General features: G+C 46.5%; 54 protein-coding genes, 1 rRNA gene and 1 riboswitch (1 of these 56 running past the window's edge). Of the genes, 35 read left to right on the top strand and 20 right to left on the bottom strand.

What is annotated here, in order from left to right:
• Nucleotides 1–276 precede the first annotated feature (276 nt).
• The 3 genes from rrf to EJP77_RS17930 all read left to right on the top strand — a co-directional run bounded on the left by rrf (nt 277) and on the right by EJP77_RS17930 (nt 5,488).
• A 5S ribosomal RNA gene (gene rrf, locus EJP77_RS17920) occupies nt 277–393 on the top strand.
• Nucleotides 394–541: 148 nt separating this feature from the next.
• Nucleotides 542–2,593 carry a methyl-accepting chemotaxis protein gene (locus EJP77_RS17925; protein ID WP_127200636.1) on the top strand — a complete coding sequence of 684 codons (2,052 nt, stop codon included), beginning with the start codon at nt 542–544 and terminating at the stop codon, nt 2,591–2,593.
• Between the two features lie 249 nt (nt 2,594–2,842).
• Nucleotides 2,843–5,488 (top strand): PAS domain S-box protein, encoded by a 2,646-nt coding sequence (locus EJP77_RS17930; RefSeq protein WP_127200637.1) that lies wholly within the window; start codon nt 2,843–2,845, stop codon nt 5,486–5,488.
• A gap of 112 nt (nt 5,489–5,600) precedes the next feature.
• On the opposite strand, the gene EJP77_RS17935 is transcribed toward EJP77_RS17930, so the two are convergent.
• Entirely contained in the window at nt 5,601–6,566 is a 966-nt protein-coding gene (locus EJP77_RS17935; RefSeq protein ID WP_185897393.1) for a GntR family transcriptional regulator, read from the bottom strand.
• A 154-nt stretch (nt 6,567–6,720) separates the two neighbouring features.
• Here EJP77_RS17935 and EJP77_RS17940 point away from each other — a divergent pair, with 154 nt between their 5' ends.
• The 7 genes from EJP77_RS17940 to EJP77_RS17970 all read left to right on the top strand — a co-directional run bounded on the left by EJP77_RS17940 (nt 6,721) and on the right by EJP77_RS17970 (nt 11,012).
• Nucleotides 6,721–7,239: an HPP family protein gene (locus EJP77_RS17940; RefSeq protein WP_127200639.1), complete on the top strand. Its 519-nt coding sequence runs from the start codon at nt 6,721–6,723 to the stop codon at nt 7,237–7,239.
• Nucleotides 7,240–7,283: 44 nt separating this feature from the next.
• The gene (locus EJP77_RS17945) at nt 7,284–8,210 is read left to right on the top strand and encodes an aldo/keto reductase (protein WP_127200640.1); all 927 of its coding nucleotides are present in this window, start codon (nt 7,284–7,286) and stop codon (nt 8,208–8,210) included.
• 164 nt (nt 8,211–8,374) lie between these two features.
• Nucleotides 8,375–9,106: a ThuA domain-containing protein gene (locus tag EJP77_RS17950; protein WP_127200641.1), complete on the top strand. Its 732-nt coding sequence runs from the start codon at nt 8,375–8,377 to the stop codon at nt 9,104–9,106.
• A 155-nt stretch (nt 9,107–9,261) separates the two neighbouring features.
• Entirely contained in the window at nt 9,262–9,987 is a 726-nt protein-coding gene (locus tag EJP77_RS17955) for a DUF1361 domain-containing protein (protein ID WP_185897394.1), read from the top strand.
• Between the two features lie 128 nt (nt 9,988–10,115).
• On the top strand, nt 10,116–10,385 hold the full coding sequence (gene rpsN, locus EJP77_RS17960) for a 30S ribosomal protein S14 (protein WP_127200643.1): 270 nt from the start codon (nt 10,116–10,118) through the stop codon (nt 10,383–10,385).
• A gap of 42 nt (nt 10,386–10,427) precedes the next feature.
• Complete coding sequence (gene rpmG, locus EJP77_RS17965; RefSeq protein WP_127200644.1) at nt 10,428–10,577, top strand: 50S ribosomal protein L33; 150 nt, start codon at nt 10,428–10,430, stop codon at nt 10,575–10,577.
• Between the two features lie 108 nt (nt 10,578–10,685).
• Nucleotides 10,686–11,012, top strand: a complete 327-nt coding sequence (locus tag EJP77_RS17970; RefSeq protein ID WP_185897395.1) for a (2Fe-2S) ferredoxin domain-containing protein — start codon at nt 10,686–10,688, stop codon at nt 11,010–11,012.
• Between the two features lie 15 nt (nt 11,013–11,027).
• On the opposite strand, the gene EJP77_RS17975 is transcribed toward EJP77_RS17970, so the two are convergent.
• Nucleotides 11,028–11,678 carry a DsbA family oxidoreductase gene (locus tag EJP77_RS17975; protein WP_127200646.1) on the bottom strand — a complete coding sequence of 217 codons (651 nt, stop codon included), beginning with the start codon at nt 11,676–11,678 and terminating at the stop codon, nt 11,028–11,030.
• A gap of 173 nt (nt 11,679–11,851) precedes the next feature.
• On the opposite strand from EJP77_RS17975, the gene EJP77_RS17980 reads away from it, so the two are divergent.
• The 7 genes from EJP77_RS17980 (at nt 11,852) to EJP77_RS18010 (ending at nt 17,832) form a co-directional block, all read left to right on the top strand.
• Nucleotides 11,852–12,319, top strand: a complete 468-nt coding sequence (locus EJP77_RS17980) for a MerR family transcriptional regulator (protein ID WP_246021932.1) — start codon at nt 11,852–11,854, stop codon at nt 12,317–12,319.
• A 52-nt stretch (nt 12,320–12,371) separates the two neighbouring features.
• On the top strand, nt 12,372–13,586 hold the full coding sequence (locus EJP77_RS17985; protein ID WP_127200648.1) for an MFS transporter: 1,215 nt from the start codon (nt 12,372–12,374) through the stop codon (nt 13,584–13,586).
• A 14-nt stretch (nt 13,587–13,600) separates the two neighbouring features.
• On the top strand, nt 13,601–14,026 hold the full coding sequence (locus EJP77_RS17990; RefSeq protein ID WP_127200649.1) for a universal stress protein: 426 nt from the start codon (nt 13,601–13,603) through the stop codon (nt 14,024–14,026).
• Nucleotides 14,027–14,226: 200 nt separating this feature from the next.
• Nucleotides 14,227–14,997: a DeoR/GlpR family DNA-binding transcription regulator gene (locus EJP77_RS17995; RefSeq protein WP_127200650.1), complete on the top strand. Its 771-nt coding sequence runs from the start codon at nt 14,227–14,229 to the stop codon at nt 14,995–14,997.
• Nucleotides 14,998–15,008: 11 nt separating this feature from the next.
• Nucleotides 15,009–15,962 carry a 1-phosphofructokinase gene (gene pfkB, locus EJP77_RS18000; protein ID WP_127200651.1) on the top strand — a complete coding sequence of 318 codons (954 nt, stop codon included), beginning with the start codon at nt 15,009–15,011 and terminating at the stop codon, nt 15,960–15,962.
• A gap of 14 nt (nt 15,963–15,976) precedes the next feature.
• Entirely contained in the window at nt 15,977–17,344 is a 1,368-nt protein-coding gene (locus EJP77_RS18005) for a PTS fructose transporter subunit IIC (protein ID WP_127200652.1), read from the top strand.
• A gap of 35 nt (nt 17,345–17,379) precedes the next feature.
• A complete protein-coding gene (locus EJP77_RS18010) occupies nt 17,380–17,832 on the top strand; it encodes a PTS sugar transporter subunit IIA (RefSeq protein ID WP_127200653.1) in 453 nt (150 codons plus the stop codon).
• Between the two features lie 70 nt (nt 17,833–17,902).
• Here the strand turns inward: EJP77_RS18010 and EJP77_RS18015 are convergent, their stop codons facing one another.
• From EJP77_RS18015 to EJP77_RS18025, 3 genes are all read right to left on the bottom strand, one after another.
• Nucleotides 17,903–18,316: a DUF1878 family protein gene (locus tag EJP77_RS18015; RefSeq protein WP_127200654.1), complete on the bottom strand. Its 414-nt coding sequence runs from the start codon at nt 18,314–18,316 to the stop codon at nt 17,903–17,905.
• Between the two features lie 100 nt (nt 18,317–18,416).
• Nucleotides 18,417–19,358, bottom strand: coding sequence for a DMT family transporter (locus EJP77_RS18020; protein ID WP_127200655.1), 942 nt, complete (start codon nt 19,356–19,358; stop codon nt 18,417–18,419).
• A 139-nt stretch (nt 19,359–19,497) separates the two neighbouring features.
• Nucleotides 19,498–19,652, bottom strand: a riboswitch (FMN riboswitch).
• A gap of 107 nt (nt 19,653–19,759) precedes the next feature.
• A complete protein-coding gene (locus EJP77_RS18025; RefSeq protein WP_127200656.1) occupies nt 19,760–20,668 on the bottom strand; it encodes an AraC family transcriptional regulator in 909 nt (302 codons plus the stop codon).
• A gap of 171 nt (nt 20,669–20,839) precedes the next feature.
• Here EJP77_RS18025 and EJP77_RS18030 point away from each other — a divergent pair, with 171 nt between their 5' ends.
• The 3 genes from EJP77_RS18030 (at nt 20,840) to EJP77_RS18040 (ending at nt 24,565) form a co-directional block, all read left to right on the top strand.
• Entirely contained in the window at nt 20,840–22,615 is a 1,776-nt protein-coding gene (locus tag EJP77_RS18030; protein WP_127200657.1) for an ABC transporter ATP-binding protein, read from the top strand.
• Between the two features lie 201 nt (nt 22,616–22,816).
• Complete coding sequence (gene tnpA, locus EJP77_RS18035; protein ID WP_127200658.1) at nt 22,817–23,290, top strand: IS200/IS605 family transposase; 474 nt, start codon at nt 22,817–22,819, stop codon at nt 23,288–23,290.
• A gap of 228 nt (nt 23,291–23,518) precedes the next feature.
• Complete coding sequence (locus EJP77_RS18040; protein WP_127200659.1) at nt 23,519–24,565, top strand: DUF4349 domain-containing protein; 1,047 nt, start codon at nt 23,519–23,521, stop codon at nt 24,563–24,565.
• 68 nt (nt 24,566–24,633) lie between these two features.
• Here the strand turns inward: EJP77_RS18040 and EJP77_RS18045 are convergent, their stop codons facing one another.
• The 8 genes from EJP77_RS18045 to EJP77_RS18080 all read right to left on the bottom strand — a co-directional run bounded on the left by EJP77_RS18045 (nt 24,634) and on the right by EJP77_RS18080 (nt 31,813).
• The gene (locus tag EJP77_RS18045) at nt 24,634–25,884 is read right to left on the bottom strand and encodes a methyl-accepting chemotaxis protein (RefSeq protein ID WP_127200660.1); all 1,251 of its coding nucleotides are present in this window, start codon (nt 25,882–25,884) and stop codon (nt 24,634–24,636) included.
• A gap of 110 nt (nt 25,885–25,994) precedes the next feature.
• Entirely contained in the window at nt 25,995–26,885 is an 891-nt protein-coding gene (locus EJP77_RS18050) for a molecular chaperone DnaJ (RefSeq protein ID WP_127200661.1), read from the bottom strand.
• Between the two features lie 86 nt (nt 26,886–26,971).
• Nucleotides 26,972–27,742 carry a carboxymuconolactone decarboxylase family protein gene (locus EJP77_RS21065; protein WP_185897396.1) on the bottom strand — a complete coding sequence of 257 codons (771 nt, stop codon included), beginning with the start codon at nt 27,740–27,742 and terminating at the stop codon, nt 26,972–26,974.
• Nucleotides 27,739–28,134, bottom strand: a complete 396-nt coding sequence (locus EJP77_RS18060; RefSeq protein ID WP_127200663.1) for a MerR family transcriptional regulator — start codon at nt 28,132–28,134, stop codon at nt 27,739–27,741. Before EJP77_RS18060 ends, EJP77_RS21065 begins: the two co-directional genes overlap by 4 nt.
• Nucleotides 28,135–28,273: 139 nt before the next feature.
• Nucleotides 28,274–28,612 carry a L,D-transpeptidase gene (locus EJP77_RS18065; protein WP_127200723.1) on the bottom strand — a complete coding sequence of 113 codons (339 nt, stop codon included), beginning with the start codon at nt 28,610–28,612 and terminating at the stop codon, nt 28,274–28,276.
• A gap of 54 nt (nt 28,613–28,666) precedes the next feature.
• Nucleotides 28,667–29,557 carry an alpha/beta hydrolase family protein gene (locus tag EJP77_RS18070; protein WP_246021933.1) on the bottom strand — a complete coding sequence of 297 codons (891 nt, stop codon included), beginning with the start codon at nt 29,555–29,557 and terminating at the stop codon, nt 28,667–28,669.
• A gap of 9 nt (nt 29,558–29,566) precedes the next feature.
• Complete coding sequence (gene fumC, locus EJP77_RS18075; RefSeq protein WP_127200664.1) at nt 29,567–30,952, bottom strand: class II fumarate hydratase; 1,386 nt, start codon at nt 30,950–30,952, stop codon at nt 29,567–29,569.
• 219 nt (nt 30,953–31,171) lie between these two features.
• Nucleotides 31,172–31,813 (bottom strand): metal-dependent hydrolase, encoded by a 642-nt coding sequence (locus tag EJP77_RS18080; protein WP_127200665.1) that lies wholly within the window; start codon nt 31,811–31,813, stop codon nt 31,172–31,174.
• 198 nt (nt 31,814–32,011) lie between these two features.
• Between EJP77_RS18080 and EJP77_RS18085 the strand changes: the two genes are divergently transcribed.
• Complete coding sequence (locus tag EJP77_RS18085) at nt 32,012–33,007, top strand: aldose 1-epimerase (protein ID WP_127200666.1); 996 nt, start codon at nt 32,012–32,014, stop codon at nt 33,005–33,007.
• A gap of 36 nt (nt 33,008–33,043) precedes the next feature.
• Here EJP77_RS18085 and EJP77_RS18090 read toward each other — a convergent pair whose 3' ends face one another.
• The 3 genes from EJP77_RS18090 to EJP77_RS18100 form a co-directional block, all read right to left on the bottom strand.
• Nucleotides 33,044–33,259, bottom strand: a complete 216-nt coding sequence (locus tag EJP77_RS18090; RefSeq protein ID WP_127200667.1) for an HIT family protein — start codon at nt 33,257–33,259, stop codon at nt 33,044–33,046.
• Between the two features lie 151 nt (nt 33,260–33,410).
• Nucleotides 33,411–33,764, bottom strand: coding sequence for a LytTR family transcriptional regulator DNA-binding domain-containing protein (locus EJP77_RS18095; RefSeq protein WP_127200668.1), 354 nt, complete (start codon nt 33,762–33,764; stop codon nt 33,411–33,413).
• A gap of 183 nt (nt 33,765–33,947) precedes the next feature.
• Nucleotides 33,948–35,057: a Gfo/Idh/MocA family protein gene (locus tag EJP77_RS18100; RefSeq protein WP_127200669.1), complete on the bottom strand. Its 1,110-nt coding sequence runs from the start codon at nt 35,055–35,057 to the stop codon at nt 33,948–33,950.
• A 192-nt stretch (nt 35,058–35,249) separates the two neighbouring features.
• Here EJP77_RS18100 and EJP77_RS18105 point away from each other — a divergent pair, with 192 nt between their 5' ends.
• Nucleotides 35,250–36,248 carry a Gfo/Idh/MocA family protein gene (locus tag EJP77_RS18105; protein WP_127200670.1) on the top strand — a complete coding sequence of 333 codons (999 nt, stop codon included), beginning with the start codon at nt 35,250–35,252 and terminating at the stop codon, nt 36,246–36,248.
• Nucleotides 36,249–36,255: 7 nt separating this feature from the next.
• On the opposite strand, the gene EJP77_RS18110 is transcribed toward EJP77_RS18105, so the two are convergent.
• Nucleotides 36,256–37,182, bottom strand: coding sequence for a DMT family transporter (locus EJP77_RS18110; protein WP_127200671.1), 927 nt, complete (start codon nt 37,180–37,182; stop codon nt 36,256–36,258).
• A 120-nt stretch (nt 37,183–37,302) separates the two neighbouring features.
• On the opposite strand from EJP77_RS18110, the gene EJP77_RS18115 reads away from it, so the two are divergent.
• Both EJP77_RS18115 and EJP77_RS18120 read left to right on the top strand, forming a co-directional pair.
• Nucleotides 37,303–38,202, top strand: coding sequence for an AraC family transcriptional regulator (locus EJP77_RS18115; RefSeq protein WP_127200672.1), 900 nt, complete (start codon nt 37,303–37,305; stop codon nt 38,200–38,202).
• A gap of 107 nt (nt 38,203–38,309) precedes the next feature.
• Nucleotides 38,310–39,365: a lactonase family protein gene (locus tag EJP77_RS18120; protein ID WP_127200725.1), complete on the top strand. Its 1,056-nt coding sequence runs from the start codon at nt 38,310–38,312 to the stop codon at nt 39,363–39,365.
• A gap of 130 nt (nt 39,366–39,495) precedes the next feature.
• Here EJP77_RS18120 and EJP77_RS18125 read toward each other — a convergent pair whose 3' ends face one another.
• The gene (locus EJP77_RS18125; RefSeq protein ID WP_127200673.1) at nt 39,496–40,314 is read right to left on the bottom strand and encodes a PPK2 family polyphosphate kinase; all 819 of its coding nucleotides are present in this window, start codon (nt 40,312–40,314) and stop codon (nt 39,496–39,498) included.
• Nucleotides 40,315–40,539: 225 nt separating this feature from the next.
• Between EJP77_RS18125 and EJP77_RS18130 the strand changes: the two genes are divergently transcribed.
• Complete coding sequence (locus EJP77_RS18130) at nt 40,540–41,643, top strand: AI-2E family transporter (RefSeq protein WP_127200674.1); 1,104 nt, start codon at nt 40,540–40,542, stop codon at nt 41,641–41,643.
• 212 nt (nt 41,644–41,855) lie between these two features.
• The gene (gene gntK / locus EJP77_RS18135; protein WP_127200675.1) at nt 41,856–43,421 is read left to right on the top strand and encodes a gluconokinase; all 1,566 of its coding nucleotides are present in this window, start codon (nt 41,856–41,858) and stop codon (nt 43,419–43,421) included.
• Between the two features lie 65 nt (nt 43,422–43,486).
• On the opposite strand, the gene EJP77_RS18140 is transcribed toward gntK, so the two are convergent.
• Nucleotides 43,487–44,017, bottom strand: a complete 531-nt coding sequence (locus tag EJP77_RS18140) for a hypothetical protein (protein WP_127200676.1) — start codon at nt 44,015–44,017, stop codon at nt 43,487–43,489.
• Between the two features lie 161 nt (nt 44,018–44,178).
• Between EJP77_RS18140 and EJP77_RS18145 the strand changes: the two genes are divergently transcribed.
• From EJP77_RS18145 to EJP77_RS18165, 5 genes are all read left to right on the top strand, one after another.
• Nucleotides 44,179–45,204, top strand: a complete 1,026-nt coding sequence (locus tag EJP77_RS18145) for an FUSC family protein (RefSeq protein ID WP_127200677.1) — start codon at nt 44,179–44,181, stop codon at nt 45,202–45,204.
• A 223-nt stretch (nt 45,205–45,427) separates the two neighbouring features.
• Complete coding sequence (helD, locus tag EJP77_RS18150; RefSeq protein WP_127200678.1) at nt 45,428–47,773, top strand: RNA polymerase recycling motor HelD; 2,346 nt, start codon at nt 45,428–45,430, stop codon at nt 47,771–47,773.
• Between the two features lie 92 nt (nt 47,774–47,865).
• Nucleotides 47,866–49,107 (top strand): bacillibactin exporter BcbE, encoded by a 1,242-nt coding sequence (gene bcbE, locus EJP77_RS18155; RefSeq protein ID WP_127200679.1) that lies wholly within the window; start codon nt 47,866–47,868, stop codon nt 49,105–49,107.
• 134 nt (nt 49,108–49,241) lie between these two features.
• Nucleotides 49,242–49,922 (top strand): ribose-5-phosphate isomerase RpiA, encoded by a 681-nt coding sequence (gene rpiA / locus EJP77_RS18160; RefSeq protein WP_127200680.1) that lies wholly within the window; start codon nt 49,242–49,244, stop codon nt 49,920–49,922.
• 208 nt (nt 49,923–50,130) lie between these two features.
• Nucleotides 50,131–50,349, top strand: coding sequence for a hypothetical protein (locus EJP77_RS18165; protein WP_127200681.1), 219 nt, complete (start codon nt 50,131–50,133; stop codon nt 50,347–50,349).
• 159 nt (nt 50,350–50,508) lie between these two features.
• Here the strand turns inward: EJP77_RS18165 and EJP77_RS18170 are convergent, their stop codons facing one another.
• A complete protein-coding gene (locus EJP77_RS18170; RefSeq protein ID WP_127200682.1) occupies nt 50,509–50,853 on the bottom strand; it encodes a hypothetical protein in 345 nt (114 codons plus the stop codon).
• A gap of 181 nt (nt 50,854–51,034) precedes the next feature.
• Between EJP77_RS18170 and EJP77_RS18175 the strand changes: the two genes are divergently transcribed.
• From EJP77_RS18175 to nirB, 4 genes are all read left to right on the top strand, one after another.
• Nucleotides 51,035–51,466 carry a GNAT family N-acetyltransferase gene (locus EJP77_RS18175; protein ID WP_127200683.1) on the top strand — a complete coding sequence of 144 codons (432 nt, stop codon included), beginning with the start codon at nt 51,035–51,037 and terminating at the stop codon, nt 51,464–51,466.
• 195 nt (nt 51,467–51,661) lie between these two features.
• Nucleotides 51,662–52,108, top strand: coding sequence for a MarR family winged helix-turn-helix transcriptional regulator (locus EJP77_RS18180; RefSeq protein WP_127200684.1), 447 nt, complete (start codon nt 51,662–51,664; stop codon nt 52,106–52,108).
• Entirely contained in the window at nt 52,109–55,276 is a 3,168-nt protein-coding gene (locus tag EJP77_RS18185) for an MMPL family transporter (protein ID WP_127200685.1), read from the top strand.
• A 340-nt stretch (nt 55,277–55,616) separates the two neighbouring features.
• On the top strand, nt 55,617–57,671 hold the 5' portion of the coding sequence (nirB, locus tag EJP77_RS18190) for a nitrite reductase large subunit NirB (protein ID WP_127200686.1). 393 nt of this gene lie beyond the right edge of the window; 2,055 of the gene's 2,448 nt are visible here — the first part of the coding sequence; the start codon lies at nt 55,617–55,619; the stop codon falls past the right edge of the window.

Below are 57,671 nucleotides of genomic sequence, written 5' to 3' on the forward strand. Positions count from 1 at the left end.
ACTAATCGGTCGAGGGCTTATCCTCAAAGTTTCACGGAGTGAAGGTACTTCGGAAGCATATTCTAAAGACCCCGAGAACTAATGGGGCACACGCAGTTTCGTTTCGTATCTAGTTTTCAGGGAGCAAACTTCAATGCTGTGAAGAAGCGAGTCTTCTAACAGAATGAATAAGCTTTCAGCATTTGGCGATGCTGAAACCTGAGCCATATTCTGCTACTAGCTAATGCATAGTAGGAGTTATAGAGAATTCGAGAAGCGAATGCTTCAAGAATTATGTTTGGTGGCGATGGCGGAGGGGTTCCACGCGTACCCATCCCGAACACGACCGTTAAGCCCTCCAGCGCCGATGGTACTTGGACCGCAGGGTCCTGGGAGAGTAGGACGCCGCCAAGCGAAGAGCAAGAGCACTACCTTTAGGGTAGTGCTCTTTTTGCGTTTAGTTAGAGATATTTCCAACAGTCCAGCAAATACCAGATCATATGTATAAAAAAATGTTAGAAAATGTCGATATATAACCATTATATATAAAAGGAGCATAATAATGAAAATAAATAGTATTCGGGTAAAAACACTACTATTAATTTTGCCTATTTTGATTATCATCAACTCAGTGATTTCAGGAATTGTATTCATCTCTGCCCGCAACCTTCTGCTGAACGAGACAGAGAGGGAGTTAAACGGTCAGCTCCAGAAGACGGAACAAAGTATTGAAAAGCGCTTGGGCGCTCATGCAACATTAACTGAAGCACTTGCAAAAAGTGTACAAAGCCAATATCAAAAAATGAATTTGGAAGATTATGATCATATGTTTCGCAATACATTGCAGGTTAACAAGGATACGTTCGGGTTAGGTGTATTTTTAAAACCACAAGTGTACAGTTCAGATATTCAGTTCTTCTCTTCATATGCGTATCATACGGGACAAACCGTAACAGTTACACATGATTATAACAATCCGAGTTATAATTATCCCTCGCAGAATTGGTACAAGTTAGCGGAGAAAAGCAAAGACCTCGTCTTCACTGATCCCTATTATGATGATAAAACTCAGTCTACTATGGTCACTGCAGCCGTACCGACATTGAATGATCAAGGCCAGTTCATTGGAGTGACTACCGGTGACATTAGCTTAATCACAATTCAGAACATCATTAAGGATACAAAATTAGGTGAGACCGGTTGGGCATTTATGATCAATAAGGATGGAACTTACCTGGCAGGACCGGATACTTCACTTATTATGAAACAGAAGCTTCAGGACAGTAAGGATCCCGAGCTTGCAGGACTCGCGAAGTCTATGCTTAATCGGGGGCAGGGGATCGAAGTATTTAAAGGAAAGAACGGCAGTAATCATGTCTACTATGCCAAATTGGCACAAACAGGCTGGGTTCTGGCTATGGTGCTGCCTGATGAGGAACTGAGCTCCAAGGTAAATGCATTAATGGTTAAAGTAATCATTACCAGTCTCATAGGGATTGCTATGGTAGTTACGCTCATTGTACTGTTCACTAACCACTTGGCTAACCTGACCAAGCGCGTGAACCAGATGGCGGAGCGAATGGCTCAGGGAGATTTCACTTATAGTCTCAAGGTTAAATCACAGGATGAGTTTGGCCAGATGGCAGTCAACTTGAATGAAACAAGCCGAACGCTAAGCGGTATGATTCGGGAAGTAAGAGATCATACGATACATGTAGCCTCTACATCAGAGGAACTGGCTGCAAGTGCCGATCAGACGAGCAAGACATCTGAGGAAATCACCATGACGATTCAGCAGGTTGCGAGCGGAGCAGCAGCCCAACAGCGGGGAACTCAAGAGAACGCCCGAGCCCTTGAAGAACTGGCAGCAGGTATCCAGCGAATTGCAGAATCTTCCTCAACGCTGCATGAAACTACACTTAGCACCTCAAAAAAAGCCCAGACAGGTAATCATACGATCCAGTTGGCCGTGGAGGAGATGAACAAGGTAGATAACATGTTCACAGGTACTGCCTCCATTATGGAGCAGCTGTCTCGTCGTTCAGAAGAGATTGGTAACATTATCAATGTAATTACCGAGATTAGCACACAGACGAATTTGCTTTCCTTAAATGCAAGCATTGAGGCCGCGCGGGCAGGTGAGCATGGTAAAGGTTTTGCGGTTGTTGCAGCTGAAATCCGCAGTCTGGCTGAACAGTCTAAACAATCCGCCGATCAGGTGCGCGAGATTATATTAAAAATTCAGAACGAAACCGCGGCAGCCGCTGCGTCTGTACAGAGCGGGGCACAAACGGTGAAGTCAGGCACAAATCGGGTTGAGGAAGCAGGAAATGCTTTTACAGGAATATTCACCGAAATTCAGCAAAGCGTCCTTCATCTTCAAGAAGTATCTGCGGTCGCTGAGCAAATGTCGGCAAGCTCTGAGCAAATTAGCGCAACCGTTGAGAACTTGGCGCATATTGCAGGCGAGGCTTCAGATGGTTCACAAAGTGTTGCTGCAGCCAGTGAGGAGCAGCTTGCATCAATGGAAGAGGTAGCAGCCTCGGCACAGTTTTTAGGAACGATGATGCAGGAGCTTCAAGATCTCCTTTCCAAATTTAAAGTAAAAGAGTAATTGTAAGAAAGAAGAACTGATTCAAAAGTCTCTCTTTTGGGTAAAAAGTTGTGTATAATCTAACTTAAGGGCGATACCTGATAAGATCATTATGCTGAAAAATATAATTTAGCCACTCAAGAAGTGGCTTTTTTAGTGACCAAAAAACTTAATGCTTGCTGGGATATCCATTTTCTTCAAGTTTTAACCGGAATCTAAGATTGTGGGTTATACTTAATTGTAGCATTCCTGACTGGAGGATATCTGTACATGAATGAATTATCAATCGATCTCCAACAATGGATCGAACACAGTTACACTGAGGCTCCAATCGGAATTGCCTTGATATCCATCGAAGGGAACTGGATTCAAGCCAACCCAAGTTTCTGTAATACACTGGGGTATACAGAGCCTGAGCTCAAGAGACTTTCAAACAAGGATATTACGTTTCCCGGAGATTTGAAGATAGATGAGGAATACATGGCCAAGCTGCTGCGAGCAGAAGGTGATAAATATCAGTGGGAGAAACGATATTTCCATAAAAATGGTCATGTTGTATGGATGTCGAAACAGGCGTCCCTTATAAGGGATGATCAAAATCAGCCCTTGTACTTTATTGCTCATGTAATCGATATTTCTTCAAAGAAAAATGTTGAAGTCAAAATGCATGAAACGGAATGCATGTATAAGCTTATTTCTGAAAACGCATTAGATATAATATCCTATATGACGCCTGAGGGAATAACCGAGTATTGTTCTCCTTCCATACGCGATGTGCTTGGATATGAACCCGAGGAATGGATAGGCAGGAATAACTTTCATTACTATCATCCCGAGGATGTCGCAGCCTTAAAGGCCAAGCCCTTTGCGGACCATGATGTGTCGACTTACCGGGTACGTCATAAATCCGGATACTACGTATGGTTTGAAACATCGACCAAAATAATCCGTGACGATTCTGGAGAAATACAGAGAGTTCTGGGGATCGGCCGCGATATAACAGAGAGAAAGAAATTTGCAGAAAGCTTCGCAGAAGCCCAGCAGATTGCGCTGCTCGGCAGCTGGGAGTGGGATATCGTGACGGATAAGGTATCTTTTTCAGAGCAAATTTACAAGATATTTAACCTGAAACAACAGGGGGCAGTACCGTCGAACGGCTTCTTGCAGCTTCTCCATTCCGAGGATCAACAGCGGTTCTTAGAGCTCAGAAGTGAGGCTTTGGATGGACACACGGTTAGTGGAGAGTTCCGTCATCTGGAACCTAACGGCTCTGTGAAACATCTGCATATCCGGGCTCGTGTGACTTTTAGCAATAAGGGACAACCACTTAAGATGTATGGAACGACCCAGGATATTTCGGAACGAAAGAAAGTGGAATTGACACTTCAAGAAACCATTGAACGTTACACTTCACTGAAGAAATATAATCACGATGCGATTGTCTCCCTCGATCTGGATGGAAATATTCTGAATATGAATGCGATGGCTGAGCGGATAACCGGGTACAAGGTGAAAGAAGTTGCGGGTCTGAATATCTCCAAATTTATTGGAGTCAAATATCGGAATCGTATACTACTGGAGACTACGAACCATACTTCAGTCGAACGGGATATCAACAAAATCAAGCATAGAGACGGACATTCCACGGAAGTGCTGACTACAATTGCTCCCATCATTATTAATAAGATGACCAAGGGATATTATATAATTGCCAAGGACATCACGGAACAGAAGAAGCTGTTAATTGCTAAGGAAGCGGCTGAACGGACGAATAAAGCGAAGAGTGAATTCCTTGCGATGATGAGTCATGAAATCCGGACGCCTATGAACGGGGTTATCGGAATGACCGATCTACTGCTGGAGACAACGAATCTTAGCGAGGAGCAAAGAGAATATATCCAGGTAATCAGTAAAAGTGGAAGCACGCTTCTGGCTATCATTAATGATATTCTCGATTTCTCCAAAATTGAGTCAGGCCGGGCGGTTATGATCTCAGAGCCATTTAACATCAGAGAGCTTGTTGATGAGACACTCGATGTCTTTCAGTTAAAAGCGAGAGAGAAGAAGCTGGAAGTTAAAACTTCCATTAGTCCAAGCATTCCAGGGATGTTGATAGGAGACTCCAATCGTCTAAAGCAGGTGCTGATGAATGTCATTGGAAATGCGATTAAATTTACCGAGCACGGTGATGTGTCTATTACGATCCAAGATTTGGAGAAGGGCTTTGGGAGTGTGCTGCTGCAATTTACAATTTCAGACACAGGTATCGGAATTCCCAAGGACAAGCTCAAATACTTGTTCGAGCCATTCTCACAGCTGGATAATTTCATGACTCGAAAGTCGGAAGGAACAGGCCTTGGGCTTGCGATCAGCAAAAAAATTGTAGAGATGATGGGCGGGGAGATTCACGCGATACAAACGGATGAGCCTGGGGCCACATTTGTTTTTACAGCTTACTTCCAGCACGAAGACATACATGAAACTACCCACGCTGAGTACACTGGCAAAGACGAGCAAGACCAGCAGGAGACCTTAAATATATTGATTGCCGAAGATAATGAAGTGAATCAGATGGTACTTACCCGAATGCTCGAGAAAATGGGATTCCAGCCTAGCTTGGTGGAGAATGGGAATGAAGTCCTTGAGGCGCTGAAGCAAGCTGATTATGACATTGTATTCATGGATATTCAGATGCCCTTAATGAATGGCCTCGACGCCACTAGGGAGATCAAAAAGGTGTTCCCGGCGGGGAAGTGGCCCTATATTACAGCCGTAACAGCCAATGCGCTTAGAGGGGATCAGGAGATCTGTATAGCAGCGGGAATGGATGATTACATCAGCAAGCCAATTAAAATGGAGGATTTGGCGAGGGTTATTCACAGGTATCGCTCGCAAAAAACTAGTAATCATTTGTAATATTCCTGAAATGTTAATTTCATCTGGGTTTAAGGTAAGGAGCCTATAATGAAGTTACCCCTTTAAAAATATATAACTTAGACCCACAGCCCGTTGCTGTGGGTCTCTTTTTTTAATGGCCTGGTTGGCAAAGTTCGTACAGAAGGTTCTCGCTGCTTTTCTCAAGAATCATGGGAAAAAGCCTTGTTTTGTCAGGAGCCAGCTCATGGACTTGATCAAATGCAGCTGACGAGGCATAGATCGTATCGAATTGTTCAACCATTTCCTGCAATTCAGACGCCTTATCGATGCCAAGTGGAGAGGCTTGGATATTCTTAATCCCCGCATCACTAATCCGATTGGCCATCCATTGTCCACCTTCCTTACCAAGACACACAAAGCCAACCTGACTGGAGGATTGGTGCTGTGCAATTTCAAGAAGAACCGGCATTGCTGCTGTTGCTCCAATCACATATACCTTGATATTGTAACCTTGGAGCAATCCTCTAACTTCTTGATCATGATTCAAGGTAGTAATTATAAGGTCTGCCTGAGCTACAGCCTCATCTCTTACCTTCTCCGATTGCAGTTCTGAGAGCATTTGAGTCCTTACCTCAGCACCAGTAATTCGCTCAATTTCAGTCTGATAAAAAGGGTGATCGTGACCTTCACATTCAATAAACAGGATGCGCAGTTGATCAGCTTGAATGTCCTCATGAAGCATCAGGTAGGCCAGAGAGGCCGTGAAAAATTCACTTAATGGGATGTGTTTGCTTTCCGCTTCATCTATGGTCCGCATAAGCAGTTCATACATAGGCTCCCGTTGCTTGCGAAGGTGCTTAACTTGAGCGTTATCAAGGATTTGGGTTCCGCGTCCCTTTTGTATGGAGACAAGACCGTCATCTTTTAACTGATTATATACAGAGTTGATGGTATTTCGGTTCAGGCCGAGCAGATTGGCCATATCGCCAGCAGGAGGAAGCATGTCCCCGGGGAGAAAATGCCCCGTACCAATTAACCATTTCAGTTGTTCTTTAATTTGTGTGTTTAAGCTGAAAGTGACGCGAGGATCGACTCGGAGCTTAAGGTCTTTGTCCATTTCAAATAACCTCATTCCTAGTTATATATTCATTATAACTTTAAGTCGTACACCGTTTAAAAGCAATAAAGGATTGACAATATCTGATGTTCATCGTAAGTTAATAACTAAATACATAGTTAAATAGTAATTTAATTATAAGGAGTGGATTAAGATGAACCAATTCATATTGTTTTTTAGCAAAATGAGAGGGATGAGCCGCACCCCATTAAAAGTAACTCGGCGTAATGTGCTCATTGGCTTTATCGGTGGATTTGTGGCTGTTGGTCTGCTTGCCATCTTAACTGAGATGGGTCATGGCCTCTGGATCATGGCTCCTTTTGGTGCCAGCTGTGTGCTTGCCTTCGGCGTATGGGACTCCCCGCTCTCCCAGCCACGGAATATTATCGGGGGACACCTCATCTCAACACTTACAGGACTGCTGGTCTATCATCTTGTTGGGGGAGGATTCCTGTCTATGGCTATAGGCGTTGGCGCAGCGATTAGCTTCATGATGCTCGCCAAGATGACACATCCGCCTGCAGGAGCAGATCCTCTTGTTGTCATCATGGCAGGCAGCAGCTGGTCTTTTCTGTTTACCCCGGTACTGATCGGAGCTGTTGTTATTGTTGCTGCTGCTCTTATTATTAATAATTTGGACCGTACCCGTAATTATCCTACTTTCTGGTGGTAAGATAGGTATATACAACATGAAGCTCACGAAGGAGAGGTTACGAGATGAAGAAGAATAGGCTGGGTCAGTCAGACCTGTATGTAAGTGAAATTGGATTTGGATGTATGTCCATTGGGACAGAAGAGAAGACAGCCATCCACCTCATTCATGAAGCATTGGAGCAGGGTATTAATTTCCTGGATACAGCCGATCTCTATGATCAGGGACGTAACGAGGAGCTTGTGGGTAAAGCCATTCGTGGGAAACGTGATCAGATTATCCTGGCTACCAAGGTAGGGAATCGTCGAATTGAAGGACAGGAAGGTTGGGTATGGGATCCTTCGCCCACCTATATTAAATCCGCAGTGAAGGAGAGCCTTAGAAGGCTTGGTACAGACTATATTGATCTGTATCAGCTCCACGGGGGAACCCTGGAAGATCCCATTGATGAGACGATTGAGACTTTTGAAGAACTGAAGCGGGAAGGGATAATTCGGCAGTATGGAATATCCTCCATTCGACCGAACGTCATTCTTGAATATGTAAATAGGTCCGGGATCGTTAGTGTAATGAGCCAATACAGCCTTTTGGATAGGAGACCCGAGGAACAAATTCTGCCCCTGCTCGCAAAACATGGAATCAGTCTTATAGCCAGAGGCCCGCTGGCCAAGGGAATACTTACGGAGGATGGGGAGCATAAATCAGAAAAAGGATATTTGGACTACACGCCAAAACAGCTCGCTGTGCTGCGCGAGGACTTGAGAAAAATATCAAATAATAGAGGTTCTCTACATCAAACCGCACTCAGGTATCCTCTCTATCATCCTGCCGTAGCAGCGATTATACCGGGTGCGAGTTCCGTACAGCAGATAGTAAGAAATGTGCAGGAGGGCAAGGATTTTAACCTGTCAACCAATCGTTATGAGCAAATTCAGCAGCTAACCAAATCAACTGATTACGATGAAGAGCATAGGCTGGATGGCAGCAACTGAAGAGCAGTAAATTTACTTCCTAATTATGGATTATTCCTGATCATGTGATGTAACTTTGACCAGATTGTGCATGTTTCAGCCATTTTGTTCATATGAATTCCCTTTCATTCGGCATAGAATATATAACTGTAATCAAGGATCATTAACAGGGGGAACATTTGACGATGATTTACGTGACGATATGGAATGAGTTTGTTCATGAGAAAATTCACGATGAGGTAAAAGCTGTCTATCCTGAAGGCATTCATACTGCGCTAGCGGAAGGACTATCCGGAGAAGGTTTTGCCATTCGTACTGCAACTTTAGATGAACCTGAGCATGGTCTGACCGAAGAAGTTCTAAACTCAACCGATGTGCTTATCTGGTGGGGACACATGGCACATGACCGGGTTAGTGATGAAATTACGCAAAAGGTGGCTCAGCGCGTTCAGCAAGGTATGGGATTGGTTGTACTACACTCCGGCCATTTCTCCAAACCATTCAAGGCTTTAATGGGCACGAGCTGTGATCTGAAATGGCGTGAAGTGGGTGAGCAGGAAATCCTCTGGAATGTGAATCCATCCCACCCTATTGCTCATGGAGTGAATGCAAGTATTATTCTTGCGCATGAGGAAATGTACGGTGAGTTCTTCGATATCCCAGAACCGGATGAACTGGTGTTCATCAGTAATTTTGAAGGCGGGGAAGTATTCCGCAGCGGATGTACCTTCCGTCGTGGGGAAGGGAAGATATTCTATTTCCGCCCGGGCCACGAGACTTATCCAACCTATTACAACAAAGAAATCCTGCGTGTTATTGCTAACGGCGTGAACTGGGCTAATCCTGTTCATACCTTGAAGCCGGTATTTGGTAACAGCGAGCCGATTAGAGCTATTAACAAAGGTATTTTGGTTTAATATTCCTGTGCGAATGACCGTTTTGTCCGTATTTTACGGGCAAAACGGTCATTTTACTTTTATCGGGGCAGGTATCTAGGAAAGATGCAGAAAGACATGGAACTGTGATAAAGTGAAGAATGAACTATATTTTTCCAAATTGTATCGGGGGAATTATGTTAAACAGACTTAATGAAGTGAATATTAAAACCAAGATAAGCGTGCTGCTTCTCTTGTTCGCAGCCTCGGTTCTGTGTCTTATGCTGGGAAGTTACCTAAGAGCGTATACCAATCGGGACATCTATAGGTTCTTATACTGGAACATGTTCCTGGCATGGATGCCGGCAGGGTTTGCCATGTTGATGGATTGGATTTATGTATACATACAGAAGAATCGTGGGCTGAGAGTTATTTTATTTATCGGGGCGGGTATACTCTGGCTGCTGTTTTATCCGAATTCTGCATATTTAATAACTGACCAGCTTCATCCTTTTGTGAAGTTCCAGAGTGAATACGGCATGCGGTTCTGGCAGGGAATTGAATTCTGGTATCATCTGCTGCTGTTCTTTTCTGCAGCGGTAATTGGTCTGCTCCTTGGCGTATACTCAATGTTGTCTGTACAGGAATTAGTGAGGAGGTCCTTCGGTAGGGCCAAGTCCTGGATATTTGCTGTTGTAACCCTGGCCCTGACAAGCCTCGGAATCTATCTCGGCCGCTTCATTCGCTGGAACAGCTGGGATGCGATTCGCAGCCCGCAGCAGATTGTTCATGAAGTCCTGACTATGTTAACAGATGTGCAAGAATTAAGGCGGATGATTCCTTTTACAGGTATAATCATGATGATTCTGCTGTTCAGCTACCTTATAATTGTTGGATTTAGCATGATGAGACAACAGAAATGATAAAGGATGTGCGTACTAGGGGCCACGATCTCCTGGTGCGTTTTTTTGTTGTATGTCAGTTGACAAAGAAGCAGGAGTATACTATATTTTATTAATCGTAATAATTACTATTAAGGAAGGTGAGAAACATGGCGAAGAAGTCAAAAGTCGTGAAAGAGAAGCAGCGCAGAGAAATGGTTGCCAAATATGCAGAGCTTCGGCGGGCACTGAAGCTAAATGGAGATTACGCTTCGCTGCAGAAGCTTCCCCGAAATGCATCGCCTACAAGAATGAAGAACCGTTGTGTGGTCACGGGCAGGCCAAGAGGTTACTTATCGAAGTACAAGGTATCCAGGATTGTCTTTCGCCAGCTTGCTCATCAGGGACAAATCCCCGGGGTTAAGAAGGCCAGTTGGTGAGCGGATTACAAATTTTATAGATTGGGATAGGAGTTGTGAGCAATGAGAATAGTTATAACTTTAGCATGCACGGAATGTGGAGACCGTAACTATACAACAACCAAGAATAAGAGGAATCATCCGGAGCGGCTAGAGCTTCGTAAGTATTGTCCCCGGCTGAAGAAGTATACAATTCATAGAGAGACACGTTAAGAACAGAACTGAGTCCAAGCTAGTGATTAATTACACTTTGTTGCCCATAAACCTTGCAGATTTGGTTAAATATAACTAAGTAGTTCACTTCATAAGGTGGTGCAGTCTGTGGGAAACTATAATCTGGATGAGTTGCAGCAGCATATCCTTATATGCCATGGTTCTAGCTGCAAAAAGAACCGGGCTGAAGAGATCACAGCTGCAATTCGAGATGAAGTCAAGACCCAGAAGACGAGTTCAATTCTAGTGACTAGAACGGAGTGCCTCAAAAGGTGTTCAGATGCCTGCAATGCAGTGATTTATCCTGCGGGAGTATGGTATAAGGAAATGACACCTGGAGCCGGCCGCAAGCTGGTCAAGAAGCTTGGGAAGGGTAAGCTTATGAAGAAGCATATTTCATATCATGTAGGCAAATATAAAGAGGCGACCCCTTAGGTCGCCTCTTTATATTTATTCCGATTCGCTTGGCCCTGCCTCGCTGACCTTTAGAAGTGTCTCAAGAAATACTTCAGCAGGCTGTGCGCCTGTAATCGCATATTTACGGTCAATCAGGAAGAAGGGAACAGCGCGAATCTCCAGTTCTGCTGCTTCTTGTTCATCACCCTTAACTTCAACCGCATAATCATCACGGCTGAGCATAGCTGCAGCAGTCTGTTCATCGAGGCCAACTTGGCCAGCGAGAGCAGACAATACAGCATGATCACCGATATGCTTGGAATCCGTAAAATAAGCTTTGAACAGCAGTTCAGTCATCTCAGCAGCCTTACCCTGCTTAGCAGCGAAATGTGTCAGGCGATGGGCATCGAACGTGTTCGTCTGGATGGCCGTATCCAGGCGATACTGGAGTCCGAGTGACTTTGCCTGCTCGGTCACATCGTTGTTCATGGCGATGGCTCTCTCACGGGTCATTCCGTATTTGCCGGCCAGCATGTCATGCACATCATAGTCCACATCCCGCTTAGCATTAGGGTCAAGCTCGAAGCTTCTATAGATCACTTCAACGTTATTTTTATCTGCAAATTGGTTCAGAGCTTGTTCAAACCGTCGTTTTCCCATATAGCAAAAAGGACATGCGTAATCGGACCATATTTCTATCTTCATAATTAACCTCCATTGCTGCTCAGAATTTTAATCATTGTACTTGAATTATCATAGTTACTTTATAAATGAGTGTCAAACCATATATAAATAATTACATATATAATTATTGACGTTAACGTTAAATGTATATTATAATATTTACATATTGAACGTCCGGAAAAGAGGTTTTGGATGTGCTCAAAATTGAAGAAGTAGCCAGTGAAACTGGACTTACGAAACGTACGATCCGGTATTACGAGGAGCTCGGTCTTCTTCCTTCCCCTAAGCGTAGTGATGGAGGGATACGCCTGTATACTCAGGAGGACATTGTATTGCTGAACAAGATTGTCAGTGCCAAGGAAGTGCTTGGGTTCTCTCTTCAGGAGCTTCATAAGTATGTGACCATTGCCGAGCTGCTGAGGGATAAGAATCAGAAGTATCAAGGAGAGAAGGCAGGGCTTACGGATAAGCAGAGGAAGGAGAAGCTGGTGGAAATTGACGCTGTACTATCAGAACAGCTTGAGCTGCTGGCCCGGAAGCTGGATAACATCGTTAAATTTCAAAGTGAGCTAACCGATCTTCGGGGAAAGGTTCAAATCAAGCTTAGGGAGATAGGGAAGGGTTCTCATTCAGATTCCCTCTCCCAGCCCTATGAGACGTAATTCTGGCATCATCAACTGCAGGTATCTTATCTAACGTGGAGGTTATTAAAGTATGCAATCAGAGTCTAAACTGGCCGGAGATCTTCAGGAATCTTCCGGATTATTATCTCAGCCGAAAGCCGTATGGGCTGTAGCTTTCGCCTGTGTTATTTCGTTTATGGGTTTGGGTCTTGTTGACCCGATACTGCCGGCCATTGCTGAGCAGCTGCATGCGAGCAAGAGCCAAGTATCTTTACTTTTTACCAGTTATAATCTTGTGACCGGTATTGCCATGCTCATTACCGGAGTGGTATCGAGCAGGCTGGGAGTGAAGTGGACTCTCCTATCCGGGATGGTGCTGACGATTATTTTTGCCGGACTCGGCGGGGCTTCACATACGATTGGTCAAATTGTTGGCTTCCGTGCAGGATGGGGACTAGGTAATGCTCTATTCATTGCAACCGCACTATCAGCTATCGTCGGATTCTCCAAATCGGGAACCGCCAAAGCGATTATTTTGTATGAAGCAGCTCTTGGTCTTGGGATCTCGGTTGGACCACTTCTTGGTGGGGAGCTCGGCTCTATATCTTGGCGGGGGCCATTCTACGGGGTTAGCGCATTGATGATTATCGGTTTCATCTTCATTCTGTTTGTACTGCCTAAGACACCTAAGCCAAAGAAGACGAGCTCGATTGCTGACCCGTTTCGGGCGCTTGGATATCCAGCTCTACTCACTCTAGCCATAGTAGCTTTCCTATATAACTTCGGGTTCTTTACGTTGATGGCCTATTCCCCATATGTCATGAAGCTGGATGAGCATGGACTAGGCTATGTATTCTTCGGTTGGGGGATTATGCTGGCTATCACCTCTGTTCTGGTAGCACCTAAGCTTCAGAAACGTTTTAGTCTTGTGTCATCGATCAGCTGGATGCTTACTCTGTTTGCCGTGGATTTGGCTGTGATGGCCGTTGGAACCATAAATCATTCTCCAACAACGGTCATTATTGCGGTCATTGTAGCAGGCATCTTCCTGGGGATTAATAACACGCTGATTACGACTGCTGTCATGCAGGCGGCACCAGTAGAACGAGCTACAGCATCAGCCTCCTACAGCTTCGTACGTTTTCTTGGGGGAGCATTATCTCCTTGGCTGGCCGGTAAGCTGTCCGAGTGGTCCACCGCCCAGTCGCCATTCTGGTTCGGTGCTTTTATGGTCATGCTGGGGGTTATTGTTCTGATTATCCGCCGCAGACATTTGGATCATATCAATAGAAATGCCGGACACTAAGGAGGAATGGATCCATGTTTAATCATATTTTAATCCCGATCGATGGTTCTACCCATGCGATGCGTGCGCTTGAAACGGCGAAGTCATTCGTTCAAAGCCTATCTTTAAGTCCCATAGAGCTCACTGTACTTCATGTGAATCCTGAGCTTTCCTACAACGAACCCCCACTTGGTGTAGATGTGGAAGCCCGGTTAGAAGAGGAAGGAAGGCAGATTGTAGAACCTGCCGTACAATTATTTGCAGGCCTTCCTGTTCAGTGCCTAGTGATGACAAAGCATGGTGATCCAGCGAGCCTGATCTGCGCTGCCGCAGAAGAGGTAGGGGCGGATATTATAATTATGGGCACAAGAGGGATGAACCTTGTATCTGAAATCCTGCTCGGAAGTGTGAGTCACCATGTGATCCAGCATGCTCCTTGCCCGGTTATGACAGTAAAATAGATAATAAATAAAGTCCGCCATTTAGAATGGCGGACTTTTTTGTGTGCGCGCATATTTTCGAGTACAATTAATCATAAATGAGCATAAAAAACCTATTTACAAAGTTTGAAAACGCTATTATAATCATAAATGAGCACAGATGATCGAATGTGATCACAAACGCTCATAGAATTGCTCATTTTAGAAAGGGTGATTCCAAATTGTTATTTGAAGAAGAAAGAAAATCACAGCTGGTTCAATATCTAGAGCGCAACCAAAGAGCGTCGGTTCAGGAACTAAGTGAGAACTTTGAAGTATCTGAATCTACAATCCGCCGGGATTTGAAAGAGCTCGAGGAGGCCAAACTTCTAAAGCGGACACATGGTGGGGCCGTGGCGCTCCAGAGCGCGGGGTTTGAACCCAGCATTCTGGATAAGGAAGATGTGCTTAGGCCGGAGAAAGAACGCATTGCCCGTGAGGCAGCGCGGCGAATCCGGGAAGGAGATACCATCCTTTTAGACTCAGGAACAACAACCCTTCATCTGGCGAGGGAGATCAAGCAGTTCAATTCCATTCGTGTCATTACTAATTCAATGCTGGTACTTAATGAACTAAAAGACAGCAGAAATATAGAGGTTACCCTCCTAGGAGGGATTCTGAGGCCCGAAACCCAAGCCTTTGTGGGTCCCATGACCGAACAATCGCTTGAAATGATTCGGGTTGATAAAGCGTTCATCGCAACGAATGGCATCGACTTAAAGCAGGGCATTACAACCCCCAATCTGGTGGAAGCCGCAACGAAGCGTAAAATGATCCAAATTGCAGGTGAAGTTATCCTGTTAACGGATCACAGCAAGATTGGGAAAGTGGCTTATGCAAAGTTCGCAGATATACCCGACATCCATCATTGCATAATTGATCAGGGAGTTCGGACTGACTTCGTAAATGAACTCAAAAAACTGGAAGTAGATGTAACATTGGCTTCAGAATAGGAGAATTTGAGATGAAATCATCTGTGATTACGGTGACCTTAAATCCTGCGCTGGATAAGACAGTGACACTGGAGGAACTCCAGGTCGGTGGTCTTAACCGGGTACAAGAGATCAGAATAGATCCGGGCGGCAAAGGAATTAACGTAGCCAAGGTACTTAGAAATTTTCAAGTTACTGTAACGGCGGCAGGCTTTGTTGGAGGCTACAGCGGACGACAGCTTCTTGGCGATCTGGATAAGCTCGGAGTTCAGCAAGCCTTTATCCAGGTGGAAGGGGATACAAGGACGAATCTCAAGATTGTGGATTCCTCTACATCAATAACAACGGAGATCAATGAACGAGGCTCATGTATCAAAGAGATGGATGTTCAGGTATTTATGAAGCAAATGGAATCTATTCTAGAAGGCGCTAAGGTTCTGGTTCTTGGAGGAAGCATTCCCCCAGGGATATCGGTAGATATTTACAGGACACTGACAGACATGGCGAGCCGTAAAAACGTGAAGACCATACTGGACGCGGATGGAGAGGCTCTTGCCCTAGGGCTCAAAGGGAAGCCCTATGCGATTAAGCCAAACATTCATGAGCTGGAGCAGCTAATGGACAAAAAGCTGGAGTCAACGGAAGATGTGGTTCAGGCCTCACGTGATCTGCTTCAGGAAGGTATCCAGCTGGTCATTGTCTCTATGGGTGCTGACGGTGCGATCTTTGTAAGCGCTGACGAGGTGCTTAAGGCAAGCCCATTCCCTATTGAGCCAAAGAGTACGGTTGGAGCGGGGGATTCTATGGTAGCCTCCATATCTTCCAGCATCCTTGCCGGACACAATCTGGAGGAGCTAGCCCGCTGGGCCACTGCAGCAGGATCAATCACTGCTTCAAAGGAAGGAACTGAAGTGTGCAGTAGAGATGAAGTTGCACAGAGCTTGAATCAAGTGGGTATTGAAAGCATTGATTTTATCAGCTTCTAAAGGGGAAGATAAACATGAAGAAATTATTAGCTGTTACTGCTTGTCCAACAGGAATTGCACACACATATATGGCAGCAGAGTCTTTGCAGAAGTCAGCAGCAGAGAAAAATGTACCCATCAAGGTTGAAACACGCGGCGCGATGGGGGTAGAAAATGAATTAAGTCCGCAAGAAATTGCTGAAGCCCATGCGATTATTATCGCAGCAGATACCGATGTATTGGAAGAACGCTTTGCGGGTAAGCCAGTTATTAAAGTGCCGGTTGCCCACGGGATCAAAAGACCAGGAGAACTGATTGACCAGGCTTTGGCCAAACAGCCTTCTGCACCATCAGCAGCTCCAGCGGGGAGAGCAAAGACCGAAGAGAAAGAAACGGGTTCAGGCAATTCCATTTATAAAAACCTGATGAATGGGGTCTCCAATATGCTTCCATTGGTTGTAGCCGGAGGTCTGATTATTGCCTTATCCTTTATTTTTGGTCTTAAGCCCGCAGAGGGGACATTCGGATTTCAACTGTTGACGATCGGAAAAGCGGCTATGGGACTTATGGTTCCTATCCTTGCCGGGTTCATCTCCTTCTCCATTGCAGGTAAGCTTGGATTAGCTCCTGGTCTGGTCGGCGGCATGCTCTCCACTCAGATAGGCGGAGGATTCCTGGGAGGCATTATTGCCGGCTTCCTGGCAGGTTATGTTGCTAAAGGCTTAATCAAATACCTTAAACTGCCTAAAATTATGGAAGGACTTAAGCCTGTACTGCTCATTCCTTTACTTTCTGTATTAATTGTTGGCTTGCTTATGATCTATGTCATTGGTGATCCGCTGAAATGGTTAATGGACGGATTGACATCTTGGCTCCTGACCATGGGTTCAGCCAATGCTATTATTCTTGGAGCCGTACTTGGTGCGATGATGGCCATCGATATGGGTGGACCTTTCAACAAAACGGCCTATACTTTTGCCACAGGTCTGCTTGCAAGCAGCTTGTTCGGCCCGATGGCTGCTGTAATGGCGGCTGGAATGACCCCACCTCTGGGAATTTGGCTTGCTACTGTACTTGCACCTAAGAAATTCACCAAGGAAGAACGCGAAGCCGGTAAAGTTGCATCTGTACTTGGACTGTCATTCATTACCGAAGGAGCTATTCCATTCGGGGCAGCAGATCCACTGCGCATGATACCTGCATTTATGATCGGCTCAGGGGTTGCCGGAGCCTTGTCCATGGCCTTCGGAGTTGGCCTTCATGCTCCGCACGGCGGGATTTTCGTTCTTGCTATTCCTAATGCGATCGATAATATTCTGTGGTATGTACTTGCGATTGCCGTTGGAACAATTGTTACTGCGCTCTGTGTGAATTTGTTCAAAAGAAATAAAGCCGTTGCTTAAGGGTACGATCTAGATGTAAAAAGGAGCTGTCAGCTATGAATATTCATGATTTGCTAAATAAAGATTCAATCTTCCTGCCACTCGAATCCGGCAGCAGGGAAGAGATTATCCGCAAGATGGCAGCCGGACTTCAGGCATCGGGCGCGGTGACTGACCTGGAGCAGTACGTTCAGGCTGTGCTTGCCCGCGAACAGCAAAGCTCTACAGGAATCGGCTTTGGTGTTGCCATTCCTCATGGTAAATCTGCAGGGGTAGCGAAAGCAAGCCTCTCCTTCGCTAGACTCTCGGCCCCGGCAGATTGGGAATCACTGGACGATGAGCCGGTGTCGATGGTCTTCATGATTGCCGTACCTGAAGAGAATGTAGGTAACGAGCATTTGAAGATCCTGGTTGCCCTGTCTCGTAAATTGATTCACGAAGAGTTCAGACAGCAGCTGCTAAATGCTAAATCTGTGGACGAAGTGATCGAGATTGTGAAGAGCATCTAATATGTTATAGAAAGAGCCGCCTTGTTCTTATCAAGGCGGCTCTTTTTTGGTTGTCATGAGCGGTATGGAATCAAGAATAAGGCTCCTGATTTAGCAAAAATTCACATAATGGTGGAAATATATGCTGGCCTTTCAAACTTAGTAATAGGTGATCGACTTGGAAGTTAGTGCCCAGCACCGACTTTGAGAGGTCGGAGAATTCTTCTAAATTTGGAGGTGCATCCCTTAGCAAATGATCTGTGTTAATTGAATAAGGACTCAGTTCGTCTTGTAGCTCTTGTATTTCATGCAGGGGCGGTGAAGTATAGTCTTGTTTGAAACGCCAATTTAAAATTCGAAGAATCTTCAAGATTGCGTCCATTTGTTTTTCAGTAAAATTGTGATTGAGTACAAACATAAAGAAAGGATAAGCATCTGAGGGAATCATTCTTTTCAAAAGATTGACCTGATGGGTTAATAACTCCAGTCTTGCTTCTATTGTCATTAAATCCTCCCCCTTTGTTCATATTCAAGAAAAACGAATAACCAGCCTCCGAGTAATTGACGGTGACTGGTTATTAGGCATTTCTATGTTATGTTCAGCATTAGTCCTGCTGCTGTCTGGATATCACATACAAGGCCAGCCAGATGAAGATGAAGCCAACGAACTGAGGCATGGTTATGACCTGCTTGAAGACAATCCAGTTCACCATCACGGCAACCATAGGGAAGCTTAACTCAGCCAGGGTAGCGAAGGAAGCTTTGGTCGTTGACAGTCCTCTGTAGTAGAGAAGGAGACTAAGCAGACCCGGAACCAACGCTTGCAGGAACATGTTCACCGTGGTGGCTGTAAGTTCACCCGCGCCGGAAGGCAGTGTCCAAGGGGCGCTCTCCGAAGTGGTGATGAGGAACAGCAGGGGTAAAGCAAGCATGAACCGCAGGGAAGTTACCGTCTCATATTTCATACTCCGAAGCATATAGCGTCCCATCACTGTGGATCCTCCCCAAAGTGCAGCAGCGCCAAGAGAGAGCAGGCTTCCAACTTGAATGAATTCGCCAAAGTTGCCAATCGGGAGTGTCCATCCAAAGGTTAATAAATAAGTTCCGGCAATGGCCAGGACAATGAGTCCTGAGAAGTATTTAGGAAGGGCTTCTCTCAGAATGAGTCTAGCCATAATAATCGCGAACAAAGGCTGCATCTTCTGGAGCAAAAGAACGGCATTAAGATTGCCGCTGCCCGAAGACAGGGCCTGGGTGAACAGAATGGAGGCTATCGCAGAGCCTCCCCAGGAAATAAAGAGAAGTGCCGCTGCCTGCTTAAGGCGAACGGTCTTTAGTTCACTGCGGTGGGACCACAATACAGGAGCCGCGAACAAGAATAACAGGACATGTTCAAGAAGGACAATTTGCGCCGAGGTAAGGTACTTCAGCAGCTGAATTCGGAATAAGGGATCAGCTCCCCAAAGCGCTGCCCCTAGGACGACGAACCAGAATCCGGTACCTACCCGTCTCCGGCTGTAATTTAATGCAGTGTTGACATTTTCCATATTCAAAAACTCCTAACTTATTAGTTTTGAATATAGGACCTCGATGTAGAAAACCCCCGTATATACTTGTTCAAGTACACACAGGGGCTCATCAAACAAGCCACTGTGAACGGAAATAGAACCGTAACACGGCTTGCTTTATGATCTCCTCCCATCCGGACTTTACCGTCGGCCTTGGAATCACACCAAGTCAGTCGCCACTTTGCTTGAGCAATCATGACGAGTCGCGGGCTTGAGGTTCACGTACGAACCCTCACCGCCGGTCAGGAATCTCACCTGCCCCCGAAGATCCATATTCGATTAGTTGTAAATTCATCTAACTATATGAAATCGCTTACTGTCAATATGACAAATGGAAAAAAGTTAGTGATGAATGCTGTCCTTTTTTGTAATGGTCAAAACTACAAGGATCTCTGCTGCTGGGTATCAAGCGGTGTTAAGTGCAGCACTTCGTCTTGATGGTTCTTGCGGAACGTACCTGGAGTATATCCGGTCCAGGCTACAAACTGACGGCTGAAGCTCTGAACATTCTCATAACCGATCCGGTGGGCGATGTTCTCAATGGACTCACTGCTGCTTACCAGCATTTGCATCGCTTCCTGCCGCTTGAGAATCATCAAATATTCGCGTGGAGACATTCCATAGAACTGCTTGAATACCCGGTGACAGTGCCTGCGGCTGACACCAAGCTGATGTGAAATATTCTCAAGCCAGTCGCCTGTGATATCCGGGGTATTCGTATCCGAAGACAAGACCAGCGTCTCCACCTGCTTCGCAATGAGATAAGAGAGCTCCGAGCGCAGAGTAGGCTCCTTACCCTGGTTCTCAGAATCGAAATAAGACTGAAGCTCTGTTATAAGTGTAAATAGATGGAGAAACAATCTGGAAGTCGACTTGGAGTCTTCATACAGTGCTTCCATTAAATTCTCAACAAGAGGACCGAGCAGGGTGTTAAGCGGATGTCCTTGTGGATAGAGCCCCTTGTTATTCATTTCGAACAGTTTAAGAAAAATGGGATCCTCCACCTGAAAGTGCATGACGAAGAAGGTCGCGTCCTCTTGTCCTCTTATTTGATAGTCATGCATCTGCATAGGTGATATGAGCATCAGATCTCCGGCCTGCTGCTCGTATTCAGTGGACCCGACGATCGCTGTCTGAGTACCTGCAAGCAAGAGATTGATTTCGAAGAGCATATGGTGAACATGAGGACCGCAGGTCCAACCGCTTGTTACGGTACGGGTATGTGGAGAGTAAATACAAATTTCTGAACGTATATGAGGGAACCATCGTTCCGGCGGCAATTTTCTCATGATGACAACAACTCTCCTGAATGTCCGATTTGGTTAAACTTGTGTTTGAATCGGGGCCGATTATGTTATAGATGATCTGGGCCTGTAGAATTATACTTATTTCTGTGCTGTTCAGCAGATCTAATCAGGAAGTCCCTATTCATATCATAAGTAAAAAAGCAGGTGAAGGAAATGGCAAAGTTAGAAACATTGGATTATACGAAGTGGTTCGAGAATGAGCAGGTAGCCAAAATGAAACCGCTTAGCCTGCTCGCCAGACTATTTAAAGATCACGGAAGTAAAGTAGCGCTGTCAGCTTTTTACTTTACACTGAAGGCACTGCCTGTATGGGTACTTCCCGTGGTTACAGCGAATATTATCAACCTCGTCAGCTACCCGGAACGGCATTCCCTGTCCGAGTTCTGGATTAATTTTGCGGTTATTGTTGTGATTATTCTGCAGAATATTCCCACCCATACGCTTCATATCAGTAATATCAGTATGGCCGTGAGGCATGTGGAAGCCGGATTGCGGAGTACCTTAGTGCGTAAGCTGCAGCAGCTTTCACTCGGTTATCACGGAGATATGAATGCGGGAAGGTTGCAGTCGAAGGTGCTTCGCGATGTGGAAGCGATTGACTTCTTGTCTAGACAAATGATGATGACGATCATTCCTTCGGTAATCAGCTTAATTATCATTATCGGACTTACTTTGTACCATAGTTGGATCGTCGCGTTATTCTTTATTCTTATGGCGCCTACTTCCATCTACCTTGTTCGGTTCTTCCGGACGAAGATGTCGAACAGCAACCGGGAGGTTCGCCGTAACATCGAGAAGATGTCGGGTACCGTATCCGAGACGGTCGAGATGATTCCCGTAACCCGGGCACACGGGCTGGAGGATGTAGAGATTCGCAAGGTAGATAAGGCTCTTCAGCATATCCGTGAGCGGGGATACAAGCTGGATGTGCTTGAGGCCTATTTCGGTTCGACAAGCTGGGTTGTGTTCCAGCTGTTCCAGGTCGGCTGCCTCTTTTTCACGGCCTATTTGGCCCGTATTGGTATGATGGAGATCGGGGACATCGTAATGTACCAAGGCTTTTTCAATATGATTATCGGATCAGTAAGCTCCATCTTGAACGTATATCCGAACCTGGTGAAAGGCTTTGAGTCGCTTCACTCTGTATCGGAAGTTCTGCTGTCTAAAGAGACGGAAGAATATAAAGGCCGCGTCAATCCTGAAGTCATTCATGGGGGTTACAAGTTCGAGAATATGGGATTCAAATATAAAGAATCGGATCGTCATGTCCTGAGTGATTTCACACTGGACGTAAGGCCTGGCGAGAAAGTTGCCTTTGTAGGCGAATCCGGATCAGGCAAATCAACCATCCTGAACTTGATTATCGGCTTCTATAAGCCTCAGGCCGGACGTATCTGGATAGACGGAATTCCCATGGATGAGCTGAGCATGAAACGTTACAGACAGTCGCTTGCGATTGTTCTGCAGAACAACATTCTTTTCTCGGGTACAATTCGTGAGAACATTACCTATGGGCTACCCGAAATCTCGGAAGAGCACTTGCAGAAAGCAATCTGGATGGCCAACCTGAAGGATGTTATCGATAGCCTTCCGCAAGGGATTGATACCTCAGTAGGGGAACACGGAGGCAGATTGTCCGGCGGGCAGCGTCAGCGAATTGCGATCGCAAGAGCCCTTGTGCGGGATCCCAAAATTATTATTCTTGACGAAGCGACCTCGGCGCTGGATAACGTGTCTGAACGGCATGTACAGCAGGCTATGGAGCAGTTGATGGAAGGAAGAACTACATTTATTGTTGCTCACCGGCTGTCCACCGTACGAAATGTGGACCGGATTGTCGTCATGAAGAAGGGCAAGATCGTAGAGAGCGGAACATACGATGAGTTGATCGAGAAGAAGGGTGAATTCTACAAACTTAAGAATATGTAGAGCAATAGCATAATTTGGATTACGCGCATAGGCAGGCAGCCCTTTAAGGGCTGCTTTTTTTATGGCTTTAGCCGGTTGAGTGCGTGAAACGCGCGAAACAAAAAACCACCCGCTATGCGGGTGGAGGGATCAGCGGTTTGACCACTAAGACCATTCCGATAAAATTGAGATGTTCAGGCTCAAAGAAAGGAATGGTCTTAAATGGCAAACAAGAGCTACAGTCTAGCTCACACAAAGTGGATGTGCAAATACCACATTGTCTTCACCCCGAAGTATAGACGGAAAGAGATCTATAATCAAGTAAGAAGAGACTTAATAGAAATTTTCAAACGCTTATGTAAGTACAAGGGAGTAGAAATTATAGAAGGTCACATGATGCCTGATCATGTCCATATGTTGGTCGCGATCCCACCTAAAATTTCAGTCTCATCATTCATGGGATATCTAAAGGGAAAAAGTTCGTTAATGATCTTCGAGAAGCATGCGCAGCTAAAGTATAAATACGGGAATCGAAAATTCTGGGCAGAAGGATATTATGTGAGTACAGTAGGTTTGAATGAAGCAACCGTAGCGAAGTACATTCGTGAACAAGAGGCACATGACCAAGCAGTAGATAAGCTGAGCGTAAAAGAGTACGAAGATCCATTCAGCAGCAACAGGGACAAAAAGAAATAAACCAGTTTAACTGGTAAGTGAAAGTGACAAATAACACTGAGCCTGAACAGATTGTGGTCAGGCTAGCGTCTTTAGGCGCAGTTTGGCAACAGGGGGTTATACCCCAAGAGCAAACCACCCGTTGGACGGGTGGTCATGATTGTGCAAAGATCAGGCCGAAGTGCAACTTTCCAACATTTGTAAGCGTTAGGAGTGAAGAAAGAGATAAATTGAAATGGAGGCTGTAAAATGCAAAAACGGGGGTTTATCTGCATTTTTGTGTTGAGTCTTGCTCTAATGCTTGGAGCGTGCTCTTCGTCATCTGGTAACAGTGCCTCGAGTAAGGAAGCCATCGGCGGAGCCGCTTCTGACATGGAGAGCACGTCGCATTCCTCGTCTATATCGGGTGCGGATACAAACAGTCCGGCTAAAGAAGATACAGCCACCGCTGCCAAAGATCCAAAGCAGGCTGCATCTGGCTTTACAGACAGCGAGAATAAGGCAGGAGCGGATAAGAAGCTCATTTACAAGGCTGAACTTTCGATGAGGGTTAAGGACTATACAAAGGTCCAGACCGAAATTAGGAATCAAGTCGGTCAGGCTGGCGGGTATATCGTTCAATTCTCCGAGAATCAGAATGATCAGCAGTTGGGAGGGAGCTTCATCGTCAAAATTCCTGCTGCAGGGTTCACTTCTTTCATTGACGGAGTTGGCAAGATTAAGCATGAATCTCTGGATCAGAATATCGAGGGACAGGATGTAACCGAGGAATACATTGATCTGGAATCCAGATTGAAAGCGAAGCTGATCATGGAAGAGCGGTACACGTCATTCATGAAGAAAGCGACTAAGACCGACGAGCTTGTTAAATTTGCAAATGAGCTAGGACGCATTCAAGAAGAGATCGAACAGGCAAAGGGACGAATGAGATACATAGATAATAATGTCGCTTATTCTACTGTGACGATCCACCTCTTTCAGCGGGAGGGAACGGCTGGAAATGTAGATTCAGGGAAAGAGGACACTCCGCTAATGGAGCAAGCGGGGAATGCACTATCAGGCACGCTTCATGTCCTGTCTCTGTTCCTGCAGGGATTGGTTGTTGTATTGGCAGGTGCTTTCCCAATTCTCGTCGTGGGGCCAGTTCTGGGATGGGTAATCTGGAGAGTACGTAAAGGTAGAGCTAAGCGCAGGGCAGTCACACGAGATGCACTAAGGAAGGATATAAGTGGCAAAGCGATGGTAGATGCAGATTCGAATAGTGTAGAAGACAACAACAAAGATAGCGATTCTTAGTACACGAAAAACCCCTGATCTAAGGCGTTTAAGCCAAGATCGGGGGTTCTTTAGGACGTAAGGCTGGATTAGAATTTGAAAATGTGGATCGTCTTCTGAAGCTTGAATACTGCTTGATTCATAGCTTCTGCTTCGTCTGCGACGAGCTTGATGGAAGAAATCTGCTCGTTCATATATGCAGATACCTGCTGGGTACCGGCAGCGGATTGCTCCGTGATGGCTGAGATATTCTGGATTGCCCCGGAGATCTGGTGAGCACTTTCAAGCATAATATCACTTTCCTTGGAGAAAGACTCAATCTGCTCAGTAATGAACTGGACACTTTGAACGATCTGCTGAAAAATCTCTTTGGATTCCTTAATCATTTCGTTCTGAAGGCGGACAACCTCTTCATTAGTAGATATATGGGTAATAGCATGCATGATATCCATTTCTATGTTCCTGACAAGGTCGAAAACTTCCTTCGTGGATTGTGTTGATTCCTCGGCTAATTTGCGGACTTCTTCTGCCACAACAGCAAATCCTTTACCATGTTCACCCGCACGTGCAGCTTCAATAGAGGCATTGAGCGAGAGGAGATTGGTCTGTTCAGCTATTTCGGAGATCGTCTTGGTGATCTTGGTGATTCCCTTCGCATTTCTGGAGAGTGTATCTATAGTTGCGCTTACTTTATTAGTCGCTTCGATATTTCGCTGCATGCCTTCTGCCTGCTTCTCTACCGCTTGACTACCCTGTTCCACTAGACTGAGCGTATGAGCCGATCTCACATTCATTTCCTTGGTTGAATCAGCATAACTGCCGACCTTCTGCTCGATCTCCTGTATAGCTGTTGTCATTCCGGCTACGTCCTGGGAGATTTCATTAGCCCCGACTGCGAGTTCATGTGCAGAAAGTGCAACCTGATGCATGACCGTGGAAAGCTCCTGATTCTTATCAGAAATTCCACGACTTGCGCTCATTACCTGACTGGTGATTCCGGATGCATCTCTTAGAATCTGAGTAAGCTTGTCCACCATGCTGTTGAAGGAGCGGCTTAAACTGCTGGCTGTTCCGCTTTCGTCTGCTCTTTGGGTAAAATCACCCTTGGAGATTCGATTCGTTACGCTGGTAATCTCGTCAAAAGAAGATGTGAGCGCTTTCTCGATTACGCGTGAAAGTGGATAGGTTAGGATGGCGAGTACCACGATTAAGGCAATGCCGACCAGTACATTTCCTAGTAGAAGGAAGGTTACCAGAACCGGAACTCCGAACAATGCGGCAATTAGATAGCACGATGCTGTAATTCTCGCTGACATTGATAGTTTGTTTAACCATGACATAGGAAAATCGTCCCCCTTTTATAAGACCCGTTTCCATATTATAGCATCGAGTAGGATTAATGGTCTATATAAAGATTGGGGGATTCCAAATTTCAAATAGTTATAGAGCCTTACTTGCCCTTAAGATATTGTTCAATAAAATGAATGGCCTGCTCCTTGTGAGCAGCGCCATCACGAATGCCAAGGATGACATCAGTATGGGTAAACTGAAGCTTAGCCGCAAGAGGAGTAACCGAGACATCGATACCGTAAATATGTTCCACTGGACTGTCTTCCTGCTTAGCCTTGAGTACCTGAGATTCCTTAAGCCAAGGGTTTAATCTGCTCTTCGCTTCTTGATCCAGGTTCATGAGAGCGCTGCTCTTCGCAATCCAGGCATAGGATGCTTTGTCCATTATGAAGAGATCGGGAGTTTCTGTACTGAGCTGAAGCAGGGCCTTCTGCTGTAATGCCATGCTGGTCTGTCCAAGCTCTTGGTTGGGCAGATAGGAGAGCAGGGCGGTTACTCTTTTCCATTCAGGAAAAGGAGCCTTCAGGGATTCCTCTATCGCCGCTGTTCCTTCCTGACCACCCAATGGAGAGAAATCTCCAAGTATCATAACTGACAAATCGATCGGGGGCAGCTTGGCGAGCCGCTCTTGCTCCGCTCTATGATTCAGGTAGGCATTAATCCCGACTATAACCACGATTAGAGCAATAAGACCGACGAACACTCTGGCTTTATACAAACGGAAGAAATCATCAATTTTCTCGGCAGGTCCGGCAAAGCCTTTGTACTTCGCATACTTTTGTCTGGATAGTTCCTCGAACTTCTGTCTGTCCTGGGTCCCCGTAATATTCCGGTATGCCTTGGCAATAGGCTCGAACTGCTCAGAAGGCTTTGAGCGATACTGCCTGACAAGTATATCAAACCGCTTCTCTACTTCCTCCCGGGATGCAGTGTCCGGTAAATCAAGCACTCGATAAGAGTGCTTCAAATCTGAATCATTCTCCATGTCCATATGAATTCCCCTCAATCGTAATCAAACAGTTCTGTCCTCTAATTATAAGGGGTGGGGGAATGAAATGAAAATAACAACTCAACAGCTCACTTCTGATGTTCAAAAACTTGGCGAGCCGTGCTTACCGCATTGAGCACCTTGGGGAATCCCGTATACGGATAACACTGCAGGAGGGCTTCGATCACTTGCTGTTCGTTTAATCCTACTCGAAGAGCCGCATGAATGTGTACGCGCAGCTGCGGTTCACATCCCCCTTGGGCCGTTAAGGATGCCAGGGTAACCAGCTGTCTTTGCTTAGCGTCAAGAAGGCTTCTGCTGTATATTTCACCGAACGTGAAATCGACAATCTGGTCGGCCAACACAGGAGCAACTCCGGCAAGTGACTCGAGCACCTGCGTGCCATGCTCTCCGTCAATCTCCTGCAGCTTTGCAAGACCCGTCTCGCGAATATTCCCGGCATTCAGGAGCTCATCCTGAATCGCTATCTGGATACCCAGCTCCTCGAATACCAGCTTCGCAAGCGAGATCGCATTTAGTGCGCGGGGGAAGCCGCTAAACGGAATGGTATGTGTGATTAACTCGATGATTTCTTCCGGGGCAAGACCTACCTTCATGCCGAATTGAATATGCCACTTCAGCTGGCCAGGGCAGTCTCCCAGTGAGGTAAGGGCAGCAATCGTAATCATTTCACGCTGGGTGAAGGACAGAAGAGGGTTCGTGAACACTTGTCCGAAAAATTCAACAATGTACCGGCCGATATGTGGTGAAAGTTCGCTTAAATTAGCCAGTACGCCCTTGATTCCTTCCTCATATGTATCCATCAGCAGCTGTTCGCCTTTATTATAAGCATCACTCATTTGGATTCCTCCTTCAGGGGATAGTCTTCTTCCCATTGTTTGTAGACCACAATTTTGTCCTCAATCGCATCTTGATGTTCCTGTAAAGCTTCAATCTGCTTCTTAATGGATTCCAGGTGGGCTTCGAGAAGCTGTCTCCTTTCTTTGGCAGTGGATGGACCCTGTCTCCTTAGGTGCGCGGCCTGCTGCATTTGCCGAATGGACATTCCGGTTGTCCGAAGACGGAGAAGGAATCGAATCCATTCCAAATCGCCTGCGGAATACTGGCGGCGTCCACCTGCGGCTCGTGTAATCGGATGAATGAGTCCATTTTTCTCATAGTAACGCAAGGTGTATGTACTGATGCCGGTTAACTCTGAAATTTTCTGTATACTTAAATATTGTTGTTCCATAAACCCATTCTACAACTTAGAGCGCGCTCTAAGTCAACTAAAGAGCTAAGAAACAACAAAAGAGCAGCACCCTGGTCTTAGGACAAATGAACATTAAGGCTGTTCATATCTGTCTGTTCCAGGATGCTGCTCTTGAGTATTATTGACGAATAGTCACGCGGGTTCCTACGGGAACAAGATGCGATAAGGCGACCACATCTTCATTATGCATTCGAATACAACCATGGGACACATACCCGCCGATAGAGGAAGGATCATTTGTCCCATGAATTCCATAATGGGGCTTAGATAACCCCATCCACAGCACACCGAAAGGTCCTCCAGGATTGACCTGTTTATTAATAATCGTATACTCCCCGGCTGGCGTTTGGGTTAGCATTTTTCCGACGCCTACTGGGAATGCACGGGTTACCGTATTGCCGTCCAGCAAATACAGCTGCCGCTCCGACAGGTCCACAATGATTCGATACTGCGGCACTTTCATCCACTCCCATACCTCTTCGTATCTTATACAGATTATGTGAGAGGGCTGTTAAGGGTGAGTGTCAGTATCTTTGGACTCGGCAGGAGAGAAGCCTTGATCCGGTGTTCTAATCCACTCGAACATCCGATTCACAGCTTCAAGATGAATATCACCGGGGAAGTGGTGCCCGTAATTCGGATAAGTATGAAACTCAGCAGGTATACCTAGCTCCATAAGTCGGTCATACATCTTCGAACCATGGCTGTAATCGACCTGTTCATCCCGGGTTCCATGAATAATCAGGACAGGGCCATGGAGGCGATTAGCCAGTACAATGGGGGAGCGAGAAGCGAATGCTTCGGGCTGCCTGGCTGGTGTTCCGCCTAACACACGCTTTAGCATTCGCCGAAGTGTAATTCGTTCTTCGTAGGTCTGAGCAAGATCGGAGACACCGCTCCAGAGAATGAGCCTATGCACATCCGGCATCTGGGCTGCAGTCTGGGTTGCATTAATCGATCCCCGTGAGAATCCCATTACAGAAACTTGTGTACTCTCCACAAATGGGAGACTTTGAAGAAGCCGGTAAGCGGAGAATACATCCTCTTGATCCGCACCGCCAAATTCATCGCGTCCTTCTCCGCCCTCATTCCCCCTGTAACAGGGGGCAAATACAACCGTATCATATCTTGCGAATTGCTCAAGCCAGGAGGTCTTTACACTACCAATCTTGCCCATGCCGCCTCTGCAGTAGATGAGAACAGGCCATTTTCGCAAAAGTATGCTGAGATTACTGCGAACAAGTGATTGAGCTATCCTCTCTGCCTGAAGGCCCGGATTCTCATAGAACGCAGTGATCCAGAAATCTAAATCGCTTAAGGATATATCGAATCCCTCTGGCAGACACAGGTACCCTTTAACCTTATTACCGCCCGATAAGTAGGTGATCTTAAATATCATCATGGCAGAAGATTACTTTGGAGTTATCATGTTCTCCGGTCTAACATATTGATCGAACTGCTCTTCGGTCAACAGACCTGTCTGCAGGGCAGCCTCTTTCAAGGTAAGGTTCTGTTTGTGAGCAAGCTTGGCGATTTTGGCTGCATTCTCATATCCGATATGTGGATTAAGGGCAGTTACCAGCATCAGAGAATTCTTCAGGTTATGCTCCAGCTTCTCATAGTTCGGTTCAATTCCAACTGCGCAGTTATCGTTAAATGCGACGAGAGAATCGGCAAGAAGTCTTGTGGACTGGAGGAAATTATAGATAATAACAGGCTTAAATACATTAAGCTCAAAGTTCCCTTGGCTGGCTGCAAAACCGATCGTTACATCGTTGCCAAATACCTGGGCTGCGACCATCGTAATGGCTTCACACTGCGTAGGATTGACTTTACCCGGCATGATCGAGCTGCCCGGCTCATTCTCGGGAATGGTAATCTCGCCGATACCGCTGCGAGGGCCGCTGGCCAGCCAACGTATGTCGTTGGCGATCTTCATCACATCGGCTGCAAGTGCCTTAATGGCTCCATGGGTATAGGTTACTTGATCATGGCTGGTAAGGGCATGGAACTTATTGGAGGCTGATGTAAAAGTCTTGCCGGTTGAAGCGCTGATCTCCTGGGCGGATCTGTCGCCAAATTCAGGATGCGCATTGATTCCTGTACCAACGGCCGTGCCGCCAATGGCAAGTTCTTTCATATACTGCACGCTTTCGGAGATCATCCGGCGGCTCTTCTCCAGCATATGCTGCCAACCGCTGATCTCTTGTCCAAGAGTAAGTGGTGTAGCGTCCTGAAGGTGGGTACGGCCGATTTTGATGATATCTTTGAATTGTTCGGATTTCTGTTTGAAGGTATCTTCGAGCTTAAGGATTGCAGGCAGCAGAAGGTCTTCAACTGCGATAACTCCGGCAATATGTAAGGCGGTAGGGAATGTGTCGTTGGAGCTCTGGGACATGTTCACATCATCATTGGGATGTAGGCGCTCTGACGCTCCCTGCTCCTGGAGCAGCTGATTACCGCGGTGAGCAATAACTTCATTAACGTTCATATTGGACTGGGTTCCGCTTCCGGTCTGCCAAACGACTAGAGGGAACTCATCATCCCAGCGGCCTGCTTCGATCTCGTCTGCGGCCTTGGCAATGGCTGCGGCCTTCACTTCAGATAGCTTGCCCAGCTTCTGGTTGCTGAGGGCGGCACTTCTCTTAAGGATGGCAAAAGCTTTGATAACCTCAATTGGCATATGCTCAATCCCGATCGGGAAGTTCTCTTTGCTTCGCTGGGTCTGTGCTCCCCAGATCTTGTCCGCGGGAACCTTGATTTCTCCCATCGTGTCTCTCTCAATACGGTAATCCATTGTTATTAATCCCTCCAAATCGTTTGGTTACTAGAAATTATATCATCTTGTGGGGGATACGGACAGCGTTTACATAAAGAGAGATAAAGGGGGATAACTTGGATGTGAAGTAACGCTCTATTAGAGAATTATTAATAGCCAAAGCAGGACCTTCTCCACGGACGGTGGTCTGCTCTGGCTGAATAGCGAAGAATGAGGCTGAGTATCCTGTGCAGAGTATTAACGCAGTTTGAAGGGTTTCTTGTAAATTGGATACAGCCATTTCACCCCGGCAGGGGTAAGCGTATCTGCTATAAGGTGGGAAAGGTATCCAAGTGTAGCAACGGTCATAATACCCGGGAGCTGAAGCTGGTTCTCAAGGCCACGACCCATTAACCCCCAGAGAATCACCGCCCACGCCGTATGCGTCATACCTCGATGCTTGAGCCAAGGGGCGATAGCAATGAAGAGGCCCAGCCCGCCAAGCCAGTACATTTGCCACATCAATGCCGCGTAGATGAATACCCCGCCGATCACGCTGATGAGTGTGTTGCGGATCATTCCCTCTCTCGTTAACAATCCCAGCATGAACATTACAATAGAGGCAGCTGTATACTCCGGATAGAACACTCCCAGAGTGAAGTACTGATAGATAAGTATAGAAGTGGTAATGAACCCTGCCCACAGCAGAAGACTTCGTATGGTGTGTGATGCCTTGCCGATTCTGGAGCTAAGCATGCTGGGACCATCCAGGTCAGCACTTAGTGCAGAGAAAGCAGAGACCGCCAGATAAAGGGCAGCGCTCCTCGGGGAGAATGGATAATGAGCCGCCGCAGCAGCCCCAATGGCTGTACCAATAGCCAAATGACTGGTTCCTTTCATATCTTCCTCCTGCCTGACTTAAGTAGATTTGGGTATGCAAACATATGTTTGCTAATTTATTATACATGGATAGGAAGAGGGGGACAAGCAGGATTCACCAATGTGAGTCTTGTAGCGCTAACATCCAAAGAATCTGTTAAAATGACAAGAGATGTATAATTCTATGCTGCTGTACACATGAAGGGAGAGTTCATTCAGATGGCTGAAGTTAAAGCTTATGAAGGGGATTACCAAGGCGAGCCGGCGGTTTGGCTCAAAGCCGGACCATACGAGGCTGCACTGGTGCCTGGAGTCGGAGGGAATCTGATTGCATTCCGTGATCATGAGAACGGTTACCGGTTTCTGCGGGAGCCTGGTGAGGATGAAATGGAGGTCTTTAGACAAGGGCCGGGTACATATGGTATACCTATTCTTTTTCCACCGAATCGGTACGAGGATGGCCAATTTCCTTGGAACGGAAAGACGTATCAACTGCCAATCAATGAGCCGGCTACCGGCAATCATTTACATGGATTCCTGCACACGATTCCGTGGGAGGTTGAACAATTTGGGCAAACTACGCTTGAAAGCTTTGTAACGGTTAAAGTAACTATCAACCCAGATCATCCTGTCTACAAGCTTTTCCCGTTTGAGTTTACGGTAAAAATGCGCTATACCCTTGGACAAGATGGATTGTCCCAGCAGGTTAGCGTGAAGAATGACGGGGCAGAACCGCTGCCGTGCCTGATTGCATTCCATACGGCGGTCAATGCTCCGTTCGTTGCCGGAGGGAACGTGAAGGATTACCTGGCTGAGATTACGATTGGTCAGCGGTGGAAGCTGAATGAACGTATGCTGCCAACAGGAGAATATCAACCGCTCACTCCGGATGAGGAGAAGCTCAAGGAGGGCGGCGTGAATCCGTTCTTCGCCTCCATGGACAACCATTATACAGCTGTGCCGCGTGGCGGCCGGAACCGGATGGAACTGACCGACACGAAGCATGGAGTAACGCTGGTGTACGATGTGGGAACCTCCTACAAACAGTGGATGGTCTGGAACAATGGGGCAACCGAAGGCTTCTTCTGTCCAGAGCCTCAGATGAATCTGGTGAATGCGCCCAAGTCCACTCTTCCAGCTGAAGAAATTGGTTTGTTCGGCTTGGCTCAAGGTGAAATTTGGGAAGAATCCGCCCGGATCTATATTAAAAAATAAAATAAACGTAGGGCAGGCGGTTGATCATCGCTTGCTCTACGTTTTTTTGTGATTCGGGTCATTAACCAGCTTCACCAGCTCATTAAGCTCCTCCACAGTTACCTTTCCTTTATAAGGCTGCAGCTCAATGCGGACGTGATCATTTGCGTACCGCGGAATGATATGAAAATGGACATGATCGACATCCTGTTCATACGGACCATTGCTTTGGATGACATCATAATCTGAACACAATTTACTGTTAACGAGCATGTTACAGGCTTTAATTAGCGTTTGCCTTTGTGAACGTAAAAAAACACCATACAGCTGACGAGCATGTAGATAAGAAGTTCAACTTTAGGTTCCCAAACAAGCTGAAAACCGTCTCCCCACATGCGAAGGACGGCTTTCTTCATTTGCCAGCTTAGATGGCGATATGGTTCATCTTGATGAGGAGGCGTCTGATCTGTTCCTGCGTTCTGCGCGATACCGGAATGCACTTATCACCCGAGATTTTATCTTTGAAGTAGAGAGCCTGGTTCTCAATATGAGTGATTTTGTCCAGGTTGACATAGAAGTTGGAAGTAAGACGATAGAAAGAAGAATCGGACAGGAGCTTAGCTTTGTCTGCGGAAGACATTCTCTTCTTTATGGTATAGTTTCTTCCGTGAAAGCTGATCAGACCATAGTCTCCTATTTTGAAATAGTACGCGTCCAGCTTGGGATTGAATTCCTCATACACATTGCGCGACGGCGCTGCACTGCTCACTTGTAACATCCAAGTCCCCCCTTTAAAAGATCGATGGAAGCGTTATCATCGTAACATAAAACCATCTTATCGTGAACAGTTTTTTCACATTTTTCACAATTTTTTTTGGGCAATTTGTATACTCGCTAAGTGCAAACGTTTTAACACACAACAGAAGAGCATCCCAGAGGGATGCTCTTCTTGTGATGGTGCTCATCCTTGCTTCGAAGGAAGCGAAATATGATGGGGAAGCTCAATGCTCACTTCCTTACGTTCCTGGGAGGAACGAAGGACGCCGTCAATAATGGCCTGCTGAATCAAAATTTCTTCGCCCGGAATCGGGGCTGGACGGCCATCACGAACGGCTTCCGCAAAGTCCCGCACCTTCTCATCGAAGAGATTGATATCATCGTCCTTGAGAAGCACGTCTCTTGACAAATGCCCCATGTTATCATCCTGGAACAGCTGCATGGAGCCCACCTTGCCCTGCCATACGCCTGACCATGGACCAATGCCTTGAGGTGTTACTTTCAGTCCTCCATCCGTTCCCAGGAACATGGTCGGACCTAGAGTATCCATGTGCATCGCCCATGAAATCTTGAACTGCAGCACCATTTCATTCTCGAACCGGATCATAGCAACGCCGAAATCCTCGACTTCAAACTTATCAGCTTCCGGATGATATCGCTTATTAGTTCCGAAGTGATTCGTGGTGAAGGCAGACACGGTCAAAGGTCTGGGATGGTTCAGCGTGTTCAGAACCAGGTCAAGAGAATAGCAGCCTACATCGGCCATGGCGCCTGCGCCGGCCAGCTTCTTGTTGATAAAGGTGCCGCCCGGCATACCCCGGCGTCTGCCTCCACCTGTCTCGACATAATAGATCTGTCCGAGTTCGCCAGAGCTAACAATATCTTTTAACAGCTTCATGTTGGGGTCATAACGCGGCTGGAATCCGATGGACAGCATCCCTCCGGTCTGCTTGGACACATTCACCATATCAATGGCCTCAGCCAGCGTAACCGACATCGGCTTCTCCAGAAGGACCTGCTTGCCTGCCCGCAGGGCGTCTATGGAAATCTGATGGTGCGATACATTTGGAGTACATATGCTTACAGCATCTAATTCACTAATCTTGAGCAGTTCCTTGTAATCGGTAAAAGCCTGCGTTTCCTTGAGATTGTATTTCTCCGCGAACTCCTCAGCCCGGCCAGGCGTAATATCCGCGACCGCAATGATATTAACAAAAGGCAGCTTGCGGTAAGCTTTGGCATGTGCGCCAGCGATCCCGCCGCCTCCAATAATTCCGACTTTAATGTTTCTCATCTCTGTCACTTCCTTAAATATGTATTAGGATACTGAATTGTTATTCGAGACTTTTGTTGGAATGTTACTAGCATAAGGATACCTTATCATAACCTGAACGTGTGTTTCATCCCTAGGATGTGGGTTTATGCTAATACATATATTTAACCAACGGGCGTGCATAATGATTCTGTAGAATTGGAGGGGAACGCAATGGATAATCAGCTTCGGTGGGGAATCATGGGCTGCGCAGGGATTGCTCGTGACTGCATCATGCCGGCTATATTGGAATCCTCGAATGGAAGGATAGAAGCGATAGCAAGCCGTGGACCGGAGAAGAGCCGTATGCTTGCGGAGCAATTCGGGGTGGCTAAGGCTTACGGCAGCTACGAGGAATTGCTGGAGGATACGGAGGTAGATGCGGTGTACATCCCTCTTCCAAATCACCTTCATAAGGAATGGACGATTAAGGCGGCTGAGGCGGGCAAGCACATACTTTGCGAAAAGCCCATCGCGCTGAATGCCTGGGAAGCAGAGCTTATGATCAAGGCTTGTTCGGATGCTGGCGTGCTGCTCGCAGAGGCGATGATGTATAGGCATCATCCTGTTCTCCGGCGAGCGCAGCAGCTGGTTGCAGGCGGCGGAATTGGAGATCTAAGAGTGATCAGAGCCTCCTTTACTTATAATAATCCGGATCAAGCGAGTAATATCCGATTCAAATCGGCGTGGGGCGGAGGCTCCCTCTATGATGTCGGAGGTTATCCGCTCAGTGCGGCAAGATTCTTCACCGGAAAGGAGCCGGAGGCGGTAACGGTTAACTCCTTCTTCTCGGGCGAGCATGATGGGGTAGACATGATGTCAACCGGACTTGTGGAATTCGCGGACGGACTAACCCTAATTTTCGACTGCGGGATGTGGGCCGAGGAACGGCGCTGTCTTGAGATTGTAGGCTCTGAAGGCCGGATCGAGATTCCCCATGCTTTTTCAGGCAAGGAGCAGTCCGGTTATTACCTGTTCCAGGGCGGGGAACTACAAGAGTATAGAGAGACAGCGATTAATGCGTACGTACGTCAGATTGAGGATTTCGGGAGGGCGGTCTTCGGCCACATGCCGCAGTTATTCTTGCCGGAAGACGCCTATCTTAATATGAAGCTGATCGATGCCTGCCGGCTCTCGGCCAAAGAGCGGAGAAGAGTAGTGCTGAAACCCTGATACAAAGTTACCCTCTTTTGGAAAGTTGGGTAGGCTTTGAAGAAGAATTTTTATTCGTAGTCAACAATAAAATCATTGCGATAATACAAGCTGCGCCCATCCATTGGAATATACCAAAGCTTACTTTTAGCCAAAAAACAGTTGTCAAAACAGCTGCCAGCGGTTCTACGCTTCCTAATAGACTCGATTCTTTCGGTGAAAGGCTTTGCAAGCTTTCTATATAGAACCAAAATGCAATCATAGTCCCAAAGATGATAACGAAGATTAAATATATATAAGCTTCCAGGTTTAAGGTATTAAAGTTCATTTGCCAAGGCGGGTGGATCAAACTCAGTGCACCACCACCTATAATCATAGCCCAGCCAACAATAACCATGGAATCATACTGCTTCAGTAAAGGAATAGCATATAAAGTATAGAATGCCAATGCCGCACCAGAGAGTATTCCCCATATGACGGCAGATAAGGGTACAGATAGCTTGGAAAAAGTTCCGTTGGTCAACAATAACAAGCTGCCGAACACAACCAGCGAAACAGCCACCATATCTCTTCTTGTTAGAACAGATTGCTTGATTAACAGCATGTACACGATAATCATTGCAGGGGCTAAATATTGCAGCAGCGTGGCTACAGCAGCGTTGCCATATTTTATAGATGCCATGTAGGTGTATTGAACCCCGAGCATCCCGATCAAGCCAAAGATAATCAGGTGAAGGGCGGTCTTTTTATTTCTCCAAACGCCAAAAACTTGGGGACGGTCTTTTCCAAAGAATTGAACTAACAAGAGTAATGAACCTGCAATCAGTAATCGAGTTGTGACAAGCCAATTTACATCCATTTCATATTGTTGAAAAAGTTTTTTCGCAACTGTGCCGCCAATCCCCCACAATATCGCTCCGGTTATAACGAGAAACAAGCCTTTTCCTCTATTCATAAAATGATTACTTCACCTCTAAATGTAAGAATCGTATTATAATAGTGTAATCATAAACACAGAATATAAGAATTAATACTTAAATCGAGTCAATAAGTATAAGGATATTGAGGTGGAGTTGTGCAAATCAAAGATTTCCTGGTTGACCGAAGTCTGAAAGAATTAACGGAACACCGCACACTTGTGTTACCGATTGCGTGTTACGAGACGAAGATTAACCAGAATCTAAATGGCTATATCCCGCTTCACTGGCATGATGAACTTCAATTTGTTCTAGTGGTAAAAGGAGAGGCGATCTTTCAAATCAATGAAGACAAGCTGGAGGTTCGTGAAGGCGAAGGACTGTTCATAAATAGTGGGTGCCTGCATGGGGCAGAGGATCATAATGAATCAGGCTGTGTCTACATTTGTTTGAATGTTGCTCCACACTTTATGTTATCTCACGAACTCAACACAACCTTCGTAAATCCCTATATTGAAGCGACCAATCTACCATACTTACACCTAAGTGCAAAGGGATTTTGGGAGATAAACATTCTAGAGGCTATTGTAAAGATCAATCAGTTGATACAGCAAAAGCCATCCTTTTATGAAATTGACATTAGCATCCAGTTAACTTTAATCTGGAAGAATTTAATTATAAATGGGATTAAATTAGAGTACGAACAGACGGAAATGGTAAAGAGTCATCGAATAAAGCAAATGCTAAGCTGGATTCACATTCATTATGCTGAGAAGATTCTCTTGGACGATATTGCCAAGGCGGGTCAATTGAGCCGGTCCGAATGTTGTAGATATTTCAAACGAATATTAAAGAAAACGCCAATGAATTACGTAACCGATTATCGAATCCAAAAGAGCTTGATTTTGCTTCAACAAACCGAGTCTAGTGTGACCGATGTTGCCTATCAAGTAGGCTTTAACAGCACGAGTTATTTCATTGATCTGTTTCAAAAGTCGATGCATATGACGCCATTAGCTTACAAAAAATATAAAAAGAAAAATCCATCCGGCGGCTGAACTGGACTTTTGCAGGAAATTGAGAAACAATATAAATAGACTTGTTATTGTACAAATGATGGTTACATAAGGAGGAATACAGATTGTCTACTTCACCCAACCCACTGATGTTATTTATAGGCTCTTATGCCGAAGCGGAAGGTCCTGGTGTCTATGTATATGAGCTGAAGGCCGATTCAGGGGAGCTTAACCAGCTGGACCAGGTGTCCGGTCTGAAGAACCCTACATTCCTGAATGTGGATGAGCAGAATCATAAGCTGTATGCCCTTACGGAAGCAACTGTGAATGGAAGTAAAGGGGGCGCCGCCGCTTCTTATCAAATTGATACGAATACTGGTAAGCTTCGCGAATTGAACCGGGAAGTCAACCTGGAGAGCACGACTTGCCACATTAATCGGGATGCGGATAATAAATATCTGGTTGTATCCAGTTATCATGGAGGTACGGTAGGGCTGGTTGCATTAAACGCAGACGGAACGATTGGTGAGCTGCTCGATACGAAGCAGCATTCAGGACATGGAGCAGACCCGGAACGGCAGGACAAACCGCACGTGCATTCCGCCTTTTTCAGTCCGGATGGGCGGTTCCTGTTCGTATCTGATCTCGGTATTGATATTGTCCGCGCGTATACCATTAACGAGGCTAATCGTACGCTTGAGTTCCATGCTGACACCCATTTACCACCCGGATCTGGTCCTCGTCACTTGACCTTCCATCCCAGCGGCAAGTATGTCTATATAATCAATGAAGTGAACTCCACTATTGCAGCTTTCACTTATGACGAGGAAGCAGGCAAGCTTGCGGCACTGGAGGTCGTTCCTACATTACCCGAAGACTACAAGGGCGAGAATACGACGGCTGAAATTGCCGTATCTAAGGATGGCAGGTATCTGTACGGGTCCAATCGGGGGCATGACAGCATCGTGGTCTACTCGATTGATCAGGACAGCGGCAGACTTACTTATGTGGAGCATGTGTCTACCGAAGGCGAGCATCCAAGACACTTCGCCTTGACGCCTGACGGAAGTCATCTTATTGCAGCTAACCGGGATTCCAACAATCTGGTTGTGTTCCGAGTAGACAAGGAGACTGGACGTCTGTCGTTCACAGGTACGACGGCTGAAGTATCTAAGCCGGTCTGCGTGAAGCCGGTCCAATTCTAGATCCATAACATAGTCCGAGAACACGACAAGCAGTCTTCAAGAACTGTCCCAGAATAAAGACAAACGCCCTCGCTTCAAGACGAAACGGGGGCGTTTGTGTTAATGGTTATACTGTTATACGTATGCGCAGTTATTTCTCGTTCATATAGCGGGCAATTTCAGATTTGGTCGCCTGAAGAAGCGGATATTCAAGATTAAGGCTTTCCAGGGTCTGCACGAGAATCCGCAGGACCATATAATTCCGGAACCATTTCTGATTGGCAGGTATCCAATACCAAGGGACCTGGTTCGTACTTGTGGACGCGAAGACCTCATCATAAGCCTGCTGATACTCGTCCCAGTATTCACGTTCAAGCAGATCCGTCGGATCGAATTTCCAGAATTTGCGAGGCTCTTCCATACGCTCATGAATTTTCTGCAGCTGCTTGTCCTTGGAGATATGAAGGAAGATTTTGATGATCTTCGTCCCCTCACTCGTAAGCATGTCTTCGAAATGTTGAATATGCTTTAATCGCTGCCTGAGCGCTTCTTCTGTGCCTGTCTTATGTACCCATGGAACGAGTACATCTTCGTACTGGGAACGATTGAAGGCGGCAATGTAGCCTTTGGCAGGCGTATGCTGATGCACCCTCCACAGGAAATCGTGAGAGGCCTCCTCCACAGTAGGCTTTTTGAAGCTGGTCACATTAAATCCTTGGGGATTCACACCCGAGAAGACGTGTTTGATGGTACCATCCTTGCCGCTCGTATCCATACCCTGCAGAATGATGAGGACTGAATGCTTTTTCTCGGCATAAAGGATATCCTGAAGTTCACTCAGCCTTTTGCGGAGACCCTCCGTTTCGGATTCGGCCTCATCTTTGCTCTTGAAGCTGCCTGTATCGGCCGGATCAGCGCTGCTTAATGAGAAATTATCTTTGGGTTTGATCAAATATTTTTTCAGATCCATGCTTATCACTCCTTATTGATACGTATAAACCTGCAACCCCAGTTATAATCATTTAACAAGGGCTTCATAAAAAATAACTTTTTTATATAAAATAGTGTTACTATTACGGATTTTGTTCGTATTGTTATAAGGAAGAGGTCGCTATCTGGATTAAATCAAATAAATGTGGCCTAAGATGGATAGGAGATTTATACAAAAAGATGGGGGAAAAGGAGCCATAGCTGAATGACTTTTTTTAAGGAGCTGTTTCAAGTTCCGGGAATCCGGAGATTCTTTGCACTTGTGTTTCTAATTGCAGTACTGTATCTGTTCAGAAGTATGCTGAATTTGATTCTAATCACCTTTATTTTCACTTATCTGATTAACCGGCTTCATAAGTTTATTATCAAGAGTACGGAGAAGACGGTCAGGCTTAATAAGACCTTTACGGTAGCTTCCATCTATGTGGTTATTCTCTCGCTAGTCGGATACGTCATTTATAAGTATTCACCTGTTCTTGTTAAAGAAGTTAATGAGCTTGTGAATCAGGTGATCTCTTTCTACAATAAGCCTCCAGTCGACCTTCCAAGCAATGTGATTGTAGATTATCTGATGGAATCTCTTAAGAAAATTGATCTCGCAAGTTATGTGGACAAAGGACTGGATTTCATCCTCAAGACGGTAACGGATATCGGGAAGTGGGGCTTCAACCTGTTCATCGCCCTGATCCTCAGCTTGTTCTTCCTGCTTGAGAAAGAAAAGGTGGTTCGCTTCACATCTAAGTTCAAGGAGAGCAAAGCTTCTTATTTCTTCAACGAGCTGCAATACTTCGGCAAGAAGTTTCTTCATTCCTTTGGTAAAATTATCGAAGTGCAATTCCTGATCTCCTTAACCAATGCGCTTCTCTCAACCGTATTTCTATGGATTCTCGGGTTCCCGAATCTGATTGCACTGGGGCTTATGATCTTCCTGCTAGGTCTCGTCCCCGTCCTGGGCGTATTCGTATCCCTGATTCCATTATGTGCGATTGCTTTCAAGATCGGCGGTCTGACCAAGATCATCTATGTACTCATTATGATTGTGGTATTGCATGCCATAGAATCGTATATCCTTAATCCGAAATTTATGTCTTCCAAGACCCATCTGCCGATATTCTACACCTTTACCATCCTGCTCGTATCGGAGCATTTCTTCGGAGTATGGGGGCTCATCGTTGGGGTACCTGTATTCATGTTCTTCCTGGATATTCTTGAAGTTCCTGTTGGAGTCGGTGTTCAACCGTCGCTGCAGGCTGCGGTTCCTGTAATCGAGGAAGATAAGTCAAGATCCCAGAATCCCCCGTTAGACTAAATCACACCATAGATGAGACCCGATCGTGAAGCGGTTCAGCCGTTATGATCGGGTCTTATTTATATCGATTTCTCAATGACGTTGAAATCTTCTCTTAAGCTTCAGTACAATGGATGGACTGCAAACGTTAGATCATAGATCAACCTGCTGCTTTTCGGGTAATGGAACTAAGGAATTATTGAAACTGATCTATATGATGAGGGGTCGTTATTATGACATTGCAGCATAACGAAGCCGTGCTGGGGCTTGATATTGGAACAACCAGCCTGAAGGCGGTACTGTTCGGTCAGCGGGGGATCGTTCTAGCCTCAAGTACAATTGAATATCCGCTAAGTCATTCCAAACCGGATTACGCAGAGCAGGATCCTGAACAGATTCTTCAAGCGGTAGTGGGATCCATTCGAGAGGTTCGATCCCAAGAGAAGAGCAAAGGTTATGCAATCAAAGCTATCGGATTCAGTACCGCCATGCATTCTCTGATCGCTATGGACTCGGATGATAATCCGCTCACGAAGGCTATTGTCTGGACAGATAACCGAAGTTTGAGACAGGCGGATAAGCTCAAGCAGGAACTGGGCGGACATGAGATCTATATGAGAACCGGAACGCCCATTCATCCCATGTCTCCACTCTCCAAAATATTATGGATGAAAGAAGAGGCACCCGAGCTGTTTGCCAAGACAAAGATGTACGCTGGCATTAAAGAATTCATCCTGCATAGACTATTCGGCACCTATGTCAGTGACTATTCGATCGCTTCCGCCACAGGTCTGCTGCGGCTTGAGACCATGGAATGGGATCAGGAGGTGCTTGATCTGCTTGGTATCTCCAAGGAACAGCTTCCCGAGCTTGTTCCAACAACTCACGTACTTACCGGGATGGTCCCTGCTTATGCACTGGAGATGGGGATTCCTCCCGGAACTCCTTTTGTTGTGGGTGCGAGTGATGGGGTGCTCGCGAACCTTGGTGTTGCGGCTACAGGACCGGGTGAGGTTGCAGTTACGATTGGAACCAGCGGGGCGATCCGAACCGTAACGGACAAACCGGTAACCGACGAGAAGGGCCGCACATTCTGTTATGCTTTTGTTGATCATAAATGGGTGGTTGGAGGGCCAACGAATAACGGTGGAATCATGCTGCGCTGGCTGCGGGATCAGTTCGCCTCGCCAGAAATCGAGGTGGCCAAGAAGCTTGGCATTGATCCTTATGATCTGATGATTCAATATGCCGAGAAGGTGCCGGCGGGGTCTGAGGGCCTGCTGTTCCTGCCTTTCCTCACCGGTGAACGAGCACCGTACTGGAATGCCAATGCCCGGGGTACTTTCTTCGGCATCAGTCTCCGCCACCAGCGGGAACACTTCATCCGGGCCGTCCTGGAGGGGGTAGTGCTGAGCATCTTCTCTGTTGGCGTGGCGCTTCGTGAATTAACAGGTCCAGCCAAAGAAATCATCGCTTCCGGCGGATTTGCCCGTTCTGCCGTGTGGCGCCAGATCCTGTCCGATGTCATGGGCAAGGAACTGCTGGTTCCGGAAGTGGCTGATGCTTCTGCAATGGGGGCAGCTGTCTTGGCGCTCTATGCGATTGGTGATATCGACTCCCTTGCGGAGATTAGGTCCTGGGTACGGATAACGCACCGACATAAGCCGGATCTTAAGAACAGCGAAGTTTACTTGCAGCTCTATTATATGTATGAGCGGCTGTATGAGAAGCTTAAGGATGAGTTCGACATTATGGCCGAATTCCAGCGCAGCGGAGGGTTTGGAACTACGCTGGAATGAGGTCAGGTCTGCTCCTCCTTTGGGCAAATTAATACAATAAAAGCTGCCCTTGCGGGCAGCTTCGTTCATGGGCTGATTTTGCGGTTAATCTGGTTCTGACCTGGACTTAGGCTGGGATCATTATGCGGCTTGTCGAGCTTGCCTCTGCAGGACCGGTTGACGGCTTTTTGGATCTTCTCAGGAAGAAGTGCCTTGAACTTGTCAGCCTTATCCTGGCTTAGTTTCCCTGACGCTACACTTTGATCTATTCGGGCCGAGATCGAGGATTTGAGTTTTAGAGTGTATTCGGCTTCGCTCCAGCCTTTCTTTTCTTTGGCGATCTGAAGCAAGGATTTTCCTTGTTTGAGCTCTGCAATAACCGCTTCATAGGGGATTCCCAGAAGGGCTGCGGTCTCGCGAACCAAGTGGCCATAGAAGTGGCCATGCTGCTTCCCGTGCCTACCGTCCGCATGACTGATCTCCGTACCTGGCGGACGAACTGCATAGGGTTCACTAAGGGCGGATACTTTGCCTGAAAAGGCACCAAATGCGGCTCCTGCCGTGAGGAACACAGCTGCAAGTGCACGGACAAGCCGGAACAATCTTTGTTGCTGCATAGATCTTCCACCTTTTCATGTTGAGTATGGGGAGCTGTTACAAGTGGGACATTACTAAGTGTGGACCAAAATACATAGTTCATAAACCAGGCAAGCTTAATATCAGATAAATTTTTGGGGTAATGATTGGTTAAGGCGTATATAGAACAGGAGGGATAGCCTTGACGTTTGGAGCAAGAATGCTAAAGACCGGGATTGCGGTAACTTTGGCTTTATATTTAAGTGTGTGGCTGAATCTGGCTTCACCCGTTATTGCTGCAGTAGCCGCTATTTTTGCCATGCAGCCCTCCATTTACCGGTCCTGGAGATATTTAATTGATCAGATTCAGACCAATACACTCGGAGCTATTCTGGCGCTTCTGGCCGGCAGCGTATTCTCTAAAGAGCCGATTGCTGTTGGGCTGGTATGTATTCTCGTTATTATGATCTGTCTTAAGTTAAATATGGGGGATACGATTGGAATTACGCTGGTCACTGTAGTTGCCGTCATGGAGGCATCGGGGCAATGGCAGTTCGCGCTTAACCGATTTTTGCTCAGTCTAATCGGGATTGTATCTGCCTTCGTAATCAATATGGCTGTATTTCCGCCTAAGCCTCGTGTGCAGTTCGTCAGTCAGATCAGGCAGACCTTTAATCAGTTATCTCTGCTGCTAAGAACCGTGATCTCTGATGAGATCAAAGAAGCGGTGTTCCGTAAAGAAAAACGTGAGCTCGAAGACTCTATTAACTCATTGACGGATAAATTCAAGCTCATGGAAGAAGACTTGAAGAAGCTGAAAACTCCTAAATTCAGTGACAGCCGAAAGCTTGTCGTGTATAAGCAAATGCTGAACACCCTGCGTAAAGGGTACGAGGTTCTGGATGCGGTTGAGCAGCATTACTTTCAGGCTGTGCGGCCAGAGTCGATCAATCAGGAATTTGATGCCCATCTCGAAAGGTTAATCCGGTTCCACGAACATATCCTGCTGAAGTTCGATGATAAGCTCAAGCCGAATTTCTTGGAGGCAGAGCTGCTTGAACAGGATAATGATGACTTTCTCAGAAGGATGCTGGACCACTATGCGGAGAAAAGAGTCGGGGTGCTCAGGTTGTCCATTGTCTCGGCAGAGATGTATGACTATGGTCATCAGCTAGAGCGGCTTAACCGTCTGTCGGACCATACTACGGTAAAGCCTGATGAGAGCTGAATGGCGCAGAAGAACATCAAAAAAAGTCCCGCCAACTTGGCGGGACTTTATTATACGAGGTAATGACCCTGAGATGTCATTGATTTGCATAAGCAATACTGCTACAATAAAACTTAGACCTTAAACATGAATATACAAACGAATTAACCCTGTGTCAATTTTATCACATTTGATCAGGGATGTCAATAGGTGCGAAAGACAATGGAAAAGGGGCGAATGAACATTGAGTATAACCGATCAGGACTGGCAGGAAGAACAGACTCGGGTAAGTGACGTTACTCATCTCATTGGTGCACGTATCAAACGTTTGGAACAGGAAGTGGGCAGCGTACGCGGCGACGTTGTTGAAATGAGGAAGGACTTCTGGGACGAAGTTACGATTAACTTCAGCGAGTCGGATGACGTAGGTGAGACATCCACAAGCCTGCGCCAGCAGTCTGAAATCCTGTCCGACCGGGAGCGAAGCCATCTCCATGCCTATGCGGCCTTGGGGAAAATGAAGCGTCTGTTTCAGTCCCCCTATTTCGGACGGATCGATTTTGCAGAGGAAGGTGAGCAGCCTGAAGCCATCTATCTAGGAATCGCCTCTCTCCTTGATGAGAAGGATGAGCAGTTCCTGGTGTATGACTGGCGTGCACCGATTTCGAACTTGTATTATGACAGCACCCCAGGCCCGGCGTCATATCAGACACCTTCGGGAAAGATCGACGGGACGATTGAGCTCAAGCGGCAGTATGTCATTCGTGATGGCGAGATCAAATTCATGTTCGATACCGGCGTCACCATAGGGGATGAACTGCTGCAGCAGGTGCTCAGCCGCTCGTCCGATGCGCAAATGAAGAGCATTGTGGCTACGATCCAGAAAGAACAGAACCGGATTATCCGCAATGACCGAAGCCGGATGCTGATTGTTCAGGGTGCCGCAGGCAGTGGAAAGACTTCGGCAGCCTTACAGCGCGTTGCCTATTTGCTCTATAAATACAGGGAGCACCTCAAGGCAGAGCAGGTGATTCTGTTCTCCCCGAATCCGATGTTCAACAGCTATGTATCGACGGTTCTTCCGGAGCTTGGAGAAGAGAATATGCGCCAGACTACTTTTCAGGAATATCTTGAACACCGGATTGGCCGGGAATTTCAGCTCGAGGATCCTTTTGAACAGCTGGAATATGTACTTTCAAGGTACGATGAAGAGGGGTATGAGGCTAGGATAGAAGGCATTCGGTACAAATCTTCCCATCAATTTTACAAAGCGATTAATAACTATAAAGACAAGCTGGAACAAGGCATGATGCGTTTCAAGCCGTTAAGGTTCCAGGGGCAGGAGATCGTGGCAGCCTCGGCTATTCACGACCGTTTTTATGCCTTTGACAGGTCGGTAAGACTGGCCAACCGGTGTGAGTTGTTGAAAGAATGGCTGCTGAAGGAGCTCGCTGCCTTTGCCAAGAATGAACTGGATAAACCTTGGGTTGAAGAACAGATTCAGCTGCTGGAGAGCGAGGAATATCAAAGGGCTTTTCAGCGGATGCGCCGTAAAAACCGCCGTAAGGGTGAATCCTTTAACGACTATGAGGACGAGAAGACGATTCTGGCCAAAATGGTGGTCAGCAGCAGACTCAAACCACTTCGGAAGTGGGTTAAGGCGCTGCGCTTCATCGATAACAAAAAGCTGTATGCCCAGCTGTTTGAAGAGCCAAAGCTTATGCTGGACCTGAATGAGGAAGCTCTTCCTGAACATTGGTCCGAGATCAGCAGCTTTACCTTGAATCAGCTTAAGAAGAACGAGCTTGCATACGAGGACGCGACTCCTATGCTGTATCTTAAAGAGCTTATTCTGGGGTTTCATTCAAATACCTCAATCCGGCATGTCTTTATTGATGAAGCTCAGGATTACTCGCCATTCCAGCTGTTCTTCCTTAAACGGCTGTTCCCCAGAGCCAGAATGACGGCACTCGGAGACCTCAATCAGGCGATTTATGCCCATGCCTCGGTTCTTCAGCAGTCTTCAGTGCTGGCAGATCTCTACGGTGAAGAGGAGAGCGAGCAGATAGTGCTGACACGGAGCTACAGATCGACGAAGCAAATTGTTGAATTTACCAAAGGAATGATCCCGGGGGGAGAAAGAATTCAAGCCTTTAACCGGAGCGGGGAGCTGCCGGAAGTTCATAAGGTGGCTGATAAGGCTGAGCTGCATTCCAGTCTGTTCAAGGATGTTGAGTCTCTTCGTGCCCAAGGCTATGAGACCATAGCTGTAATTTGTAAGACAGCAGCTGAAAGCCTCGCTGCATTTAATGTTCTGCAAGTAGTCCCTTCTGTAAAGCTGATCAAGAAGACGACCTTGAATTTTGAACGGGGGATTCATGTTATTCCCGCATATCTGGCCAAAGGTGTAGAGTTTGACGCGGTTCTGATCTATGACGGATCTGAAGCGTCCTATGCCCGTGAGACGGAGCGCAAGCTGTTCTATACAGCATGCACCCGGGCCATGCACCTGCTTCATATTTATTCGGTGGGTGAAGTAAGTCCCTTCATTACTCGGGCCCAGTCGGACACCTATCTGAGATTTGCCTGAATTCATGGAGCAAGCGGAATAATCTCATCGCTTTTCAACCACAATAAGATGTATTCGGGCCTGCTCGTTATCTGAAAGGTGGTAAGTAAAGCATGGATAGCAAAAAAGGGGATCTTCTTGCGCTTGCTTCCATTCCGTTAATCATGACCCTCGGAAATTCAATGCTCATTCCGATCCTTCCGGAAATTGCCCGGAAATTAAAGGTTAGCTCTTTCCAAGTTAGTATGTTGATTACGGTATATGCTATTGTAGCCATTATCCTAATTCCGATCGCCGGCTACTTATCGGACAAATTCGGGAGGAAGATGGTCATCATCCCCAGTCTGATTATAACAGGCCTCGGAGGTGCATTATGTGGAGTCGCGCCATGGTTCGGGCAAGGAATCTCTGTATACTGGATCATTCTGGCGGGAAGATTTCTACAGGGGATTGGAGCTGCTGGAGCATTCCCGATTGTGATTCCCCTTGTGGGGGACATGTTTGAGAATGAGGAGGATGTCAGCAAGAGTCTGGGACTCATCGAGACCTCTAACACTTTCGGCAAAGTATTAAGCCCGATTCTGGGCGCCGCACTTGGAGCATGGTTATGGTATCTTCCTTTCCTGACCATTCCGGCACTCTGCTTGATTTCGCTGCTGCTGGTTATCTTCCTGGTCAAATCACCTAAGCGAAAAGAGAAGGCGCCTTCACTACGATCTTTCCTTAAAGATGTGAAAGGAGTTCTTAAAGAGAAGGGCCGCTGGCTCTACGCAATCTTCGCTATCGGGGGGATTTGCATGTTCCTGCTGTTCGGGGTTCTGTTCTATCTGTCTGAGCAGCTTGAGACCAAGCATCACTTGAAGGGTGTAATGAAAGGGCTGGTGCTGGCGATCCCCCTCGCCGCTCTGTGTCTGGCCTCTTATATTACCGGCAAAAAAATCGGCAAAAACAAAGTGCTGATGAAATGGGCAAGTGTAATCGGGATGGTCCTATCCACAGGATCTCTATTCGGGATCAGCATGTTCAATAACGTCTATTTCGTAATTTCCTGCCTGATCATCTGCGGCGCGGGAGTCGGTATTGTTCTGCCCTGCACGGACACTTTGATCACAGAAGGCATTGAGAAGGAGCAGCGTGGAACGATTACCTCCTTGTACAGCAGCATGAGATTCATTGGCGTCTCCTTAGGGCCGCCCATCGTGTCCCTGCTTATCCAGACGACACATATGACGATGTTCATCGTTATCGCGGTTGTGTCCCTCGCGGCGGTCATTCTTATCCTCCTGGCGATCAGGCCATCTGCAGAGCCAGAAGACGACCCTCCGTTAAGGAGACATGCCATTCACCAGCCCTGAAACCGGCATACGAATTAATGTTCAACAAGAAGCCTGCGAACTGCGGGCTTCTTTTGCTTCATGAAAGGGGTGCCAAGGTCCGCGCACATTTGGTATGATAGAGGCAAGCCAATACATACCGGGAGGAACAGCGCATGAATGGAAAGCAAGCAGCAGGCTATCTAGCTGCTGAATGGGTTAAAGACGGGATGACTGTGGGGCTTGGAACCGGGTCTACAGCTTATTTTACAATTGAAAAGTTAGGGGAAAGAGTAGCCGAGGGGCTTAAGATCACAGCGATTGCTACCTCGGAGGCCTCAGAGGAGCTTGCCCTGAAATATAACATTCCTTTGCTCAAGGCATCCGAAGTGGATAAGCTTGATATTGCGATTGATGGCGCTGACGAGCTTGATTCGCAGCTAAATCTGATCAAAGGTGGGGGGGCGGCCCTACTTCGTGAGAAGCTGGTAGCACTCCATAGTGACCAATTCATCGTAGTGGCAGATGGCAGTAAGGTCGTTGACCAGCTGGGTGCATTCAAGCTGCCGATTGAAGTTGTGCCTTTCTGTTATGAATGGACACTGCACACGCTCCGGGAGAGCTATCCTGTTCCTTTTGAGGTTCGGATGAAGGGCCAGGACATTGTGGTGACGGATAATGGAAATTACATTATCGACGCGTCATTCGGGCGGATCGAGTCTCCTCAGCAGCTTGCCGATGAATTGAAGATGATTACAGGGGTTGTGGACCACGGTCTGTTTATTGGGATTGCAGCCAAAGCGGTAGTTGGTTATGAGGATGGACGTACTGAGATTATTGAAGGTAACCTAAAATAAGTTCAATGACAGAACAACCCCGAGGGGGTTGTTCTTTTTTAGTAGGAAAGTTTACCCCTAAAACCTACTGGAGGAATAGGAAAAGTATGATATTATACTATGGAAGTTACAAAAAAACAAGAGTAAAAAATGGAAAACTATTGCAAATGGGTTTTAAATATAGTATTTTGAAATAGGGAATTAATTCACATGAGAGGAGGTGTGAAGAATGGATAAAATGTGCATGCAAATGATGATGAACATGTGTATGGAAGATATGATGTCTAAGATGAACAGCATGAAGATGATGATGGAATGCTGCTCAAATATGAACATGATGGACATGGGCATGGATATGGACATGATGATGAAGAAAATGCAAGACTGCGATGAAATGATGACTATGATGATGAAGATGATGCGTGAAATGAAACAAACATCCGTGTAACTTGGACAAGAGCTTGCATTTCAGAATGAAGCTTGTTGGTATCATAGGTTAATGAATCATGCAATTCAATATCTCTAATGTTCACGGCAATCCCTAAATTGCCATGATCCATTTCATCGAGGCTGAGCAGTCGACTGCATGCCTCTTTTTTGATTTGTTTTATATTTTGTCCGTATGAGTTTTAAGTTGTTGTGAGATTGTGATGCGCTCCAGCTTCAGTGTCCACATCTGTTCAAGCAGTATTTGCTTATGCGCTTCATCCTCACTTTGGCGGATCTGGACAAAGAGATCCATCATTCGGGCGTTTACCTGATCGAACTGCCTCCATAACTGCTCTTCCAAATCCTTTCGCAACTCTTCCTCACCTGTGTTGTACAGGGTCTCCAATGTCTGCAAAATATCAGCACTCCACTCCAGATCACCTATTAGCTTCGCATAATTTAATAGATCCAGATAGTCATCAATTTGCTGGGAGAGCTTGAATGTCATAGCTTGAATCATCATGACCATCACCTTCAATTTCATATATACCAAGTATTATACTTGGAATTTAGTGAATTGCAAGATGTTTACTTGAAAAACCGGAATTTTGTTGGCGGAATTCATGAGTTTGTTGTTACCTTGTAAGTGGAGTAAACTTACAAGGTAAGTTTTGTTTATTCAATCTTATAAGGGGGCTTATTGCGTGTTAGTGAATGTTAAAGATCAGGCGGACAGCTCGGAGATCAGCCAACTGCTTGAATATGCAGTATATTCAGATGAGAATGCGCTTGCTGATGCGGTCAAGCGGTATCAAACAGAGAAAGAAATTGAATTGTACGCTCTTGAGCATGAGGGAGAGCTGGTCGGCCTTATCGGTTATGTGTTAGATGATCAGAATGCTTTGAACATTACTCATCTGGCGATTGTTCCAGAGCATAGGAATCAAGGCTACGGACGAGCTATCGTCCTGGAAGCTTTATATGAAGCAAAGCCGGAACGCATCATCGCGGAGACGGATGAAGACGCAGTAGATTTTTATCGGAATATCGGATTTGTCGTATTGAGCATCGGCCGGTTACCGAACGGAATCGAACGGTTTCGTTGTGTGTATGAAACGGAATTACAGGAAGATTAACCCGATAATCCGGTGTCCGGATTAATTAAAACCAACGCAGGTGTATAGACTACACTAACGTTGGTTTTTTTGTGAGCAAAGACATATAAATCATTTTTATGGGTGGCCGTGTTGACTTCCGGAATAGAAAGCGTTAAAGTTCTATTGTCGAACTATTTCATAGGCGAATTAATTATAGAGAGAGGGGGAGGAGAGATGGAGCAGCAGTCTAAAGAACTAATCAGACGTTATGTCACTGCGTCGGCTACCGTGACCAAGCGGCTCAGTAGTGAAATTGCCAAGATCGTTCAAGATGAGATGACCGTGGATCAGTACCAGATAATGTACCATATCAAGACACAGCAAGAGTGTACGTCTACGGAGCTTGCAGATGCCTTTTGTGTGGGTAAGAGCTCAATTACTGCAATCATTACCCGGCTAGTGGATCGGGGATTGGTTGAGAGGACGCGGGATGAGGGAGATCGCCGGCTAGTATATCTGTCACTTACAGACCTTGGTCATGAGATTTCAGGTAAGGCTGATGAGAAAGTACAGGAAGTGGTATCCAGGTATCTCACTCATTTTAATCAGAAAGAAATTGAGTCCTTCATCACTAATTTTGAGAAACTCGCTAGTCTGTTTGAAGAAGGGAGTAAGGAGTAAATGAGATTTATATTAAAAGCCAGGTGGTGGATTATCCTTCTGTGGATTGCGGCTGCCGTTCTCTTAATCATGACGGCTCCTTCTATGGCGGATCTCGTCCGTCAGAAAGGGAATTTATCTGTCCCTTCCGGGTATTCTTCATCTGAGGCATCCGCCATTATGAAGGAAATTACCGCAATGAAGGGTGGAGGCAAAGAGACGCAGATTGCGCTCGTCTTTCATGAAGATACTTCGTTAAGTCAGGCCGACAAGGATGCGGTCAAGGATGGGATCGAGAAACTGGATGCAGCCAAAGCTAAAATCGGAATTGTGTCTATCACAGATCCTTTTACTACTCCGGATGCAGCGGATAAGATGATCTCCAAGGACGGGAAGACCATTCTAACGGCCCTTTCTGTCGATAAAGACCAACGTACGCTCAAGGACATCGAGAATGATATCCACAACACGCTGGCTTCTGTGAAAGTTAAGCACTATCTGACTGGCCAAGAGCAGATTAGTGAAGATACGATTGCAAGCTCAGAGAGCGGTCTGAAGAAATCAGAGTACATTACCGTCGTCTTCATACTTCTGATTCTGTTCATTAGCTTCCGTTCGTTTGTGGCTCCGTTTATTCCGCTGCTAACCGTCGGAATCAGTTATGTGGTGTCACAGTCTGTGGTTGCGTTTCTGGTTGATTCGTATGATTTTCCGTTATCGACATTTACACAGATCTTCATGGTCGCAATCATGTTCGGAATCGGGACGGATTATTGCATTCTGCTGATCAGCCGATTTAAGGAAGAACTCCAGCATACAGATGATAAATGGGAAGCCATTATAGCTACATACCGCACTGCGGGAAAAACGGTGTTTTTCTCCGGCCTGGCTGTACTGGTTGGTTTCGCGGCAATTGGTCTATCCAAATTTATCTTATACAAATCAGCCGTAGCCGTTGCGGTGGGGGTTGCTGTTATGCTGCTTGCCCTCCTTACCGTGGTGCCGTTCTTTATGGCGGTTCTGGGTACCAAGATTTTTTGGCCTGCAAAAGGCTCGCTTGAGCATAAGGAGAACAGATTCTGGGGAGCTTTTGGTGCTTTCTCTATTAAGCGTCCTTGGGCAGCGATCCTGCTCGTAGCTATATTTACCGTACCCTTCCTGCTCACATACAGCGGCAAGGTATCCTTCAACAGTATGGAGGAAATCGGCAGCAACTATGAATCGGTCAAGGCGTTTAACATTATTTCGGACAGTTTTGAGCCGGGTGAATCTCTGCCTACTTCGATTGTAATCAAGAACAATGAGCGTATGGATTCTGCGGAGTATATGGCCCTTGCAGAGAAGATCAGCCAGGAAGTTAAATCGGTTGAAGGCGTGGCAAGTGTACGCGGATTAAGCCGTCCAACCGGCGATGAGGTCAAGGATTTCAAGCTGACTGAGCAGGTGAAGACCGTCGGTGAGGGACTTGGCAAAGGAAATGAAGGTTTGAATACGATCCAGCAGGGTCTTACTAAAGCGAGCAATTCGTTAAGTGAGAATGAGCCTAAGCTTAAACAAGCTGCCGACAGTACAGGGAAGCTTGCTGAAGGCACGGCGAAGCTCAAAGACGGAATCTCCCAGCTGAGTAACGGGTTATCCGCTATTGAGAAGGGGATAAGAAGCGGGTCTTCTGGAGCGGGACAGCTGAAGCAGGGGCTGCAGCAGGCGAAGAAGAGTGCACAGCAGCTCGCCGCTGCCCAGCAGCAGCTTCTGAAGTCTTACCAGCAAATTGGTCAGGGGCTTGGATCGATTGGTAGCGGTCTCTCCAATGTTAATGAACAACTAAGCGGTGCTGCACAGGGTCTTAACGGCCTCAGCGGGAAATTCAGCAGCCTGGAAAGCAAGTATCCAGAACTTGCGAAAGACCCGGATTATTTGACCATTCGCGGTACAGTTACCGAGACAGGCAAGGGTATGACGCAGATGGCCGCAGGACTTAAGCAGCTGCAGACGGCTCTGGATCAAACGTCAGGCGGTTTGAAGCAAGCGAATGAGGGCTTTGCTAAAGTCGCAGGGGGTCAGGCAGCTCTGGCCGGCGGATTTGATCAGCTGATTAGCGGAATCTCCCAGCTTGAGTCGGGTCTGAATCAAGCGGCATCAGGCCAAGGCCAGATTATTGGTAAAATACCTTCTGTCGTTAGTGGGCTTTCTCAAATCGAGAACGGTCAGAAGCAGGTACAGAACGGATTCACCCAATTCTCGGGACAAATCTCCAAGCTTACTGACGGACTTAGCCAAAGTGCGGACGGAATTGCCAAAGTGTCCGGCGGAATTAATACAGCGAAGGATTATCTGAATCAAGTCGGAGGCGCTGACAACGGACTTAGCGGCTTCTATGTTCCAGATGAGGCTTTGAACAATAAGGATATTACTCAATTGTTCGATACTTACCTGTCCCCAGATCGCAAGATTATGACCTTGGACGTTGTGTTCTCTGAGAATCCATACGGCACAACAGCGATCAATCAAGTTGATCAGGTCAAGGCAGCTGTTGACCGTGCGATTCAGGGTACCAAGTTAGCGGGTGCTGAGATCGGATATGGTGGCGTATCAAGTACGTTTAATGATTTGAGAACCATTTCTAACGAGGACTACATGCGCACGGTTATTTTGATGCTGGCAGGTATATTTATCATTCTCGTTCTCCTGCTTCGCTCGATCATTATGCCGATCTATCTCATCGCTTCACTGGTGCTCACATTCTACACTTCCCTGGGAGTTACAGAGCTGATCTTCGTGAAGATGATGGGCATGTCCGGCATCAGCTGGGCAACTCCATTCTTCGGCTTCGTTATCCTTGTAGCACTGGGTATCGATTATAGTATCTTCTTGATGGATCGTTTCAATGAGAATAAAGAGTGGAACGTTGGAGATGCCATTCTTCATGCCATGAGAAATATGGGGACGGTTATTCTGTCCGCGGCTGTCATTCTGGGCGGAACCTTTGCCTCCATGTATCCATCAGGGGTCATGTCCATGATGCAAATTGCTACTGTGGTACTGACCGGTCTGGCTCTGTATTCATTAGTTATTCTTCCGTTCTTTATTCCGGTTATGGTGAAGATATTCGGAAATGCCAACTGGTGGCCTCTCTCCCGTCGGGAAGAAGCGGGCGACGTGAAATCAGCAAAATTTGAGAATCTCGGTTAAATAAAACGTGTTGCTCATAAAGGGGCATCCCAACAGCCATTTGATGGCTTGTGGGATGCTCTTTTTTATTTAACAACCACACAAGATGTCAGTTTTTTTGTTGACTTAGGCTTTTATAAGATGTTGTGAGTAGTAAAAAGTCATATATATGTTAGGTATTATTACATAAAATTAAGTTTTTGCTTTGAAAGTATCTATTTATTATAATTTGATGTCATATATATTGACATTAATGTAAAGTGTAATGTATATTTTCTGTAACAAATATTTCACGGATACAATTTATTGTCTGCAGGTGCCTGAATCTTTTTGCTTTCTCTAATTGAAAGGAGTTTTGCTCATGCATACCCCAGCACGGAAGAGATTAGTTATGATCGGCAATGGAATGGCCGGTATCAGATTTTTGGAGCACTTATTGAAGTTATCGCCGGAATCTTATGAGATCACCATATTCGGTGCTGAGCCGCACCCTAACTATAACCGGATTATGTTATCCACTGTCCTTGCAGGCGGAACGGATATTAGTGAAATCGTACTGAATGATTGGAACTGGTATGAAGATAACGGAATCAAGCTCTATGCGGGACACCGGGTTCAACATATCGACATCGAATCCCGAAGAGTGGTCTCTGACCAGGGCGTAGTTGCAGCTTATGATGTGCTCGTAATGGCGACTGGCTCTTCCCCGTATATGCTCCCCGTCCCAGGGGCCGCTAAGGAAGGGGTTATCGGATTTAGAGACATCAAAGATTGTGAGACGATGTTTGAGGTTTCTCGCAAGTATAAGAAAGCAGCTGTTATTGGCGGGGGACTATTAGGTCTCGAAGCAGCCAGAGGACTGCTGAATCTTGGGATGGATGTGACGGTTATTCATCTCCATGGCGAGCTTATGGACCGGCAGCTGGATTCCCCGGCTTCGCGGATGCTGAAGAGGGAGCTCCAGAATCAGGGGATGAAGTTCCTGATGAACAAGCAGACCGAGTACATCGGGGGGCGGAAGCGAGTTACCCATATTACTTTCACGGATGATACGCTGCTAGAAACTGATCTTGTAGTGATGGCCGTAGGCATTAGACCGAATATGGAGCTGGCTAAAGACGCGGGTATTCCTGTAGGACGCGGTATTCTTGTCAATGACTATATGTCTACACAGGTAGAAGGGATCTATGCGGTGGGAGAGTGTGCGGAGCACCGGGGAATCTCCTACGGCCTGGTAGCCCCTTTGTATAAACAGGGTGCTGTACTTGCCAAGCATTTGGCCGGTGTGCCGACCGAGGGATATCACGGTTCTATGACGTCGACGAAGTTGAAGGTATCTGGTGTTAATGTTTTCTCGGCAGGAGAATTCAAAGGCTCGGAAGATACACGATCCATGTGTTACCAGGATGAAGTGGAAGGGATTTATAAAAAAATCGTACTTAGGGGCGATAAGCTGGTTGGCTCTGTATTATTCGGGGATACGGGGGATGGCCCGATGTTATTCTCTCTTATGAAGAGCGGAGAATCTGTTGCCGGGCGTGAGAAAGAATTGCTGCTTGGGTACGCTCCTGGTAAGAGTCAGGCAGATCCTGTTCAGCGGCTGGCAGCCATGCCTGATGATGAGATTGTGTGTGGATGTAACGGGGTGTCGAAAGCGGCCATCGCCGATGCAATTTCGAATAAGGGATGTACAACAGTTGGAGCTATCAAAGCCTGTACGAAGGCAACCGGATCATGCGGAGGCTGCAAGCCTGTTGTTGAAGGGCTCCTGACTCTTTATGCAGGTGAAGAAGCTTCCGTTAATGTCAAGGAAGGGATCTGTGGCTGCACACCGCTTGGGCGTGACGAGATTATTCAGTCGATGAAGTCCATGGGGCTTAAGAGTGTCAAGGAAACGATGAACGTGCTGGGCTGGGGTGAGCCGGAAGGCTGCTCCAAGTGCAGGCCGGCTCTCAATTACTATTTGGGTATGCTGTGGCCGGATTCTTACGAGGATGAAGGGGAATCCCGGATTACGAACGAGCGCTACCACGCGAATATACAGAAAGACGGCACTTATTCCGTCGTACCCCGGATTTATGGTGGGGTAACTTCACCATCTGAACTGAAAAAAATAGCTGAGGTGGCGGAGCGTTATGAGGTGCCTTTAGTTAAATTTACTGGAGGACAGCGCCTCGATTTGCTTGGCGTTAAGAAAGAGGATCTCCCAGGGATGTGGGAGGACCTGGACATGGCCTCCGGGTACGCGTACGGAAAGACGCTTCGGACCGTTAAGACTTGTGTGGGTAATACATTTTGCAGGTTTGGTACGCAGGATGCAATGGCCATGGGAGTTAGGCTCGAGAAAGCCTACGAGAGAATAAATACGCCTTCCAAATTCAAAATGGCTGTATCGGGATGTCCAAGGAACTGTGCC

Source organism: Paenibacillus zeisoli, assembly GCF_003994465.1.
Classification (GTDB): Bacteria; Bacillota; Bacilli; order Paenibacillales; family Paenibacillaceae; genus Fontibacillus; species Fontibacillus zeisoli.

Bases quoted from the DNA above. Each gene is read 5' to 3' on its own strand.
- EJP77_RS17935 (WP_185897393.1), bottom strand. From the start codon at position 6,566: ATGGACAAAGACCTTAAGCTCCGAGTCGATCCTCGCGTCACTTTCAGC.
- EJP77_RS18140 (WP_127200676.1), bottom strand. From the start codon at position 44,017: ATGCAGCAACAAAGATTGTTCCGGCTTGTCCGTGCACTTGCAGCTGTG.
- EJP77_RS18095 (WP_127200668.1), bottom strand. From the start codon at position 33,764: ATGTTACAAGTGAGCAGTGCAGCGCCGTCGCGCAATGTGTATGAGGAA.
- EJP77_RS18020 (WP_127200655.1), bottom strand. From the start codon at position 19,358: ATGGAAAATGTCAACACTGCATTAAATTACAGCCGGAGACGGGTAGGT.
- EJP77_RS18090 (WP_127200667.1), bottom strand. From the start codon at position 33,259: ATGCTCGTTAACAGTAAATTGTGTTCAGATTATGATGTCATCCAAAGC.
- EJP77_RS18165 (WP_127200681.1), top strand. From the start codon at position 50,131: ATGGATAAAATGTGCATGCAAATGATGATGAACATGTGTATGGAAGAT.
- EJP77_RS18100 (WP_127200669.1), bottom strand. From the start codon at position 35,057: ATGAGAAACATTAAAGTCGGAATTATTGGAGGCGGCGGGATCGCTGGC.
- tnpA (WP_127200658.1), top strand. From the start codon at position 22,817: ATGGCAAACAAGAGCTACAGTCTAGCTCACACAAAGTGGATGTGCAAA.
- EJP77_RS17945 (WP_127200640.1), top strand. From the start codon at position 7,284: ATGAAGAAGAATAGGCTGGGTCAGTCAGACCTGTATGTAAGTGAAATT.
- EJP77_RS18125 (WP_127200673.1), bottom strand. From the start codon at position 40,314: ATGGATCTGAAAAAATATTTGATCAAACCCAAAGATAATTTCTCATTA.
- gntK (WP_127200675.1), top strand. From the start codon at position 41,856: ATGACATTGCAGCATAACGAAGCCGTGCTGGGGCTTGATATTGGAACA.
- EJP77_RS17990 (WP_127200649.1), top strand. From the start codon at position 13,601: ATGTTTAATCATATTTTAATCCCGATCGATGGTTCTACCCATGCGATG.
- EJP77_RS18185 (WP_127200685.1), top strand. From the start codon at position 52,109: ATGAGATTTATATTAAAAGCCAGGTGGTGGATTATCCTTCTGTGGATT.
- EJP77_RS17985 (WP_127200648.1), top strand. From the start codon at position 12,372: ATGCAATCAGAGTCTAAACTGGCCGGAGATCTTCAGGAATCTTCCGGA.
- EJP77_RS17955 (WP_185897394.1), top strand. From the start codon at position 9,262: ATGTTAAACAGACTTAATGAAGTGAATATTAAAACCAAGATAAGCGTG.
- EJP77_RS18170 (WP_127200682.1), bottom strand. From the start codon at position 50,853: ATGATGATTCAAGCTATGACATTCAAGCTCTCCCAGCAAATTGATGAC.
- EJP77_RS18110 (WP_127200671.1), bottom strand. From the start codon at position 37,182: ATGAATAGAGGAAAAGGCTTGTTTCTCGTTATAACCGGAGCGATATTG.
- rpmG (WP_127200644.1), top strand. From the start codon at position 10,428: ATGAGAATAGTTATAACTTTAGCATGCACGGAATGTGGAGACCGTAAC.
- EJP77_RS18085 (WP_127200666.1), top strand. From the start codon at position 32,012: ATGGCTGAAGTTAAAGCTTATGAAGGGGATTACCAAGGCGAGCCGGCG.
- EJP77_RS18030 (WP_127200657.1), top strand. From the start codon at position 20,840: ATGGCAAAGTTAGAAACATTGGATTATACGAAGTGGTTCGAGAATGAG.
- EJP77_RS18080 (WP_127200665.1), bottom strand. From the start codon at position 31,813: ATGAAAGGAACCAGTCATTTGGCTATTGGTACAGCCATTGGGGCTGCT.
- EJP77_RS18105 (WP_127200670.1), top strand. From the start codon at position 35,250: ATGGATAATCAGCTTCGGTGGGGAATCATGGGCTGCGCAGGGATTGCT.
- EJP77_RS18040 (WP_127200659.1), top strand. From the start codon at position 23,519: ATGCAAAAACGGGGGTTTATCTGCATTTTTGTGTTGAGTCTTGCTCTA.
- EJP77_RS18180 (WP_127200684.1), top strand. From the start codon at position 51,662: ATGGAGCAGCAGTCTAAAGAACTAATCAGACGTTATGTCACTGCGTCG.
- fumC (WP_127200664.1), bottom strand. From the start codon at position 30,952: ATGGATTACCGTATTGAGAGAGACACGATGGGAGAAATCAAGGTTCCC.
- EJP77_RS18120 (WP_127200725.1), top strand. From the start codon at position 38,310: ATGTTATTTATAGGCTCTTATGCCGAAGCGGAAGGTCCTGGTGTCTAT.
- EJP77_RS18050 (WP_127200661.1), bottom strand. From the start codon at position 26,885: ATGGACATGGAGAATGATTCAGATTTGAAGCACTCTTATCGAGTGCTT.
- rpiA (WP_127200680.1), top strand. From the start codon at position 49,242: ATGAATGGAAAGCAAGCAGCAGGCTATCTAGCTGCTGAATGGGTTAAA.
- EJP77_RS18005 (WP_127200652.1), top strand. From the start codon at position 15,977: ATGAAGAAATTATTAGCTGTTACTGCTTGTCCAACAGGAATTGCACAC.
- EJP77_RS18025 (WP_127200656.1), bottom strand. From the start codon at position 20,668: ATGAGAAAATTGCCGCCGGAACGATGGTTCCCTCATATACGTTCAGAA.
- EJP77_RS17940 (WP_127200639.1), top strand. From the start codon at position 6,721: ATGAACCAATTCATATTGTTTTTTAGCAAAATGAGAGGGATGAGCCGC.
- EJP77_RS17930 (WP_127200637.1), top strand. From the start codon at position 2,843: ATGAATGAATTATCAATCGATCTCCAACAATGGATCGAACACAGTTAC.
- pfkB (WP_127200651.1), top strand. From the start codon at position 15,009: ATGAAATCATCTGTGATTACGGTGACCTTAAATCCTGCGCTGGATAAG.
- EJP77_RS18130 (WP_127200674.1), top strand. From the start codon at position 40,540: ATGACTTTTTTTAAGGAGCTGTTTCAAGTTCCGGGAATCCGGAGATTC.
- EJP77_RS18070 (WP_246021933.1), bottom strand. From the start codon at position 29,557: ATGATGATATTTAAGATCACCTACTTATCGGGCGGTAATAAGGTTAAA.
- bcbE (WP_127200679.1), top strand. From the start codon at position 47,866: ATGGATAGCAAAAAAGGGGATCTTCTTGCGCTTGCTTCCATTCCGTTA.
- EJP77_RS17950 (WP_127200641.1), top strand. From the start codon at position 8,375: ATGATTTACGTGACGATATGGAATGAGTTTGTTCATGAGAAAATTCAC.
- EJP77_RS17925 (WP_127200636.1), top strand. From the start codon at position 542: ATGAAAATAAATAGTATTCGGGTAAAAACACTACTATTAATTTTGCCT.
- EJP77_RS18010 (WP_127200653.1), top strand. From the start codon at position 17,380: ATGAATATTCATGATTTGCTAAATAAAGATTCAATCTTCCTGCCACTC.
- EJP77_RS18045 (WP_127200660.1), bottom strand. From the start codon at position 25,884: ATGTCATGGTTAAACAAACTATCAATGTCAGCGAGAATTACAGCATCG.
- EJP77_RS18015 (WP_127200654.1), bottom strand. From the start codon at position 18,316: ATGACAATAGAAGCAAGACTGGAGTTATTAACCCATCAGGTCAATCTT.
- rpsN (WP_127200643.1), top strand. From the start codon at position 10,116: ATGGCGAAGAAGTCAAAAGTCGTGAAAGAGAAGCAGCGCAGAGAAATG.
- EJP77_RS18060 (WP_127200663.1), bottom strand. From the start codon at position 28,134: ATGGAACAACAATATTTAAGTATACAGAAAATTTCAGAGTTAACCGGC.
- EJP77_RS21065 (WP_185897396.1), bottom strand. From the start codon at position 27,742: ATGAGTGATGCTTATAATAAAGGCGAACAGCTGCTGATGGATACATAT.
- EJP77_RS17975 (WP_127200646.1), bottom strand. From the start codon at position 11,678: ATGAAGATAGAAATATGGTCCGATTACGCATGTCCTTTTTGCTATATG.